The organism is Dulcicalothrix desertica PCC 7102 (assembly GCF_003991905.1).
Taxonomy (GTDB): domain Bacteria; phylum Cyanobacteriota; class Cyanobacteriia; order Cyanobacteriales; family Nostocaceae; genus Dulcicalothrix; species Dulcicalothrix desertica.
The window spans coordinates 115,409-173,079 of record NZ_RSCL01000022.1 but is presented as its reverse complement, the minus strand read 5'-3'; the positions used below and the strand labels follow the sequence as shown (position 1 = coordinate 173,079).

General features: G+C 38.5%; 47 protein-coding genes and 1 pseudogene (1 of these 48 cut by a window edge). 18 read left to right on the top strand and 30 right to left on the bottom strand.

Annotation, left to right across the window (positions count from 1 at the left end; translation table 11 throughout):
- The 3 genes from DSM106972_RS37055 to DSM106972_RS37045 form a co-directional block, all read left to right on the top strand.
- Nucleotides 1–36, top strand: the 3' end of a protein-coding gene (locus tag DSM106972_RS37055) for a hypothetical protein (RefSeq protein ID WP_127085380.1). It extends 171 nt beyond the left edge of the window; the window shows 36 of its 207 coding nt (coding positions 172–207); the start codon falls outside the window, past its left edge; its stop codon occupies nucleotides 34–36.
- Nucleotides 37–328: 292 nt separating this feature from the next.
- Nucleotides 329–961: an FMN-dependent NADH-azoreductase gene (locus tag DSM106972_RS37050; protein ID WP_127085379.1), complete on the top strand. Its 633-nt coding sequence runs from the start codon at nucleotides 329–331 to the stop codon at nucleotides 959–961.
- Nucleotides 962–1,366: 405 nt separating this feature from the next.
- The gene (locus tag DSM106972_RS37045) at nucleotides 1,367–1,837 is read left to right on the top strand and encodes a hypothetical protein (protein ID WP_127085378.1); all 471 of its coding nucleotides are present in this window, start codon (nucleotides 1,367–1,369) and stop codon (nucleotides 1,835–1,837) included.
- Nucleotides 1,838–1,966: 129 nt separating this feature from the next.
- Here the strand turns inward: DSM106972_RS37045 and DSM106972_RS37040 are convergent, their stop codons facing one another.
- The 3 genes from DSM106972_RS37040 to DSM106972_RS52790 form a co-directional block, all read right to left on the bottom strand.
- Nucleotides 1,967–2,230 (bottom strand): BrnA antitoxin family protein, encoded by a 264-nt coding sequence (locus DSM106972_RS37040; RefSeq protein WP_127085377.1) that lies wholly within the window; start codon nucleotides 2,228–2,230, stop codon nucleotides 1,967–1,969.
- On the bottom strand, nucleotides 2,205–2,489 hold the full coding sequence (locus DSM106972_RS37035) for a BrnT family toxin (RefSeq protein WP_127085376.1): 285 nt from the start codon (nucleotides 2,487–2,489) through the stop codon (nucleotides 2,205–2,207). The genes DSM106972_RS37040 and DSM106972_RS37035 overlap by 26 nt, the downstream gene beginning before the upstream one ends.
- A 76-nt stretch (nucleotides 2,490–2,565) precedes the next feature.
- Nucleotides 2,566–2,955, bottom strand: coding sequence for a hypothetical protein (locus DSM106972_RS52790; protein WP_233787953.1), 390 nt, complete (start codon nucleotides 2,953–2,955; stop codon nucleotides 2,566–2,568).
- On the opposite strand from DSM106972_RS52790, the gene DSM106972_RS37025 reads away from it, so the two are divergent.
- The gene (locus tag DSM106972_RS37025; RefSeq protein WP_127085375.1) at nucleotides 2,911–3,708 is read left to right on the top strand and encodes a TetR/AcrR family transcriptional regulator; all 798 of its coding nucleotides are present in this window, start codon (nucleotides 2,911–2,913) and stop codon (nucleotides 3,706–3,708) included. The two genes, DSM106972_RS52790 and DSM106972_RS37025, sit on opposite strands and share 45 nt — an antisense overlap.
- A 132-nt stretch (nucleotides 3,709–3,840) precedes the next feature.
- Here the strand turns inward: DSM106972_RS37025 and DSM106972_RS37020 are convergent, their stop codons facing one another.
- On the bottom strand, nucleotides 3,841–4,950 hold the full coding sequence (locus DSM106972_RS37020) for a C1 family peptidase (RefSeq protein ID WP_127085374.1): 1,110 nt from the start codon (nucleotides 4,948–4,950) through the stop codon (nucleotides 3,841–3,843).
- Between the two features lie 97 nt (nucleotides 4,951–5,047).
- On the opposite strand from DSM106972_RS37020, the gene DSM106972_RS37015 reads away from it, so the two are divergent.
- Nucleotides 5,048–5,800, top strand: a complete 753-nt coding sequence (locus DSM106972_RS37015) for a glycosyltransferase (RefSeq protein WP_127085373.1) — start codon at nucleotides 5,048–5,050, stop codon at nucleotides 5,798–5,800.
- A 113-nt stretch (nucleotides 5,801–5,913) separates the two neighbouring features.
- Here the strand turns inward: DSM106972_RS37015 and DSM106972_RS51745 are convergent, their stop codons facing one another.
- Together DSM106972_RS51745 and DSM106972_RS51740 are read right to left on the bottom strand one after the other, a co-directional pair.
- Nucleotides 5,914–6,066 (bottom strand): hypothetical protein, encoded by a 153-nt coding sequence (locus DSM106972_RS51745; protein ID WP_158632941.1) that lies wholly within the window; start codon nucleotides 6,064–6,066, stop codon nucleotides 5,914–5,916.
- Nucleotides 6,067–6,104: 38 nt separating this feature from the next.
- Nucleotides 6,105–6,254, bottom strand: coding sequence for a hypothetical protein (locus tag DSM106972_RS51740; protein WP_158632940.1), 150 nt, complete (start codon nucleotides 6,252–6,254; stop codon nucleotides 6,105–6,107).
- Nucleotides 6,255–6,406: 152 nt separating this feature from the next.
- Here DSM106972_RS51740 and DSM106972_RS37010 point away from each other — a divergent pair, with 152 nt between their 5' ends.
- The 3 genes from DSM106972_RS37010 (at nucleotide 6,407) to dprA (ending at nucleotide 8,455) form a co-directional block, all read left to right on the top strand.
- Nucleotides 6,407–6,628 (top strand): hypothetical protein, encoded by a 222-nt coding sequence (locus DSM106972_RS37010; RefSeq protein WP_127085372.1) that lies wholly within the window; start codon nucleotides 6,407–6,409, stop codon nucleotides 6,626–6,628.
- Nucleotides 6,629–7,063: a PIN domain-containing protein gene (locus tag DSM106972_RS37005; RefSeq protein ID WP_233787351.1), complete on the top strand. Its 435-nt coding sequence runs from the start codon at nucleotides 6,629–6,631 to the stop codon at nucleotides 7,061–7,063. It begins immediately after the preceding gene.
- 273 nt (nucleotides 7,064–7,336) lie between these two features.
- Nucleotides 7,337–8,455 carry a DNA-processing protein DprA gene (dprA, locus tag DSM106972_RS37000; RefSeq protein WP_127085371.1) on the top strand — a complete coding sequence of 373 codons (1,119 nt, stop codon included), beginning with the start codon at nucleotides 7,337–7,339 and terminating at the stop codon, nucleotides 8,453–8,455.
- A 1-nt stretch (nucleotide 8,456) separates the two neighbouring features.
- Here dprA and DSM106972_RS54160 read toward each other — a convergent pair whose 3' ends face one another.
- The 8 genes and pseudogenes from DSM106972_RS54160 to DSM106972_RS36965 form a co-directional block, all read right to left on the bottom strand.
- Complete coding sequence (locus DSM106972_RS54160; RefSeq protein ID WP_233787352.1) at nucleotides 8,457–8,738, bottom strand: hypothetical protein; 282 nt, start codon at nucleotides 8,736–8,738, stop codon at nucleotides 8,457–8,459.
- A complete protein-coding gene (locus DSM106972_RS36995) occupies nucleotides 8,698–8,916 on the bottom strand; it encodes a hypothetical protein (RefSeq protein WP_233787353.1) in 219 nt (72 codons plus the stop codon). The genes DSM106972_RS54160 and DSM106972_RS36995 overlap by 41 nt, the downstream gene beginning before the upstream one ends.
- Nucleotides 8,917–9,043: 127 nt before the next feature.
- Complete coding sequence (locus tag DSM106972_RS36990) at nucleotides 9,044–9,658, bottom strand: Uma2 family endonuclease (RefSeq protein WP_127085370.1); 615 nt, start codon at nucleotides 9,656–9,658, stop codon at nucleotides 9,044–9,046.
- Nucleotides 9,659–10,164: 506 nt separating this feature from the next.
- Nucleotides 10,165–10,551, bottom strand: a complete 387-nt coding sequence (locus DSM106972_RS36985; protein WP_127085369.1) for a response regulator — start codon at nucleotides 10,549–10,551, stop codon at nucleotides 10,165–10,167.
- Nucleotides 10,552–10,553: 2 nt separating this feature from the next.
- On the bottom strand, nucleotides 10,554–13,040 hold the full coding sequence (locus DSM106972_RS36980; RefSeq protein WP_127085368.1) for an ATP-binding protein: 2,487 nt from the start codon (nucleotides 13,038–13,040) through the stop codon (nucleotides 10,554–10,556).
- Entirely contained in the window at nucleotides 13,030–14,130 is a 1,101-nt protein-coding gene (locus tag DSM106972_RS36975) for a response regulator (protein ID WP_127085367.1), read from the bottom strand. The genes DSM106972_RS36980 and DSM106972_RS36975 overlap by 11 nt, the downstream gene beginning before the upstream one ends.
- Before the next feature lie 261 nt (nucleotides 14,131–14,391).
- Nucleotides 14,392–14,562, bottom strand: a pseudogene (locus tag DSM106972_RS55985) (WD40 repeat domain-containing protein); the annotation flags it as partial.
- A gap of 664 nt (nucleotides 14,563–15,226) precedes the next feature.
- Nucleotides 15,227–19,837 (bottom strand): nSTAND1 domain-containing NTPase, encoded by a 4,611-nt coding sequence (locus DSM106972_RS36965; protein WP_127085366.1) that lies wholly within the window; start codon nucleotides 19,835–19,837, stop codon nucleotides 15,227–15,229.
- A 385-nt stretch (nucleotides 19,838–20,222) separates the two neighbouring features.
- Between DSM106972_RS36965 and DSM106972_RS36960 the strand changes: the two genes are divergently transcribed.
- The gene (locus tag DSM106972_RS36960; protein WP_127085365.1) at nucleotides 20,223–20,597 is read left to right on the top strand and encodes a hypothetical protein; all 375 of its coding nucleotides are present in this window, start codon (nucleotides 20,223–20,225) and stop codon (nucleotides 20,595–20,597) included.
- Between the two features lie 91 nt (nucleotides 20,598–20,688).
- Here the strand turns inward: DSM106972_RS36960 and DSM106972_RS36955 are convergent, their stop codons facing one another.
- The 9 genes from DSM106972_RS36955 to DSM106972_RS36920 all read right to left on the bottom strand — a co-directional run bounded on the left by DSM106972_RS36955 (nucleotide 20,689) and on the right by DSM106972_RS36920 (nucleotide 31,246).
- Nucleotides 20,689–25,359, bottom strand: a complete 4,671-nt coding sequence (locus DSM106972_RS36955) for an nSTAND1 domain-containing NTPase (RefSeq protein ID WP_127085364.1) — start codon at nucleotides 25,357–25,359, stop codon at nucleotides 20,689–20,691.
- Nucleotides 25,360–25,883: 524 nt separating this feature from the next.
- Nucleotides 25,884–26,288 (bottom strand): beta/gamma crystallin-related protein, encoded by a 405-nt coding sequence (locus DSM106972_RS36950; RefSeq protein WP_127085363.1) that lies wholly within the window; start codon nucleotides 26,286–26,288, stop codon nucleotides 25,884–25,886.
- Nucleotides 26,289–26,376: 88 nt separating this feature from the next.
- Nucleotides 26,377–27,039: a hypothetical protein gene (locus DSM106972_RS36945; protein ID WP_127085362.1), complete on the bottom strand. Its 663-nt coding sequence runs from the start codon at nucleotides 27,037–27,039 to the stop codon at nucleotides 26,377–26,379.
- Between the two features lie 3 nt (nucleotides 27,040–27,042).
- Nucleotides 27,043–27,198, bottom strand: a complete 156-nt coding sequence (locus DSM106972_RS54155; RefSeq protein ID WP_186538674.1) for a hypothetical protein — start codon at nucleotides 27,196–27,198, stop codon at nucleotides 27,043–27,045.
- A gap of 192 nt (nucleotides 27,199–27,390) precedes the next feature.
- The gene (locus tag DSM106972_RS36940; RefSeq protein WP_127085361.1) at nucleotides 27,391–27,909 is read right to left on the bottom strand and encodes a helix-turn-helix transcriptional regulator; all 519 of its coding nucleotides are present in this window, start codon (nucleotides 27,907–27,909) and stop codon (nucleotides 27,391–27,393) included.
- A gap of 281 nt (nucleotides 27,910–28,190) precedes the next feature.
- Nucleotides 28,191–28,520, bottom strand: a complete 330-nt coding sequence (locus DSM106972_RS36935) for a hypothetical protein (RefSeq protein WP_127085360.1) — start codon at nucleotides 28,518–28,520, stop codon at nucleotides 28,191–28,193.
- A 677-nt stretch (nucleotides 28,521–29,197) separates the two neighbouring features.
- Complete coding sequence (locus DSM106972_RS36930; protein WP_127085359.1) at nucleotides 29,198–30,154, bottom strand: DUF1822 family protein; 957 nt, start codon at nucleotides 30,152–30,154, stop codon at nucleotides 29,198–29,200.
- An 11-nt stretch (nucleotides 30,155–30,165) separates the two neighbouring features.
- Entirely contained in the window at nucleotides 30,166–30,816 is a 651-nt protein-coding gene (locus DSM106972_RS36925; protein ID WP_127085358.1) for a sigma-70 family RNA polymerase sigma factor, read from the bottom strand.
- Between the two features lie 223 nt (nucleotides 30,817–31,039).
- Nucleotides 31,040–31,246 (bottom strand): hypothetical protein, encoded by a 207-nt coding sequence (locus tag DSM106972_RS36920; protein ID WP_186538677.1) that lies wholly within the window; start codon nucleotides 31,244–31,246, stop codon nucleotides 31,040–31,042.
- Between DSM106972_RS36920 and DSM106972_RS55980 the strand changes: the two genes are divergently transcribed.
- Nucleotides 31,247–31,411, top strand: coding sequence for a photosystem I reaction center subunit IX (locus tag DSM106972_RS55980; RefSeq protein ID WP_411675374.1), 165 nt, complete (start codon nucleotides 31,247–31,249; stop codon nucleotides 31,409–31,411). It abuts the gene before it with no gap.
- A gap of 253 nt (nucleotides 31,412–31,664) precedes the next feature.
- Here DSM106972_RS55980 and DSM106972_RS36910 read toward each other — a convergent pair whose 3' ends face one another.
- Complete coding sequence (locus tag DSM106972_RS36910; RefSeq protein ID WP_127085356.1) at nucleotides 31,665–33,281, bottom strand: serine hydrolase; 1,617 nt, start codon at nucleotides 33,279–33,281, stop codon at nucleotides 31,665–31,667.
- Between the two features lie 227 nt (nucleotides 33,282–33,508).
- Nucleotides 33,509–34,264, bottom strand: coding sequence for an RNA methyltransferase (locus DSM106972_RS36905; RefSeq protein ID WP_127085355.1), 756 nt, complete (start codon nucleotides 34,262–34,264; stop codon nucleotides 33,509–33,511).
- A 93-nt stretch (nucleotides 34,265–34,357) separates the two neighbouring features.
- Between DSM106972_RS36905 and DSM106972_RS36900 the strand changes: the two genes are divergently transcribed.
- The 3 genes from DSM106972_RS36900 (at nucleotide 34,358) to DSM106972_RS52785 (ending at nucleotide 38,197) form a co-directional block, all read left to right on the top strand.
- Complete coding sequence (locus DSM106972_RS36900) at nucleotides 34,358–35,377, top strand: transglutaminase-like domain-containing protein (protein ID WP_127085354.1); 1,020 nt, start codon at nucleotides 34,358–34,360, stop codon at nucleotides 35,375–35,377.
- 94 nt (nucleotides 35,378–35,471) lie between these two features.
- Nucleotides 35,472–37,454, top strand: coding sequence for a hypothetical protein (locus tag DSM106972_RS36895; protein WP_325052253.1), 1,983 nt, complete (start codon nucleotides 35,472–35,474; stop codon nucleotides 37,452–37,454).
- Nucleotides 37,455–37,969: 515 nt separating this feature from the next.
- Entirely contained in the window at nucleotides 37,970–38,197 is a 228-nt protein-coding gene (locus DSM106972_RS52785; protein WP_201800835.1) for a hypothetical protein, read from the top strand.
- A 255-nt stretch (nucleotides 38,198–38,452) separates the two neighbouring features.
- Here DSM106972_RS52785 and DSM106972_RS36885 read toward each other — a convergent pair whose 3' ends face one another.
- Nucleotides 38,453–40,729 carry an FdhF/YdeP family oxidoreductase gene (locus DSM106972_RS36885; protein ID WP_127085352.1) on the bottom strand — a complete coding sequence of 759 codons (2,277 nt, stop codon included), beginning with the start codon at nucleotides 40,727–40,729 and terminating at the stop codon, nucleotides 38,453–38,455.
- 573 nt (nucleotides 40,730–41,302) lie between these two features.
- Between DSM106972_RS36885 and DSM106972_RS36880 the strand changes: the two genes are divergently transcribed.
- The 3 genes from DSM106972_RS36880 (at nucleotide 41,303) to DSM106972_RS51735 (ending at nucleotide 42,769) form a co-directional block, all read left to right on the top strand.
- Nucleotides 41,303–41,791: a hypothetical protein gene (locus DSM106972_RS36880; protein ID WP_127085351.1), complete on the top strand. Its 489-nt coding sequence runs from the start codon at nucleotides 41,303–41,305 to the stop codon at nucleotides 41,789–41,791.
- 111 nt (nucleotides 41,792–41,902) lie between these two features.
- Nucleotides 41,903–42,358, top strand: coding sequence for a hypothetical protein (locus DSM106972_RS36875; RefSeq protein ID WP_127085350.1), 456 nt, complete (start codon nucleotides 41,903–41,905; stop codon nucleotides 42,356–42,358).
- 246 nt (nucleotides 42,359–42,604) lie between these two features.
- Nucleotides 42,605–42,769: a hypothetical protein gene (locus DSM106972_RS51735; protein ID WP_158632939.1), complete on the top strand. Its 165-nt coding sequence runs from the start codon at nucleotides 42,605–42,607 to the stop codon at nucleotides 42,767–42,769.
- An 8-nt stretch (nucleotides 42,770–42,777) separates the two neighbouring features.
- Here DSM106972_RS51735 and DSM106972_RS36870 read toward each other — a convergent pair whose 3' ends face one another.
- The 3 genes from DSM106972_RS36870 to DSM106972_RS36860 form a co-directional block, all read right to left on the bottom strand.
- Nucleotides 42,778–44,517, bottom strand: a complete 1,740-nt coding sequence (locus DSM106972_RS36870) for a ShlB/FhaC/HecB family hemolysin secretion/activation protein (protein ID WP_127085349.1) — start codon at nucleotides 44,515–44,517, stop codon at nucleotides 42,778–42,780.
- Between the two features lie 45 nt (nucleotides 44,518–44,562).
- A complete protein-coding gene (locus DSM106972_RS36865) occupies nucleotides 44,563–49,413 on the bottom strand; it encodes a beta strand repeat-containing protein (protein WP_127085348.1) in 4,851 nt (1,616 codons plus the stop codon).
- Between the two features lie 204 nt (nucleotides 49,414–49,617).
- Complete coding sequence (locus DSM106972_RS36860) at nucleotides 49,618–50,616, bottom strand: DUF4351 domain-containing protein (RefSeq protein ID WP_127085347.1); 999 nt, start codon at nucleotides 50,614–50,616, stop codon at nucleotides 49,618–49,620.
- A 171-nt stretch (nucleotides 50,617–50,787) separates the two neighbouring features.
- Between DSM106972_RS36860 and DSM106972_RS36855 the strand changes: the two genes are divergently transcribed.
- The gene (locus DSM106972_RS36855) at nucleotides 50,788–51,108 is read left to right on the top strand and encodes a hypothetical protein (RefSeq protein WP_127085346.1); all 321 of its coding nucleotides are present in this window, start codon (nucleotides 50,788–50,790) and stop codon (nucleotides 51,106–51,108) included.
- Nucleotides 51,109–51,486: 378 nt separating this feature from the next.
- Nucleotides 51,487–52,461 carry a hypothetical protein gene (locus DSM106972_RS36850; protein ID WP_127085345.1) on the top strand — a complete coding sequence of 325 codons (975 nt, stop codon included), beginning with the start codon at nucleotides 51,487–51,489 and terminating at the stop codon, nucleotides 52,459–52,461.
- 142 nt (nucleotides 52,462–52,603) lie between these two features.
- Here the strand turns inward: DSM106972_RS36850 and DSM106972_RS36845 are convergent, their stop codons facing one another.
- Nucleotides 52,604–57,553 carry a beta strand repeat-containing protein gene (locus DSM106972_RS36845; protein WP_127085344.1) on the bottom strand — a complete coding sequence of 1,650 codons (4,950 nt, stop codon included), beginning with the start codon at nucleotides 57,551–57,553 and terminating at the stop codon, nucleotides 52,604–52,606.
- Between the last annotated feature and the right edge of the window lie 118 nt (nucleotides 57,554–57,671).

Here is a 57,671-nt window from a genome sequence, read left to right as displayed (position 1 = left end):
ATTGTAGATATAGAAAATAAATTTTACGAGCGGTGAGAAAATTTGCAAGGAATAAAGAACACCTATTTTGTAGGTGAACTGTTGAATTTTTCTTACATCGAAGCAGTAATTGAATATTCTTACGATTTAGTTAAAAGGTTTTTTTAATGATTTAAGCGTAATTCAAAGGCGCCATAGTAACAAAAAGATTTTACCTAGTAGCTGGAAACTTGACCGCAAGAATTTGATAGTTTCACAGAAATTAGATAGCGCAGTCGTGAGTGGCTTCTGTAACCTGAAATTGTGATTGATATTTTGCTGGTTTTAAATCAACAGGAAGTTAACAGTTATGGCACATTTATTGCATATCGATGCCAGTCCGCGCGGTACACGCTCACAATCTCGCCGCATGACCAGAGAGTTTGTTGAAAAATGGCAGCTAGCTCATCCTAATGATACTGTTACTTATCGCGATATTGGGCGCCATCCCGTTCCCCATGTTGATGAAAGTTGGATTGCTGCCGCATTTTCTTCGCCTGAACAACATACACCTGAACTACAAAAAGCCATTAGCATCAGTGATCAATTAGTAGATGAATTATTAACGGCTGATATATATGTTATTGGTGTTCCTATGTATAATTTCAGCGTACCCAGTACGTTTAAGGCCTACATTGATCAGATTGTTCGAGTGGGACGAACTGTTGCATTTGAACCGAATGATTCTGCTAATGTTTTCAAGCCGTTAGTACTGGGTAAAAAAATGTTTATCGTCGAAGCACGAGGCGATTCGGGCTTTCAACCTGGTGGGCAATATGAAAAGATGAATTATCATGACCCTTACCTTGTTACTGTTTTTGGGTTTATGGGTATTACTGATATTACCTTTATTCATGTTGAAAACGAAGAATATGGCGGGCATAAGTTAGCAGAGTCAGTTGCAAAAGCTCGTACTAAAATTGCTGAGTTGATCACAGCATGATGATATATTTTTAATACATAAGTACTGCACCTAAGTTATCCATATCTTCATGTCCCAAAATGTGGCAATGGTAGATGTACTTGCAAAGGGATGGGAGGTATCTGCAAATACTTCCCAAATCTCTGTTGAGTATACTGTTTTTACACCTATTTGTACAATCGAGGCACCCACTAACAACAAACAGACACCTAAAGCAAATTCAGAAATTAAATATAAACAAAACTTATTATTACTAAAGTTCTTAGAATTTTTTATTGTTAATAGTAATTATATACTACTAAATTGCACAGCCAATTGGTGAGCTAAATGTTAAAGTAAACCAAGATACAACTGTTAAAGAAAGTTCACACTTTTTAACCACTGGATAAGTCAAAATATAGCGTGGATATAGCTTGAATGGTGTTTATGTTGAAGAAAATTGATTTGCGGGAAGTTAGAGAACCAGAGCAGAAAATTTTTAAAAGAGAAGGAATTTTTGTTTACAGCCATACTTGGGAGGTATGGGGAGAAGAGGAGGACACAGGAAACAAACCTGAAAGCTTAACCTTTACTAAAAGTAGTAATGACTTTGCTAACAACATATTGATAGTCAAAGGTTCACTGAAAGATTGCATCGAGGTATTGTCCTATGTGATCTTAATGGAGTTGCACACGGAGTTGATGAGAGATAAAAGGCACGGTGGCACAAGACAGAAAAATCTACAGGAGCAAAGTAAGTGCATTCGTGCCAAGCAGGCCGAGATTAGAAAAGCGTGCTGGGAAAACGGAGAGTACAGGGGAGACAGTTGGTTTATTCGCTCAACTTTAACGCGGGAAGAGTGCCAGTGGAAAAGTCAAAACTTCACTAATTACGTTCACTTCCAAAAAACAAATTAATTCAGAATGTGGGATGGGCGCTATGATTGTCTTTCAAAAGGAAACTCAGATTCCTGACTCATACCGCCCTTTCTCCCCTTTTGTAGCTTTTCTCGCACAGAAGCGGCCTGTCTCTGACATGACTCTAATTTATCCATCATTTCTTATTTTACTTTGATGTTCAAAGTAAGAACGTAATACACTATTTATTAAAGACTGATAGCCTTTACCTTGACTTTTAAACCATTGTAAAATATCACTGTCAATTCTTAATGAAATTGCTTGTTTAGTGATAGGTTCAATTAGTTTGGCCTTCTCCCAAAAATGCTCATTTAATTCGGGAATATCAGTAGTATCAATATCCTCATCAGGTATACTCTCAATTTCTTTAAGTCGCTTGGCTGAGATAGTCATAATATTCTCTTCTTTCTTTTGGAGTTGCTTTTCTTGCTGAAATAATACGAATAATTCCTTCTCTTTCAGTATGAGTCACAGTGACAATAACTACACCTTGTATTGTTCCTATACTGATTTCTCGAATTTCCCCATAATCAAAACGGTCGTCAATACTGGTAAATATAATCCCGTCAAATATTTCTCTTGCCTCCTCAAAGCTGATGCCATGTTTTTTCAAATTTTGGGTATTTTTGTTTTCATCCCACTCAAACTGCATTATGAATAGTATATACAATCTGTATCTACAATTCAAAGTAGCATGTTTATGATTGAGATGCAATATGCCTTCGGCATTAAGGGGAGCTTATCGCTTTTTGAGGTGTTTGGCATGAAGTGTGATCACGTACAGCGCTTACAAGTATCCACATTGTACTATTTGTACTATTTGTATTATATGTACTATATAGTGGCGTGCGAGCGCGCGCATTTGTAACATCTTGATCAACTTGGTCGTTATATTCGGGTAGGTTGCCAACAAGTCTCCAGTGCTTCTCACCTTGCATGGGAAACATCAGCGCAAACGAGTCATGTCCCAAGACGCCGTAAAATGTAGCCTCGTCAACCTGAAACTCCATCTCCACGTCCGCAACGTAAAATAAACGTGGGTGAGTCGAACCTTCAAAAGCGAGACCGAGGAAATGCCGCGTTGGACTACTGGCGCCATGCAGGAATTTTTGACACATGGGTTTGCTGGGGCAACGATGGATAGAGTCACAGCCGCAGCAGGTGTATCTAAAACGACTGTTTATAGCCATTTTCAAGATAAGGAAAAATTATTTATCGCTTTAATTGAGCGTTTAATAACAAGCTGTGCAGGTGTGCTGGACTTACCTTCATATTTTTTTCAAGGAGAACCTGCATCTGTATTGGCAGGTTTGGCAAATAATTTTTTAAATCAGCTAAGTAAAAGTGTCAGTGATACACCAGAACTTTTAGATTTGATACGCTTGGTAATTGCTGAGTCCGGTCGGTTTCCTACGCTGGCACAGTATTTAGTTAGTAACACTCAAAAAATATTTGTTAATAATGTTACCCAGTATTTGCAGTTTCATCCAGAATTACAATTGAAAGACCCAGAGGCAACAGCACGTATATTTTTAGGCGCCTTATTTCATTTTGTGATGATTGAATTTATGCTCCAAAGTGGAGATATTATGCCAATGGAGCGTCAAAGACTGATTGATAACTTAGTTAACTTGATTACTGCCAACGTTAAGTTAAATGAAAATAAATATTCTGCTAATAAAGAAAAATCTACACGACGCAAGCGTTCTGCTACAGGTAAATTTGAACCAGACTACAAAGAACCCAAACGCTTACGTTCAATACGACTTACCGATACTGCTTGGGAAAACTTAGATGCCATAGCAAAAGCTAACAACCTGACTCGTAGCGAAATAATTGAACTTTTAGCACGGGGCCAAGAGTTGAAATAATTGTATATACATGGACGACACACTTTGCAACGGATACAACAGGTGTAACGGATAGGCTACTTTAAATAATTAGATTTTGTTTTTAACAAATAACCATCCGTTACATCCGTTCATCATCCGTTGCCAATCTTTCTACTCCTCTTCGCAGTCCTCACCATCGATACAGTAGTCGTAATCACCATCTATGGCGTATTCATTGCAAAGCGCATCTAGCTCTTCAAGGAATTCGGTTGCGTCTTCAATTGTCAAGTCAAAGTTGAGAATATTAAGAACAAAGCTTTCATCATCTTGCTCTTCGTATTCATAGTCGAAGTAATATTCTTCCTCGCTTTCTACATAATTTAGACATAGATTTTCTAAATCGGTCGCAAAACCTTCTGGGTCGGAAGTTGTAACATAGAAGTCAAATAGCAACAAAGAACCTTCGTCAGCAAAAACAGACTCATCTTCTTCCCAAACCTCTGCGCTAAAGTCTAAATCGCTAACAGATTTTATAATCCACGAGTCGTGTCCGTTATAGTCTTTGTGAATTACATAATCGTAGGGAATATAACAGTACCCTTCATCTCCCCAAGAAGACCCCCATGAGTTGCGTACTATAAACATCTTATCTTTATCGGAGTAACCAACACACAGCATTGCGTGCCAACCGTGGGTTTTGCGTACATTATCAGATGACTTGGGCATTGGTACCCGCCCCCGATTTTTTGTAGCCTCATCAAAAGAATTAAATGTATTGAGAGCAAAGGCAATTGGATATCCTTCTGCTAAAGTATGGCGCCATAAGTCAAGGTCAGTTTCAACAAACTCAGCTTCCTCAATTGTAAAGTTAGCTGCATGTTCGTAAGCTAAATCATCTGGTTGCTCTAATATTAACTCCTCCTCATTAGCCCAAAGTTCTTCTGAACACGCTCCATACTTGCACAAAGCATCGATTGCTAGTTCCATTTGTGTCCCTTGGTCTTCGTTTTCGCTTTCATGCAGCGACCGCGCATTATAGTAAACAAACAAACGGCTTACATTAGCAGATTCTCCCAAAGCCCGTTTTGCAAGATATTCATAGGCGCCTACAAAAGCATTAGCAACACAACTGTTACCAACCTGCTCTTCTACGTCGGTCATATATTTACGCAGGTCAACTTTGGGTGGTAACTGCTTACTCTGGAAACGTCCTATTTGATGAAACTTCGCACCCTCTGATTTTTTACCCGGAATATAGCCAGCAGTATATTTAAGAATCATGGTAACTATTATTACATTCAACTCACATTTAATACTTGTATAACTTATTGGAATTGGATTGTAAAGATTACTACTTGAGAGAATGGGCGGTTGACTTTTGGCATATAGCTTATTTAATTTTGCTGCAAAACCCGTTTGGCAGGTTATATACAAATACCGTAAACAGTGGAATTTATCTATATATAAGCAAACTAATGATATTTTCTCCAAACGAGCTATCATTACTCGTCATATCAAAGAATTTGAGTTTCCGCGACAATTCCCACCATACTTTCACTTTACAGGCCCATTCCATAACTCTATAGAAAGACAACCCATAGAATTTCCTTTCGGTAAATTAAATGGTAAGCCGTTAACTTATGCTTCAATGGGAACCTTACAAAACCGACTAAATGATGTTTTCTACACTATCGCAGAAGCTTGTATAGATATAGATGCTCAACTTGTAATATCTCTTGGTGGTGGACAGGCACCAGAGACATTTTCAAACTTACCCGGAAATCCCTTAGTAGTCAAATATGCTCCTCAACTAGAACTACTACAAAAAGCCAGCCTTAATATAACTCATGCTGGACTGAACACTACCTTAGAATCACTTAGCTACGGAGTGCCAATGGTTGCTATTCCTATAACTGACGACCAGCCTGGAGTTGCAGCACGTATAAAATGGACAGGCGCCGGAGAAATAATACCACTCTCTCGCTTGAACGTTACCACTTTAAAAGAAGCTATTCAACGAGTACTGACGCAAAACGAGTACAAGCAGAACGCAGTCAAACTACAAAAAGCCATTAGCTGCACTGGGGGAGTAACCCAAGCAGCCGATATCATCGAAAAACTTATAGGATAAGCGTCTCGCCTGTCCTACAACAAGATTTTATACGGTTTACCGTACCTTTTAATTCGGTTTACATAGGCTACAAAAACAGAACGTATTAAAATAGCATGAGCAAATCGACGCTCTCATTTTTTTTCATTTGTTAATTTTTTCTCAAGCTCATTCAAATCTCTTACAAGAACTGAATCTACTCTTTGATGACGGTTAATTTGCCTTGATTTTTCCCATTGCCAAAACTGACCTGACTCAATTTGCAAGCGACCAGCAAATTGATTCATATGCTTCAAGTCGCTTTCCGTTGTTTCAAATCTATCAATTAAATGGCACCTGGGGTCATATTCATCTTGTTTTGTAGGTTGAGAATAACAATTACTCGGCTACGATTACTGTCATTTAACCGAAGTTCAAATAGTTTTTGAGTGGGAATCTCAACAGTATCAATTTCATAAACTGCAAAGTTTTTCACTCCTCTCTGTTCTAAAAACCATATTAATATTATTTCTTTCCTCCTCCAAAGGTTGCAATCAGACGTGAATAAAGTCCAACGGATACGCTACTGTAGATGTTGAATTTGTATACACTATGGTATAATATGGATAAAAATTTATAGGAGCTAATATGCTGACTGTTGAGTTTCAAGCCAAAGTTGAGAATGGAATAATTCTTATTCCAGAAGAGTATAAAAAAGAACTAACAAATGCGAATTTTGTGAAAGTGACTGTAAACAAGCAATCTGAGAAGAAAGCCAAAGAAGTTGATATTATGGACGAACTGGCACAAAACCCTATTGAAGTCCCAGGTGTTCGTTCAATTTCTCGTGAACAGATGCATGAACGATAAATGATGAGTACTCAACCTTGTTTTATAGACTCAAATGTTTGGCTTTATCGCTTGATGGTAGACCCAAATTCCAACCAAACTGATGAAATTAGAAAACGGGCTTTAGCAATAAATTTAATTGATAATAGTGAGGCTTTTGTCAGCACTCAAGTTATTAACGAGGTTTGTTCTGTTTTGTACAGAAAAGCAGCGTTTAATGATGAGCAGATTAAAAGAGTTATTCAATCTTTCTATAATAGAGCCACAGAAGTAAAACTAAATCAAGAGATACTTGAGAATGCGTGTAACTTGCGGACTCAATATAGTTTCTCTTTTTGGGATGGCTTAATTGTTTCAAGTGCTTTATCCACAAGCGCAACTACTCTTTATTCAGAAGATATGCAAGATGGTTTATTTGTTGAGAAAAAGCTAACAATTATTAATCCTTTTAAATAGCGGAAAAAATTTTCTTTTCTGGACATTTGTTAACAAGGAGTACCTACATATACTTTTGGAAGCTGCAAGTACTTAACTTTCCAACCCTTAACACTGAGCGTTTTGTGTCTATTATGTCTGTTGCACTACATCCGGCACCATTCGGCTGTAAACTATTTTAGTTTAACAACTGCGAACTTAACACCAAGTTAAAAATAGTTACATTTTAATCGTGAGCTTTAAATCCAAAACAGGCGCCTGGGAATACTATATATAGTTATTGAGGATGGGAAGTTGTCAGAACGCGCGTATTGGTTAGCTTGGTCGCAGATATCAGGTGTGGGGCCAGTATTATTACAACGGTTGTATCAGCATTTTGGTTCTTTACAAGCTGCATGGTCAGTAAAGTCAAGTGAATTAGGCGCCGTAGAAGGTTTTGGTTTTAACACGATACAAAAAGTTGGCAAAGAGCGAGCTAATTTTAATAAAACTAATCATCCAGAAGAGTTTCTGGCACAACACCTCAAAGAAAATCCTAATTTCTGGACACTAGTTGATGATGAGTACCCGCGTTTACTTATGGAAACTGCGAGTCCTCCACCTATTTTGTATTATCGCGGCGCCGTTGAACTAGAAGAAAACTTGGGGCAAAAAGGACTTATTGGAATTGTGGGGACACGGCAACCAAGTGAATATGGTATTCGCTGGACTAGGCAAATTAGTACTGCGCTTGCAAAAAATGGGTTTACTGTTGTTTCGGGTATGGCAGAGGGAATTGATAGTGAAAGTCATGTTGCTGCATTGAAAGCAGAAGGACGCACTATTGCTGTTTTTGGTACAGGTGTTGATGTTGTCTACCCTGCCAAAAATCAAAAACTTTACCAGCAAATACTAAAGCAAGGAATAGTGGTCAGCGAATTTAATAGTAAAACTCCACCCGACCGCACACATTTTCCTCGTCGCAACCGCATTATTGCTGGTTTGTGTCGTGCAGTTTTGGTAATGGAGGCGCCAATTAAATCTGGCGCCTTAATTACAGCAGACTACGCGAACGAGTTTGGACGTGATGTGTATGCACTGCCGGGTAGAGTAGATGATTATAATTCTCAAGGCTGTTTAAAGCTGATTGCACAAGGCGCCACACCAATTCCAAGCGAACTGGATGAGTTAATTAAAATGCTAGGAGCGATACCACAGTTTGATTCTATACCTGCAACTGTAAAAACAGCTTTACCTCAGTTAGAACCAGAACTTCAAAAGGTTATTGAAACAGTTTCGATGGACTCTACTGCTTTTGATATAATTATTCAACAAACTGGTATGGCGCCGGGTTTAGTTTCTAGTGCGCTATTACAACTTGAGTTAATGGGTTTAATTGCACAGTTACCGGGTATGCGCTATCAACGTTGTTAATTTACATATCTAAATCTTCGTTTTCTTCAATTGTAGGTTCTAGAGTCATACTGGGAATACTACCCATTGGTGTATCTATCAGTAGAGAAGTCCTTTCTTCTTCGATGTTTTCTTTTTCTATCCATAAGAAAGCGAGAGCAAATATTGGAAAAGGAAGGATATAAAGGCTTACACCCAATTCAATGCCAGAGAGCTTGTTATATAATGCTGTTGTACTTACAATTTTTTCTATTGCTTCTGCTTTAAAAGCAGCATGGACTGCCGCACTGAATTCCGCATACAACCAAACTCATTAAATCTACTTGACTTGAAAACAGTAAATCTTGTTGATACTGAGCAGTCGCGTGTGTCTCAAATATATTATCCAACCGTTCGCTGCAAAATATACGTTCCATTAACACTCGTGCCATCACACTTATGGGGCTTTCTTCTACAAATTGCTCAAAAATGGAGGATAACATTTTGATGCACCCTGATACTGATATTGTCAAGAATACCTTGAAGTCGCCCCTAATTATCTATACTAGAAGCGGCTTTTGGGCGCCGCTCTAGTAGTGCATTAGTTCGCGCCATCAAGGGCTGGCACTTTCAACCCCACACTCTACGCATATTTAAAACAAAACCGGGTAGCACATCCTCACCCGATAACTTTGTTGGATTTTGCAACACCTCTACCTCTAGTCCAGGTCGATAAATTTCTACTTGTCGTTGCTGCGGATTAAGTAACCAGCCTAATCGGGCGCCATTATCAATGTATTCTTTCATCTTTGCTTGCAATGGCTCAAGTCCATCTGAGCCAGACCGTAACTCAACAACAAAGTCAGGGCAGATATTGGCAAAAGTCCCTTTTTGTTCTGGAGTCAGTGCATCCCACCGTTGTTGACTTACCCAAGAAGCATCGGGAGAACGAGTGGCGCTATTGGGTAAAATAAACCCAGTAGAGGAGTCAAAAGCTTTACCCAAATCTTCGTTTTCTTCGTACCAGCGATACAGTTGTCCGGTAAGACTGAGGTTGCGTTCCCCAGTTTCCCAACCTGTTGGTGGGTTCACAATTAACTCTCCTTGTGCGGTTTTTTCCAGTTTCAAGTCTCGGTTTACTGCTGAAATAGCTGCAAACTGCTCTTGGGTGACGTACAGCCTAATTGATGATGGCAGTTCAATTGGTAAGGTTTGGTTTTTAGGACTAGCAGGTGTCTGTACCATCTTGACCTCTTATATAATAGGGGTTATGTAAAAGACGCTTACCCTATTAACTAACATATTCTACAACCTATGAAGGCGCCATCGCATTTAGTAACCTTGCACTCTCCTTGTGTACTAAGTTTTTTAATTGCCCCTTTGAGGTTATTAAAACTATTTTGTACCTAAAGTTACTAATTGCTGAAGGAGGTTTCAATCTATTTTAGTACTACTTGGTTAAGAATTATATGTGGTAAATTTAAAGATGTAGAGATGCAATATCCAAGCGTTTCTGCACACAGAAAAATATTATCAGCAAGCTTAATCGACTAGTATTTTAATTTATTCTCACCTCTTTTCATCAATGTTTACAAAGAGAAGTTAGACGCAAAGGACGGTTAGGGATGTCTCTTAACTCTAACTAAGAGCCAAATTACCCCTCTAAAAATGTCGAGTGTTTCTACTGCACAGTATATCTTGGAATATAATCAAAGGGAATTCCCCACTGGGATTCCTTTTTTATTATTGAGTCAAGTTTTATGTACTCTTCGTAAAATTATTTCTGTAAGTTGGTCGGACAAAGTAAATGGGTCATAGGGTTTAGTAATTAATGCTGCTAAATTTAACTGGCTAAATTGACGCTGTTCGGCAGGTTGTGCTTTTGCTGTTAAAAAAACTACGGGAATATGCTGGATTTCTGGATTTGATTGTATTTTTTTTAATGTAGTCAACCCATCCATATCTGGCATCATTACGTCTAAAAGAATTACATCAGGTTGTGAACTAGCAGCGACCACTAAACCTTCTTTACCTGAACTAGCAGTAAAAACTTCCCAATCTCCGGTTATTTCTAAACACACTTGAGTTGTTTCTCGAATACCCTGCTCATCATCTATTATTAATACACGCTTACTCATAGTTATGCTCCTCGTAATAAAGGTAAAGTAAAATAAAATGTACTACCTTGGTCTAATACACTTTCTGCCCAAATTGCGCCTCCATGTTGTTGTACAATACTTCGACATATTGCAAGTCCCAAACCCGTCCCTCCTTGGTTACGAGAATTTGATGCATCGACTTGCTGAAAACGGTCAAATATAGTTTCTAATTTATCTTCTGGAATCCCCCTCCCTTCATCTTTGACTTTAAATAATATATGAGGGGTCATCTGAATTTCCGCGCTTAACCAAACACTACTACCAGCAGGTGAAAACTTAATCGCATTGCTAATTAAATTAGTAAGTGTTTGAACTATTCTGTCTGGGTCTGCCCAAAGTTGAGCATGAAGTGGCGCCACACAAAGAGTAATTTCGGCTTTTTCTGCCATCGCGCGCATTTCATCAGCAGCTTGCGTCATTAAGTCAGCAGCATTACATATTTGAAAATGCATTGAAACTTTGCCGGAGTTGATGCGCTCTATATCAAGGATATCGTTGATAAGACGCACCAAACGGTTTGTATTTTCAAACGCAATTTCTAACATTCTATGTTTCTTAACTGGTTGGCTATCAAGCGAATTATTTGATAGTAAACCTAAAGCGCTGCATATCGAAGTTAAAGGTGTTCGTAGTTCGTGACTAACTATAGAAACAAACTCATCCTTCATGCGCTCGATAATTTGCCGTTCGGTAATATCTTTGAAAATAACTACGGCGCCGATAATTTGACCTTGTTCTTCGATTGGTGTTGAAATATACTCAACAGGAAATTTTGTGCCATCACGACGATAGTATATATCATCACAAATGTTTTGGACTTTGCCATATTCTAAAGTTGCACGAATTGGGTTTTCTGACCATTTATATGCTGTACCGTCAGGTTTAGTGTGTTTTATAACAGACTCTAGAAAATGTTTATTTGGGGTAATTAGTTCTTCGACTTGATAACCCAACATTCTGGCGCCCGCAGAATTGATAAAAGTAAGTTTGGCGTTGGCATCTAACCCATAAATTCCCTCACCCGCTGAGTTTAAAATTAACTCGTTATATCTACTTAAACGCTCTACAGAGGCTTGTGCTTGTTGACGTTCTTTTACTTCATGTTTCAACTCAGTATTGGCTTGCTGTAACTCAGTGGTACGTTCAAGTACTCGTGTTTCTAACTCCGCATTTAATGCAGAAATTTTGCTTTCAAACAGCTTTCTTTGTTCAATGTCTCTATGTAAATTATAATTAGCAGCATGTATTTTTTGATATAATTGATATTGCTGAATCGCCATTGCAAAGTGGCTACCTAAAGAATTTGCTAAATCAATTTCTGGCGCCGTCCAAGGATTTACTTGAGCTTTTTTTAACTCTTGCCATGCTTCAAACGATTTTACTGGACGTAAATGTCGCTCGTCCAGAGGGTCTCGGCGCCGTGCCCATAAAGTTTCTGTATCAATAGAGCTACGGAAAATACTTAAATAACCTACAATTGAAGTATGGTACTCCAAGCGAACAATTAACAAGCTCCGAATTTCAGCTTTATTAAAATCATTCGCTAAATATTCTGGTAACGCTGATACAAGCAAATCATTAATTACCCAAATATGATTCAGTTCAGGTAATGTTGGTTGAGTAGTTAACCAATCGCAATAATCTTCACTTAATATACAACCAGACCCACAACTATATATTTGTGGTTCTTCGTTTGGCTTTTGTGGCGCAATATAAACTCTACCACCGCTAGCTTGTAAACCCGATACCGCTAACTCCAAAGCTTGTTGCAACTGCATTTCGGTCATTGAATGTAACAATTTAGCAACACGGTTAATTGTAGCTTCTTGTTGTGCTAAAATTCGAGTTTGTTGAAGTAAGGTTGACTGTCCCACCGCAATAGATAGTTGGTCTGCTACAAGTTGCAATACTTGTAATTCTCGTTCGGTAACATTTCGCGGTACGCTGTGATGAGAAACTAATAATCCCCACAACTGCTGACGGTATAAAATTGGCACAACTACAGAAGAATTCACACCCATTGATATCAAATATTCGATATGGCAGGGGTCTACATGACGAAACCAAATATCATTATTATCACTGTCAGGATATAAAAATCGACTTAACCCTATAGTTTGAGCAGTTACATCTACAATTGTACGCTGGCGAACTGTCTGAAACATTTCACGCGCTTCAACTGGAATATCCTCTGCGGGGAAATGTTGCCCTAGTAGTGAGGGTAAACACTCGTTAACAGATTCAGCGACAACTTCACCGCTACCATCTGTATCAAATTTATATACCTTAACCCGGTCAGTTTCTAGAAAAACCCGCACTTCATTAACCGTTACAGACAAAATGTCAGATAATTCTGCATATTGACGAACGCGGTTCATTAACTTATGTAGCAATACTTCGAGTGAGTCTACAGGGTTTATTGACTCTATAGACGAATTTTCTTGGTTGTTAAAAGTATTATTTAACACTATCTTCCTCCTCTACAAAATTCAAAACTGCTTTGTCAAACTCTTCAAAGACTGGTTTATTGAGTTCTTGTTGGAGAAGTTCTACTAAGTGGCAGAGGTTAATTACTGTACTTTGGTCTTTTTGCATCTCTAACTTAAACATCTGCTCTATCTGCTTGGCAAGACGTGAACCCTCTGCTAAACCAAATACACCTAATAGTCCTGCTAACTTATGTGCTGTAACTTGAGCTTGCTGTTTTTGTTCTTCTGCCAATTCGTTTAAAGTTAGTGCTGTAGATGTTTGTTGTAAAACGGCTAAACGTTCGTTTGTTTGGGATTGTAAGTTTTGCCATAACTCGGTTAATGCAGTTTTCATTTGTTGTTTTTGGCTCTTTTTTTTCTGCTGCACTTTCAAAGATTGCTTTTTGTTGTCGAAACCAGTTTCTTTTAAACGATAACCGATGCCATATACTGTTTCTATACAATCATTTGGGGCGCCTGCTTGAATGATTTTTTTCCGCAAACCTTTGATATGCGCTGTTACTGTATCTTCTTTTGGCGCCTCTTCGATAGACCAAAGGTGGTCAAGAATATCACTTCGGCTAAAAACAATATGACTATTATGCAGAAAAAGTTCTAGTAAACGGTACTCTTTAGGAGTTAAGGTGAGCAAATTATCGTTGTAGGTAACTTCGCAGCTATCTGGATACAAACACAAGTTTTCCCATCGTAGTACTGTTTGAATGGGTAAATTCCGGCGCCGTAGTAAAACACGAATACGCGCTAGTAGCTCAGAAAACTCAAATGGCTTAACCACATAATCATCTGCTCCTGCTTCTAGTCCCTCTACTTTATCTGTATTTGAATTTTTCGCCGTCAGTAGTAAAATAGGCGTTTGGTAGTTTTTAGAGCGCAACCTCTGACAAATCTTGAGTCCATCTAGCTTTGGCAGCATGACATCAAGCAGTATCAAATCATACGAAAAAGTTTCTATTAACTCCCAACCGGAGTTACCGTCGCTAGCAACATCAACTGTGTAGTGCTGGTTGCCAAGAACACACAATAGTGTTTTGGCTATGCACTTGTCATCTTCAACTATTAAAATCCGCATTGAATTAAACCTCTGTGTACTTCAACGCTGTTGGTTTGACAGAATTAATCTCTAATTTTCTACAAATACTATGGTTGACTTATTTTTGTCAAAAATGACCTCGCACAGATTTTCTTAAAAGAGTATTATCGTCAAATTCGGGAATTAATAGTCACTCAAGTTTAATATACTTAATGTTTCGTATTGTTTCTTAATTAAGTTTTAAAGTATCTACTTGCATTTAATATGAAGTTTTCTTTACCATAAATAATAATTTATACTTTAAATAAAGAAACCTGGTTTCCCGATACTATGCCTTTTGAGGGTCTGTAGTTTTTTGGCGTCGCGGCTCCAAAGTTTGACGGTTTTATACTCACTGGCAGAGGCAAGGATTTGTCCGTCCGGGCTGAAGCTGATATTCCAAATTATTTCACTATGCTCCTTGAGGGTCTGTGATTCTTTGCCGTTTTTGCTCTACAGTTTAATGGTTTTGTCATCGCTGGCAATGGCGATGAGAGTACCGTCAAGGCTCACACTAACGCTACCAGGTTTTTGCGTTTATCCTGGCTCAATACCTTTTTTAGTCGCCTTGAGGTTGGCTGGGATAGCTGATGGTGAACGAGAGCTTAATGTATACAAAAAAATATTATGAATATCTAAAAATAATGAATAAATGCCTTTGTTAAAACCTAAAAATACTGAATTCGGCTCTTCCGTACTTAGCGTGCTAAAGCTAGTTAAAAAATAAGCTTGAAATCCTTAGCGGACTTTTCTTACAGCCATTATTACCTTCATAAAGGCTTTTATTGCTGAAATTTCAACTATAAGTGCCTGTAAGCCTTGAAAATAAAGCAAAGTTATTAACTCTAATTAAAATTTAGCACGCTATATACGAAAGAACCCTTTTCTAACGACAGAATTGCATAAAAAAAGTACCCTGATGGATGACCGCCGAGATATCTGCAAACTGGGACACGTTGTAAAGTTATATTAAGCGAATTGACAGAATTGCATTAAAAAGTACCCTGATGGGTACTTTATACTGTTATATTGATTTAAAAATCTACACAAGCAATCTATTAAAAAATAGGGTTTAAAAAGTCAATATCATCTAAATTTAGCTTGAACTTAAGTTTTTATTATTTATCCTTGCGATTCCATCACAGATTTTCTTATCTTGCTTGCTAATATTGGGATTATTTTCTAAATAATGATGTACCCAATTACAGGCATAGGCTCGTAATTCTTCAAAATCTAAATCTAAATTCCAAAAAATTAATCTTCCGCTGTTATCACCAGAAACCAGGGTATGACTATTAGAAATAAAATTAAGACTCCAAACTGAATCATTATGTACTTTATAAGTTTTTAATTCTTTGCCATCTATACTCCAAAGCTTAACATTATAGTCTAGGCTAGCAGTGGCTATAATCTTGCTATCTGGGCTAAATCTAACTCGGAAAACTCCAGCATCATGACCTCTCAAAGTTGTGATCAATTCACCTTTGTTTGTCCAAAGTCTAACAGTTTTATCTTCGCTAGCAGTAGCAATCATTTTGCCGTTAGGGCTAAAACTGATACTATAAACTCCATCTTTATGCCCGGAAAGAGTTTTAATTAATTCGCCTGTTTGCGTCCAAAGTTTGGCATTTGTGTCCCAACTCGCAGTGGCAATAATTTTACCATCCGGGCTAAAATCCACACTATTAACTCTGTCTTCGTGCCCCTGAATCCTCTTGATGAAATTGCCATCTTTGTTCCATAGCTTGACAGTGTTATCTGCGCTAGCAGTGGCAAAAATCTGGCTATCGGGGCTAAATTTAATACTCCAAATCCAATCATTATGACCTTTGAATGTATTAATTTTTTCACTTTTTTCATTCCAAATATTTACAGTTCCATCGTTAGTCACCGTCGCAATTTGCTGTCCGTTAGGAGCAAAACTAACATCTGTTACCGCGCTATTATGTTTTGGTAAAATACTAATTAGCTTACCGGATGGTGTCCAAAATTTGACAGTTTTATCCCAACTAGCAGTAGCAATTTGCTTACCATCTAGACTAGAAGCAATACTATAAATTGCACCCTGATGTGCAGGTATTACTTGAAGCTTCTTACCTTGTATCTGCCAAAGTTTGACACTTTTATCTTTACTTGCAGTCGCAATCATTTGATTGTCAGGACTAAAACTAGCTCGCCAAACCCAATTTTGATGTCCGGTAAGGGTTTGGATTTTTTCACCATCTTTATTCCAAAGAATTACGGTTTTGTCAGTACTGGTAGTAGCAATCATCTCACCATCGTGGCTAAAACTAACACTAGTTACTGAATCTTTGTGGTCATTTAAACTTTTAACTTCTTTACCGTTAATATTCCAAAGCTTGGCTGTACCATCTGCGCTAGCAGTGGCAATCAACTTACCATTCGGGCTAAAATTCACGTACCAAACCCAATCTTTATGTCCTTTAAGCGTTTGTAATTCTTCCCCGTTTATGTTCCATAGTTTGACTGTATTATCAGCACTAGCGGTAGCAAGAGTCTGACTATCTGGGCTAAAATTGACACAATATATTCCCTGATTGTGCGCTTTAAAAGTTTTGATTGGTCTTCCTTCACGAGTCCAAAGTTTAATATTTCCCCCATAATCAGCTGTAGCAACTGTTTGGTTGTTAGGGCTAAAGCTGATGCTATAAACTGATTTTTTAGGGTGAGTAAGGGTAGTAATTAATTGACCTGATGTTGTCCAAAATTTGACAGTATTATCCCAGCTTGCAGTAGCAATTATTTTTTGGTCAGGACTAAAACTAACGCTATTAACTAAAGCTGTATGTCCTTTTAGAGTTGTGATTTGTCTGCCGTCTAAACTCCATAGTTTAACTGTTGTGTCTCTACTGGTAGTAGCAATAATTTTACCATTAGGGCTAAAGGTAACATCTCTGATTTCATCTTCATGTCCTATTAATCTGTTGCGTTCTTTGACTTTATAAACTGCTTCTTGCAATAAATCACTAATTTTGCTTTGGGTATGAGCTTTTTTGTCAACAATAAATTCTAAAGGGTTAATATTACTGAGTTTTTTTGATGCTTTTAAACTTGTTATTAATGCATCAAAATCCTGATTTGATGCCAACTGTGCTGCTGTTGTGGCATTGAGAGCTTCGATTTCATTCTTATTAGCATTCTGCCCTTGCCACCAAGCTATTCCAGCCAGTATCAACGCTAACACTAAACCAATCGTCAATCCTAAAATAGTCAGTTGGCGCCTGCGCTTTTTCTTGTTACTCTCACGCTCCCGAAATTCCACACTCAGCCCAATAAAACTCCTCTCCAACGCACTCAATTCTAAAAAACGTTGTCTTTGCCAGTATTCAGCATCTGCCAGCGGCTTTCCTCGCAACAGCGCCCCTTCATCAAAACTGCTTTCCCAAGTACGCATTGCTGCCCGCAACTGCTCTTGCCAGCGGCGAAAATCTCTATCTTGCTGCATCCACTGATGTAATTTTTCCCAACTACGTATCAAAGCTTCATGAACAACCTCTACCGTATCTAAACCCGTTTTTTCATCTCGTCCCGTCACCACTAAACGGGCATCAGCCAAATGAGTCACCAAATCCCAATTTTCCTCACCCACCTCAACGCGGGTAGCTATACGACGGGTATCGTCCGTCCCTTCCCCTGGATGCACCAGTTGGATAAAAATTCGCGGCGCCCTTTCTTTTTCCTCAAAGTTAAGCTGGTTATATGCGGAGTCAGCATAACGAGCCAACCCCCCTGTTACCCCCCCAATTTCATCATAAGCAACATGGGTTAACTGAGCCTCTCGCTGTTTTGACCATAGTTGAGTGAGGGCAAACTCCAATAAAGGCAAATCTCCAGGTTCGGCACTCACCTCCGTAAGAATACGTTCAGTCAGTCCGGTCTCTATTGTTACCCCCAGCAACTTAGCAGGTTTTTCTACTGCCGCAAAGAGTTCAGAGTCCGTCATTGGACTAAGTTTTAAGTCTGCATACTGCAAGGCATCAGCAAAGGGACGATAAGACAATGCTTGTCCCAAAAAGTCTGCCCTGAGAGTGATGACAAAACTAAAATTACGACAATATTTGATTGTTGACAGTAATCTATCTAGAAAAGCTTTGCGCTCTTGTGCGTCTTTGCAAAGCGTGTAAAGTTCTTCAAACTGGTCGGCGACTAATAACAAACGCTTGCTAGGGTCATCAGAGAGGATATCATCCACCACATCCCGCAACCCATTCTCACACTGCCCCAGATCACTGGCAAAATTTCTAATTTCCCGCAAGCGTTCAGTGCGGCTAAGTACAGGTGGCATAGTTTGGTGATGGTAGGCTGTACTAAAATTGGGTTTCTGGTCAACCAGGGCAGTTGCAAGATTAAACAAAGGTCTTGAACCAGGTCGAAAGTCAACAATATGCCAGTTTCCGTCATCTCGCAGACGCTTCACCAAACCTGCAAACACCACACTCGATTTACCACTGCCACTAGAACCAATCACCGCAACTAAGGGTTGTTTTTGCACTGCATCCACCAACATATCGGTGAAAGTTTCCCGTCCAAAAAAGAACTGTGCATCTTTTGAGCGAAAAGCAAACAAACCACGATAGGGAATAATATCCGTCGGACGGCGCCCTAAATCTAACCAATTTGGTGGGGTTACATCGCTATTTTGACAAATTACTGGCAACCAAGAAGCACAAGGATATTTATCCTCAAGCCCGTGCAACTTTAACCTTGCTTCCTTTACTGCTTGATATAAGGGCTTCTTACCAGTCGTAAAAGCCACCAAAAAATGCTTTAAAAATAGGTGTGCCACTTCATCTGGCACTTGTTCCCTCATCACGATAATTTGGGGAATCTGTAGCGCTTCTAAATCAGACGCTAATCCCAAGCCATCACAGGAATTGAAAATCGCCACAGCTAACCCATTGCTCTTCGCTTTTTTCAACCCGTACTTGAGGTCATCGGTAGTTAAGCTTTCCTTGTTCTCATTAATATATATGCGACCACTATCTCCCACAGTTTGACTATGACCTGCAAAAAACAGGATATCCCAAGGTTTTTCCCACAAGGAATCATTGATTTCGTGACGTTGAGGCTGCACCAAAAAAGTGACAGACGCATCAGGTAAACTGTTAAGCAATTTTCGGTCTGTTTCCACATCAATACCAGTACTGTTGCCCAAAATTGCTAGAATTTTGATTTGATCTCTAATGCTTGGGGTTTTCGCTTCTGTGTGTTTTTGATAATCGGTTGCACTTAAAGCTAGTTCGACATTAGGGTATTCCTCGACCAAATCCCAAAGATGCCAAGGTATTTGTCGTAACTGCTGATTAGATGTGCGAATTAGCACCCGCACCGAATCATTTTCTTGTAATTCCTTTAACCAACTTTCCCGAATGGGGCGAAAAGACTCCTTCAGCAGCCAGTTATTTAGTCGCTTTTGTAACTCAGTCGCTGAATTTTTACAGTCTGACTGCTTCTGATTAATCGAACCAGAGTAAGTAACTTTTTTCGCTTTGAGAGCGCGGTAGTCACTGCCCAAACTACGGTAGTGCGTTCGCCACTCGTCAATTGTTGTCTCCAAGAAAGCAACTGGTGGTAGATTACCAGTGACTTCTTTATGGGGGTTAACTCCTTCAAAAGCGATTGAAAGCGTTACCCTTACACCCTGCTGTAAATCGCCATCTAGCTTTAGAACAACCAATTTTGTCATTGGTAGTATAAAAATTAAGCACTTCCATTAAAATAACACTCTTTCTTCAGACTATTTCGCAAAAGTTCAAGTTAAATTGTGCTTATAATTACTATATAACCATAGAAAAATTAATATACATTGAATTCAATCTATCATTGTTATAATTAACTGAAGAGGTGTCACTAGAGAGAAAGAATTATCCGCGAAGTGATTATTACAAATACTGTCAATTATTAGACAATTTAGTATAACTATCTAAAAATAGTAGGATAACTATCTAAAAATATTTAATTATTAATTCAATTATAAAAAAATAGTATTGGTATTAGAGAATTCAACTTTTGTTGAATGTAATTTTATCCTAACAAGAAAAATCCCATAACATGTATTTAGGAGTTTTTATATGAAGTTGTTTAAATTAGGATTACTAAGCTTAATATTTAGTGGAATTAGCACCGCAACGGTAGCTAACGCACAAGTAATTACCAACTCACCTGCTTCCAATGGAATAGGTAACTCACTTAATTATCCGAACGGAACGCGCGTTTCCCCTAACGGAACGATTTCGGCGCCAAATGGTGGAATAACTTACCCCAGTGTCACAGTACCGCGTGGTGATGGAACTAGTATTTATTACTATCCGAACGGAACTAATCTTATGATACAGCCGAATCAAATCAACCCAACTGGAACATATATTTATCCAGGCACCAATGGTGGTTTGAGAAATAATATATACCAGCCACAATATTTCCCAAATAGCACCAATCTACGTTGATAACAAATTTGATTGATTGAAATTGTTATTGAGCCAGGAATGGAGAGTATTTAGGTTCAGCTTTACTCAAAAATGGTAAATTTGAACCTAATTATGAAACTCCTTTTAGGTCGCCAAGGACATTAACACCAATATCAGAAATGTTTAATGACAATTTGCCCCAAACATACTTTTGACAGGTTTGGGCTGCTGCGGAGGCTATCTGAGTTTGAGGTTGGACGAAGACAGAATGCCCTCGCAACCTATTGCACCCCAACTGAAGCAAAGTTTGCCAAGTACCACCTTGCCACAAGCGCATTTTAGTATCCCAGGCGCCACTAGCAATAGTATGTCCATCTGGACTGATAGCAACTGACCAAATACCCCCTTCATGTCCCTTTAAAGGGGTACCAATGGGATTACCATTAATGTCCCACAGTCTCAGCGTCTGGTCTTCACTGCTACTGGCAATGTACTGCCCGTCTGGGCTAAAGGCGACAGAAAATATATGATTACCATGTCCTGTGAAGGGTTGACCAATTTGATTGCCTTTAAAGTCCCACAAGCGCAATGTTTTATCCCAACTGCCGCTGATAATGTACTTCCCATCCAAACTAATGGCAATTGAACTAACGGAAGCCTTATGCCCTCTAAATGGCTTTCCAATTGGCTCTCCCTTGAGATTCCATAGTCTAATTGTGGCATCATCACTGCCACTAATAATATACTTCCCATCCGAGCTAAAGGTAACTGAGGTAACACTCTTCTCGTGCCCAAGTAAGGGTTTACCAATAGTATTGCCTTTGATATCCCACAAGCGTAATGTCTTGTCTTCTCCGCCACTGACAATATATTTCCCATTTGGACTAAAAGCGATAGCTTGAACAGAGCCGAGATGACCCTTGAAGGGTTGACCAATTTGGTTGCCTTTAATATCCCATAGCCGTATTGTGCTGTCTTGACTGCTACTGGCAATATACTGTCCATCTGGGCTGAATACTGCTTTGAGAACACCCATAGAATGGCCAAGTAAGGGCTTACCAATTAGGTTACCATTGAGATCCCACAACCGCACTTTCCCATCCAAACAGGCACTGACGATATATCGCCCCGAAGGGCTAAAGGCAACTGACATCACAGAATTTTCATGCCCAATAGCTTTACCAATAGAGCTTTTCTCTGTATCCCACAATCTAATTGTCTGGTCTTCACTACCACTGATAATAGTTTTTTGATCTCGGCTAATGGTAACCGAAGTTACAGATGCCTGGTGTCCTCGTAACGGTTGACCAATTGGGTTGCCGCTCAGATCCCATACTCGTACTGTATTGTCAGTAGCACCACTTATAATATATTTCCCATCCGTACTAAAGGTAACTGATCTAACTTCCCCCTGATGTCCTCTAAAAGGTTGACCAATTGGGTTACCGCTCATGTCCCATAACCTGACTGCTTGGTCATCGCTGCCGCTAACAATGTACTTTCCGTCTGGACTAAAGGCAACTGAGAATACATTACTACCTACTTTAAAAGGTTTACCAACCCTGTTTCCCTGAATATCCCACAACCTGATTACGCTACTGGCGCCACTGACAATGTACTGCCCCGAAGGGCTAAAAGCAACTGAATAGATATTAGTTTCTTGTGCTTTAAAGGGTTTACCAATGGGGTTGCCGCTCATGTCCCATAACCTCAGCGTGCGGTCCCAAGCACCACTAACAATATGCTTTCCGTCTGGGCTGAAAGCGACTGAACGAATAGTTTCTTGATGTCCTTTAAAGGGTTTACCAATGGGTTTGCCGCTTATGTCCCACAACCTCAATGTCTTATCCTCGCTGCCACTAACAATATATTTTCCGTCTTTTGAAAAAGCAAGGGCAAAAACGCTTTTGCTATGTCCTTTGAGGGGTTGACCAATCGGGTTGCCTTTAAAATCCCACAACTGTAATGTCCCATCAGCATTGCTGTTGGCAATATAATTTCCATCTGGGCTAATGCGAACCGAGAGGACATAACCCTTATTACTTATCAATATATTGCGTTCTATAGTACCAAATTGGGCTATTTGTACAGCCCATAGTAAACTAGACTGAACTTCCCTTGGAGGAACCCGAGAAAATAATGACTGGCTTGAACCAACGGCATCAATCGCTTGAACCAATGCGGCTAAAGGATTAGTCTGTAGCAAATTCTCCACCGATGCTGCTTTTGCGATCGCAGTCTGCTCTACTGATTTGTGCCATTGCCATCCAGCAACGGAAGCTAACATTAAAGCTAGCACTAAGCCACCAGCAAGCGATGATATAGTCAGTTGGCGCCTATGCTTTTGTTTTTTGATTTGTTGCGCTCGCAGTTCCACACTCAGCCCAATAAAACTTCTCTCAAGCGCACTCAATTCTAAAAAACGTTGTCTTTCCCAATACTCAGCATCTGCCAGTGGCTTTCCTCGCAACAGCGCCCCTTCATCAAAACCACTACTCTCCCAAGTACGCATTGCTACCCGTAACTGCTCTTGCCAGTGGCGAAAGTCCCTATCTTGCTGCATCCACTGATGTAATTGTGACCAACTGCTGATTAAGGCTTCATGGACAACTTCTACCGTATCTAAACCTGTTTTCTCATCCCGTCCCGTAACTACCAAACGAGCATCAGCCAAGCGGGTGACCAAATCCCAATTTTCTTCACCTACCTCAGCGCGGGTAGCTACACGACGGGTATCTGAAGCTCCTTCCCCCGGATGCACCAGTTGGGTAAAAATTCGCTGTGCCCTTTCTTTTTCCTCAAAGTTAAGCTGGTTATATGCGGAGTCAGCATAACAAGCCAACGCTGCTTCTACTCCGCCAATTTGATTATAAGCAGCATGGTTTAACTGGGCCGAAACCTGTTTTGCCCATAATTGAGTCAAGGCAAACTCTAATAAAGGTAAATTTCCCGGTTCGACACTAATAGTGGAAAGGATGCGTTCCACCAGCCCCTGTTCAATTGTTACTCCCAATAAAGAAGCAGGTTTTTCTACTGCTGCTTGCAATTCCTCATCCGTCATCGGACTAAGTTTTAAGTCTGCATATTGTAAAGCATCGGCAAAGGGACGATAAGATAATGCTTGTCCGAGAAAATCTGCCCTGAGAGTGATGACGAATGTGAAATTACGACAATGGTAAATAGCTTCGAGTAATCTATCGAGAAAAGTTTGGCGTTCTTGTGCATCTGTAGTCATAGTATAAAGTTCTTCAAACTGGTCGGCGATGAGCAAAAAATGCTGGAATTGATTTTGTTTTTTGATATCATCTACCACATCCCGCAACCCATTCTCGTACTGCCCCAAGTCGCTGGCAAGGTTTCTCATCTCCCGCAAGCGTTCGGTGCGGCTAAATAATTGTTTGCTGACTTGAGAATCTTTTTGATAATATGTTTCTTGCTGGTCAATCAGGGCAGTTGCCAGATTAAACAAGGGTCTGGAACCGGGACGAAAGTCAACAATATGCCAATTTCCAGCATCGATAAGGCGCCTCACCAAACCAGCAAACACCACACTAGATTTACCACTACCGCTAGAACCAATCACTGCTACCAAGGGTTGATTTTGCACTGCATCCACCAACAGATCGGTGAAAGTTTCTCGTCCAAAAAAGAACTGTGCATCTTCAGAGCGAAACGCAAATAAACCACGATAGGGAATAATATCGGTAGGACGGCGTCCTAAATCTAACCAATTTGGTGGGGTTACATCCGTATTTTGACAAATTACTGGCAACCAAGAAGCACAAGGGTACTTATCCTCAAGTCCATGCAACTTTAACCTAGCTTCCTTGGCTGCTTGATATAAGGACTTACCACCGATTGCAAAATCCTCCAAAAAATGCTTCAAAAATATCTGTGCCACCTCATCTGGCACTTGTTCCCGCATGACAATAATTTGGGGAATATGTAGCGTTTCTAAAGAAGAGGCTAATCCCAAACCATCGCAGGAATTGAAAATTGCTACAGCTAACCCATTACTCTTCGCTTTTTTTAAACCATATTTGAGGTCATCAGTAGTTAAGCTTTCTTTATTTTCATTAATATATATCCGACCCTTATCTCCTACTGTTTGACTGTGACCTGCAAAAAACAAGATATCCCAAGGTTTTTCCCACAATTGGTCATTAATTTCGTGACGTTGAGGCTGTACTAAAAAAGTTACCGAAGCATCCGGTAAACTATTGAGTAACCTGCGGTCTGTTTCCACATCAATACCAGTACTGTTGCCCAAAATCGCCAGAATTTTGACTTCATCCCTAATACTTGGGGTTTTGGTTGTGATAGTTTTTTGATAATCGGTTGCACTCAAAGCTAGTTCAGCGTTGGGATATTCTTCTACTAAATCCCAAAGATGCCAAGGTATTTGTCGTAATTGTGGACTAGATGTGCGAATTAGTACCCGTACTATTTCATTTTCTTGTAATTCTTTTAACCAACTCTCCCGGATGGAACGAAAAGATTCCTTCTTCAGCCAGTTATTTAATCGCTTCTGTAACTCCGTCGCGGAATTTTTGCAATCTTCGTATTTGGCAGTAATAGAACCATCGTAGGTAACTTTTTTCGCTTTGATAGCGCGATTGTCACTCCCCAAACTACGGTAGTGCGAGCGCCACTGGTCAATTTTTGTCTGTAATTCTGTAACTGCTGGTAGATTACCAGTGACTTCTTTATGGGGACTAACACCTTCAAAAGCGATTGAAAGCGTTACCCTTACACCCTGCTGTAAATCCCCGTCTAATTTTAAGACAACTAACTTTGTCATTGGTCGCAATGCCGGAGCGCTTCTATTTAGACTACACTTTCTCTAAGAAATTTACGCAAAAATTCAACTTTAATTCCACATTCTGCACCCCAGGCGCCACATACAATAAATCAGTACAAAAAAAAGAAAAATTATATCAGGACTTACGCAAAAATACAAGAAACCAGGTTTCAGGTTTATATAAGCTGGATAAATTTATGAATGTGAAAAGCTTTATTAAAAAAACAGTGGGCAATTGCCGAAACAATTACTCACTGCTATAATTAACACACAACATTGCTAATTAAGTTTTTTTCGGTATTAATCACCTAGGTCAACCACAAAATTGATGAAATTAAACAGAAGGTTATACCATTTTTATATGAAGATGCACATTATTATTGTTAGCCCCCCTTATTAAGGAAGGTTGGGGGAATATAATTAGTTGCAGCTTCAGATTAAATCGGTATTAGTATAAAAAAGCTAACCTTCTGTTATCTTAATAACTGCTATTAAAAGCAGCTATTTCTACATTGATTTGTCTGTTAAACTGGTCTTAAAGAAGACATGTTATCATTTTGAATTCCGACATTTTCGACCCAAGAATAATCTCCTGGTCCTAAAACAACACCGTAGGAGTTTTGAAAATCGGTATCTCTGTAGAATTCCCAACGTCCGTCTAGAATCTTAAAAGATGAAATCGTATCGTTGAGGTTGAAATTGCTCAGGTTCGGTACTGAATTCGTGAATGTTCCAGAGCCTCCCTGAAAGTCACTGTCTGTAAATAAAACGATAGCTGCCATTGTGTTTTCCTTGATTTTAGATAAGTGTTTAAACAGAAGGTTTAGCCCTTGTAAACGTGCAATTTGCATGAACGTTTCGTTCTTTCTTATATCAAAATAGTAGCCTTTTGTAGTTGGTTTGCTAATTAAGTATTTTTCGGTATTCATAGAAGCGGGTACTAATTATTTTTAGGTATCTATAATCTTTTTGTCTACATAAGCTGTTGTTTATTGATTCAAAAGAAATATTTTTTGTTTAAACTGGTTTGGGAAGATTGAGATAGGTACTCAACTGCAACGTCCTCACCCATTTTATTGTATGCGAACGAATGTATGCGGCAGCCTTTACCATGTTCCGTCGAAATAAGGTGCCGTTTTTCATGAATGCGGCGCCGCAGTTTAGAGGTGAGCGATGTTGATGAATTATCCTCCCACTTATAGCATAAAAAACTATGCCTACCTGTCCGCCTGTCAAAACGACATCACCAAACGGCAGCAGAAAATTGCATAGACTTCCTAGCTCTGTAATTAGGTATCCATCGCAAAAAACAACGCCAGCATCACCAACGGTATAAGTATTATTATGGCAGTAGGCAACGGCGTTAAGACTGATGTCCGGTTCAATACCTTTTAAGTCCCAAGTGTTCGTGGCATAGTCGTAAACAGCAAAGGTTGAGCCAAAAGTACCGAAAACAAGTTTGTTGGCGCCAAATGGTGGAATAACTACCCCAGTGTCAGAGTACCCCGTGGTGATGGAACTATTATTTATTACTATCCCAATGGAACTAATCTTATTATACAGCCGAATCAAATCAACCCAACTGGAACATATATTTACCCAGGCACCAATGGTGGTTTGAGAAATAATATATATAAGCCACAATATTTCCCAAATAGCACCAATCCACGTTGATAACAAACATTAAACATCTTTGGGAACGCTTGTAGAGACAGGATTAATCCTGTCTCTACAAGCGTTTCTCAATACTGGGTAGATTTTGCTTTCTGTAGGTTGGGTTCCCGTGTAAGCGTAACCCAACCTACGAATTTTTGTATTGTTAGCTATCCCTTGCAGCATTGCCGTTACTTTGGTTGGCGTAAAAGCAGCGAGCGATTCGTTACTTTATTGTGCTTGCTGGATATTATTAGGAGAGTAAGAAATTTCAGGGGAACTGGGAATGTACAGTTCCCAATCTTTGAAATCAATTTGCGAACATGACCAACACTTAATAATTACGTGAAAATCTAAAGGTAATATTTGAAGGTATCATTATAAGGCGTGAGAACGTTGTATTTCTCTCCAAGCACGAGGAGTATTTTGATAGTAATCACGAAACTGACAGTAGAAATGATTGATATTTTGATAGCCTACATCTAAAGCAATCTGCTCCACAGAGTAATTCGTTTCTAAAAGTAAGGAGCTTGCTGCTACTAGTCGGCGCTCGATAATCCAATTATTGACTGTTTTTCCAGTCAATTTTCGTACTAAGTCGGTTAAGTAAGCTGAAGAATAACCGACAGCTTGAGCTACTTCTTTTAGGCTAATAGGTTGATGATAATTCAATTCAATGAACTCGAAGACCTCACGTAGTCGGGGAATAGATGGAAATATGGACTTTTGAGTATTTGATTTTTTATTTTCGGTGGTAGTAGAAAATTTATGATCTGCTAACTGAACATTAACAAGACCATTTTCTGTGATAATTACCTCAAAACCTGCTGTTGACAAGCATTGCATTAAGAGGTTTTTTGTTTCGGGATGTTCATCAATTAATAAAATATTACTCATACGTTTTCCTAATATTGATATTACAAGTTTAATAATGAGACAACTTCGAGATTGCTCTACACCTTACTCGGTCAAGAAAAACCTCTTTATCTGAAATATGACTTTTTTTTAACAAAACTTTACAAGAGCTAGTAAGTTGTTTTTAGTAACGTCTTTAACACATAACTCAGCGAGATAGTATTACCCTAATGGGTACTTTTATAACGGCAGAATGACAAAAAAAAGTACCCTTACTTAAAGGTACTTCGAGGTGGCTTAAAAATGGTCAAGTAAGTGAGCAACTATGGTTTGACTTCTTGCCCATTCACGTAAATTAAGTAATTGCGACCCAGTGATGAGTTGGCGGCATATATCCCGATAAGCCGCTTATCACCGTGGTTATAGTATTCCTGCGACTTTCGACAGCTAGCAACAATCTCATCTCGAGATGTTGATGTTTCAAATTTGTAGACTCCCTCTTCTATCCAACGACCTTGCAGTTTGTACCAACCGTTATCCGGCTTTAGCCCCCATTGCCAAGTAGGGTTCGTGAAGTCTTTTTGGAAATAGCAAACGACGTTTGTAGAGTCTGATGCTTTAGCAGATGATGCTACTGAAAAAGGAATACTCAACGACAACATCGCCACCGGGCTGAGAAGCAGCAGTTTTTTAGGTAGAATGCGTATAACATTAGATAGAAATTGTATAGACATGATTAATCTCTTTAGTTTTCAATGATTTATTAAATAGAAAGGTAGTAAGTAAAATACAAGTACGGTGTAATACCTGCCATAACTTATATAAAGTGCGTTTTTATTTAGAAGTTGTTTACAGGAAACCTTTCAATTAATAATCATAGTAATTTAAATTTAATTCCTAGATTATCAAAGAGATTGCTCTCTTTCCTTTCCATATATACATAGTATATCGATGCAATGTTATTGATAATTAACTATTTGTAGGTAAAATCATAATTAATTATTAAATATTTTTCGATTACTCTTATCAAAAAATTGTAAATCAAAAATTTACGACTGATTATGGATTCTTGGCGCCATCAGATAATTGCTTGTTAGTGCCTCTGTTCTTACGCAAGAATACTATACTTATAGTTAAAAATAATTATAAATCGTACTTAACTGCTGTTTATTGATTGCTGTTATATTTATGCGCTCTTTATCTAGTTTTTACGGGTTTACTCGTTAGGTGCAAAATATAAGTTACCAAAACTTTAAGCTCGTGACCCTAAAGGAGGTCACAGCACCATAAAAACGCTTGTAATAAGTAATAGTGTAATTAATATAAATTTTTATACAATAAAATTTTCAATTACGCTAATATTATCCATTGCTATCTTTATACTGAAAGCATCTCCAACAGAGGCGCCGAACTCCAATTCAATTTTTTTATTATCATTTTTTGCAATAGCTGACAATACAGGGTTTTCCTCGGAATCTAAAATCATGACATTAAGCATGGGTGGCAAGTACTCTTGACCATTAGTTGGATGTAACTCCACAATAATATTGAACTCATTCTCATTACTTTCATCACGATTAACCTTAACCACTATCCCTAGAGATACGCTGTTAGCTTCTATACCAAAATCAACTAACTTAGCACGTTGAACAGAACTTTTCAATTCCTCTTCTGCGCTTCTAAACTGCCAAACTGGTTCAGGAAAGATTATTGATCCAATTGATTCAATTGATGACCAACCCGATTCAAAAATATTTTCAAACCATCTTTTTAAATTTACAATATTCTGACTGGGTAACGTGGCATCAGTTACTTCTATACTTTCTAAATACTCCAGTAAATTTTCTAAAGGTTGTAAAGAGTTTATGGGTAAATTATCACCTGATACGTTTTTGATAAACCCTAACAACTTAGCTGATTGAAAAGATTCACTGATTTGTACAGCTACATACCCAATTCGATTTGACTGAACTTCTGGTGGAACATAGACAAACTGTGAATTTTCTAGAACTGGACGACATTCCAATTTTCCCAAATTCTTAATTGATAAATCGGCTACATCCATAAGAGTTTGTTGTACAGGATTCCAACTATCGCTCACATAAGTATCAATTTCAAACCCCATACACTCTAGATAAAATTTTACAAAAAACACAGACAAGCTATTAAGTAAAACTTGCTGGCTTTTTTCGGGAGTGGCTTGCTGTGTTGACCATTTTTCCGCTAATCTATAATCGACAGTTGATATCGGACCAGTAAATGTATACAATGTTGCCGTGCTACTCATAATTTTTCCCTCTATGTTGAATCCTCAATACCACATAAATCTCTAAATTCATTGCGAAACTCTTCTAAAGTTCGCTGATAAAAGTTACTTAAAGTAGCAATTGGAATGTTTAAATCATCTGAAATATCTTTCCAAGATATACCTGACCATCTTTTGATAGCTATATCTCGAAAATTTACTTTAGGATATTTTTTGATATGTGTTTGTCTAAAAATCCCTTTTGGGTCTATTTCTATATATCGTCTGATTTTGTGAAAATCAGAGATATAGTTATTTTCCAACTCGCTATCGTCAAATGTCAACCCCTCCAGATTTTCTAAGACAGAATTTTCTACGTTAGTTTCATTGGCTTTGCCAATTATTTTGGGAATAGCCTCTTTAAAAAAACGTTTACTTAATAACATATTCACCCAAGTCATAAATGTGCCCCGTTCCTGGTCATACTTGTCAAAATTATGACAAATATACAAAAATAAGTCTTGTACTGCCTCCTGATAAATTTGTTCGTAAACCCCTGGAAATTGACCTTTATATGGGTGACAAAGTTTTCCAAAGCGGTATACACCATCGATTAGTCTCGATATCGTTATCCTTCTAGCAGTTGACAAGAGTGGGTATTGTTGGGCAATAAGAGCTAGCTCTTGAAGCTGTTGCTCGTTCATATATTCACTTGTGAGAATCGTACTTCTCTAAAAACTATCAGATACTAATTGTGCTTTTATCTAAATCTTCTGGTAAAGTTTACAAAATTTTACAATGGCGCCTCTAAACTGCACAAGGCGTAACTATTTTTACAAATCTTTTTCATCAATTAATAATCGCACCTATGGCAACTCCAGGGGATTGATGGAAGCTAGGTTCATTTATAGAAGAGAGTGAAATATTTCACTCTCTTCTATAAATGTCAGTTAAGGGGGGATCAACATCATCTTCTACCTCCTCCAACTCTCCAACATCCCTAGCAGCAACATTCCGATTCAAATCCACCACAACATCATCATTACCCTTCACCTTGCCAAACACCCGCAACATAGACTCCTGATAATTAAAATCACCAACCTTCAACTTAGAAATTTCACACCGTCGTAACACATTCGACCAAAACAAATCATAGAATTACGTTATTTCCTCAAATATCTTACCTCTGTTCCAGTCATTGCTACATTAGCTGTGGTAATTTTGTACGTAATTTTTGTTGAATTAAATTATTTGTTTCCTGGGTTACAATATAGAACCTTTTTCCATCCATTACCATAAACAGCATTAAAATCTTTACTCAAATAATAAGTAGAGATTTTAAAAATTAAATTATTAATATCCTCGCATATAGGGAATTATTTGATATTCTTAAATTGGAATACATCAAAAGCAACTACCTGACTCGGCTAGAGTGGGTAGTTTTTTTTTAATTACTAAGCAATTGTAAAATGCAATATGCTGTAGTAGCTAATTTCTTAACAATTTATTTATTAAGTTATTAAGATAACAAAGAAACCAGAAACCCGGTTTCTTATTGTTGGTAAGGATAATAATATTGAGGATTTACTACAGGCGCCTGATAACCAGTAGGAGGAATATTAGTTCCTATATTTGGTACAGGAGTCATATATGTAGAGCTAGGTATAGGATTCATAATTGGTGGAGTATAGCCACCTGGGGGAATTGGGTTAATATTAGGATTTATATTAGTAGTTGGTGGAAGCGGTTGAGTAATAACAGGAGGTTGAATTGGACTGACAGGTGCAGGAATATTATTAGGTACAGCAGGGTTAACAGAATTATTTGGCGCCATGCTAATACCAGTAAACTGCTGATACGCAGCACGTGAAATCCCATTTATCAGCTTTTCTGCACTGACATCGTTTCGAGGACGTTGTACCATCACCGAAATTAGATAGCGCTTTCCTGATGGCAACTCAACTAAACCCGTATCTGCTAAAATTCCGCCAATTTCACCTGTTTTATGAGCAATTTTTGCACCTTGTCCTAAACCAGCAGGTAACAAAGTATCTTTGACAGTACGCTGCATAATATCAATAATACGTTCGCGTGACTGAGAACTAACTATATTACCTTTAGTTATCATTGCCATTAAATTACTCAACTCTTTTGGAGAGGTTTTATTCGTTCCCTCAATATCAGGTAAAATATTACCAAGCAAAGTAGTGTTAAGTCCCCAACTGCGGAAGCGCTCGTTTAACTTTTCAATTCCACCCATTCGCTCAATCAGCATGTTAGTTGCTGTATTGTCGCTAATAGTCATCATTTTAGTAGCGACTTCAAGTATTCCATACTGAGTACCAACGGGTCTATTTTGCATGTCTCCTGAACCACCAGCTACAGTAGACTTACTAGTGCGGAGAGTTTCTTCAAGGTTAATTTTGCCTTCATCAACGTCTTGGAAAAAGGCGATCAGAATTGGTAGTTTAATTGTACTGGCACTGGAGAACATGGCGCCGCCATTAAAATCAACATAACCACCATTATCTAAATCGGTAACAAATACCCCAGGAGTTAAATTTGGATTTTGGATTGCTAGATTTTGGATTGCTGATTTTAAAGAAGGTATTTCTTGTGATAGCTGTAATATATTAGCAACAGTAGGAGCTTGAGTTTGTGGTGCAGTTGGTTGTACTGTAGGTGTTTGCCCGTTTTGGCTATTCAACTTTGTGGCAGGGTCTAATACAGAAAGCGCAGTACCAACAATGGCGCCAATACCGACTCCAACAATTAATAATCTTAAAGCATATAAAATATTTCGCGCCATCGGCTTTAATCGTGTCCGACGGGAAACAACTTTTTTTCGAGCGGTAGGTTGCTTGCGAACTCGGACGGATTTTACCTTAACGGTATTGGGATTATAAACAGGTATTTGGTTTTTGACGCTTGGATGTGTGGCAGGTCTAACAGCACTTTTAACTATATTTTTACTTTCCGAGGGTACTTTTGTTTTAGGCGATGTCGATTTGACAGCTTTGGCAGTCGGTTTGACTTTCTTTAGTCCTGGTTGAGTTTTTTTAGCGACTTTCGGTTGAGGAAGTCCCGACTTTTTAACAGGACGCGACACACGACGGCCAACGCTTTGACCTCGCGACGAAGGTGTTAATCTATAGCTTGAATCTGACACCGCTACTCCTTATAACCACTGAACTATACTTGTACCGACCCCAAAGCAAACACACACGCTACTTAATATACACTCAGAACTCAGAACTCAGAACTCAGCACTCAGCACTCAGAACTCAGCACTCAGAACTCAGAACTCAGCACTCAGCACTTTACACTCTGCTTGTTTAGTTTAAGCCATATTATTTAGTTTGGGGTGGTGGCAAAAGCACATCATAAATATATTTGCTAATCGCCAGCATGGTTTTTTTTATCAAGTGCCCATTGTACCTGATGTAAAATTCCTCTCAACATAGCTAATTCCCTATTTTTTAGCTGCGTGCGGTTGTACAGTTGTCGGAATTTTTCCATACGGCTTTTTGCAGTATGAGGAAAAAGATAACCAATACTAAGCAGTAGTAATTCTAACTGCTGGTAATACGATTCGACAAGCTCTACAGGCGCCAGTTGGTTTAAATAAGGTATGTTTTTTGCTACATCTGTTTCGTGTAATGATACGGTCGCTTGCTGTGCAAGTTCGTAGCAGCAAACACCAACAGCCATTGCCAAATTTAATGATGAATATTCTTCGCTGGAAGGAATACGAATAAATCGTTGGGCATAATTTAATTCTTGGTTACTCAACCCCCGGTCTTCACGACCAAATATTAAAGCACTGGGTTGTGCGTTTTCTTCGAGTAACCAGGGTAAAGCATCACGTGGTGTTTCCAAAGGTGCATCCCAGTCATGGTCGGCGCCAGTTGTAGCTATCGCACGCTTACATCCAATTAAAGCTTCGGGTAAAGAGTTTACAATGATTGCCGATTCTAATATATCTGATGCACGAACCGCCATAAGTTTCGCTTCGGCGCCTATATGGTCACACTGTGGGTTAACTAAAATGAGTTGAGTCAAACCAAAATTTTTCATCACACGTGCTGTTGAACCCACGTTTAATGGGCCCGCTGGTTCGACTAATATTATTTTTATCCCGGTTGTTGTCATTTATGGTTGTTATTCCGTTACCCCATACCCTATAAGGGTACGGCTATACGGGCGAAGCCTACCAACGCTTACTAAAAATTTTAATGATTTGTCATGCTGAGGAACGAAGCATCTATGAATGTCATGCTGAGGAACGAAGCATCTATAAATGTCATGCTGAGGAACGAAGCATCTATAAATGTCATGCTGAGGAACGAAGCATCTATAAATGTCAGTCGAATAATTACCGCAACCATCAAAAATCAAGCTGGGCGCCAGCGAGAAAATAGTATGGTAAATTCTATTGATATCAGCCCATTGTTTCTATTTAGTAACCTTGATAACTGGGAAGAAATCGGCGCCATTTACTCGAAACAATCACGCGATAAAATCTTAGTCACACCTGATATGATTGCACTAGCGAACAAAATTACAGGCAACAAACAAGGTATTGAGGCTGCGCGCGCTATTTATAATTGGGTAGCACAAAATATTCAATACGTTGCAATATATCTAAATGAATCTGCTGGATATGTTCCAAACTCTTCTAGTGATGTGCTGCAAAATGGATATGGTGATTGCAAAGACCATGTAGTTTTGATGCAAGCTTTATTAAAAGCCAAAGGTATTGACGCTTACGCAGTACTAGTTGACTGGGGAGATATTTATGAAAAATTACCACTACCTGCGCCACATTTCAACCACGCAATGATTTATCTACCAGCATATAAAATTTTTGCTAATCCAACCGCTCACGATGCTGCATTTGGTGAACTCGATACTTCCCTCAGTGGAAAATTTGTTGTTATTGCCAGCGACAAAGTTGAGATTGCCTACACTCCAAAAACCACTGCCGAGCAAAATCGCTACACAATAACTAATACAATTAAAATTTCTGCCGATGGCAGCATTAATGGTGAAGCTGAAATGAAATTTTTTGGCGATATCGATGACAGTACGCGAAGTTACTTTAACAGCGATACACCAGAACAAATTGCAAATCAACTTTTATCTTCGACATCCGAAGGTGGAACAGGATGGATTGAAAAAAACGATATAAATTTTTATGTCTTTCACGTAGAATCACTGTTGATTGTGGTATTAAAAAGGCAAATCTCTTTCAAAACATCTTAATATGGAACCCCAGAAGAACAACGCGAAAAAGAGTTTATTGAGGGGATTATTCGCTAAAAAAGCCAAGATATCCTTGTTCATTTGCGTGTTTATCATGAGTTTGGCTGGTATTGTAGTATCAAATAGTTTGATGGGACAGCCAGCAGGAGCAATGTTCCCTAGGAATGAATTTAAACTTTTACAACCTGCTCCAACTCAACCATTAGGCTCTTATGACTATTTTGGTAAACTGCTTAATGATCCAGTGGACGATCAAAAGGTAGGAGCAGTTCAAATTACTCAGGAATTAATAGACAAAGGGGAAGATATATACTTCAATCGAAAGATAGGTGATAACTTTGGTCTGCAAGGGGTGTTTGGTTTTGCACAAGGTTTTGCCACCATTGTGCCAGAAATCACAACAGCAATTACACAGTTGGGTGGTCAAGCTACAAAAAACTTACAAATTACCCTTCAGAAGGATATCGTCTTAGGTAGTCGGACTTTTCCTGCCGGAACTCGCTTAAATACAGGTCTAAAAGTAGAAAAGGGAGGAACTTTTCCTCTGGGATTTATAACTGATGAGAAAACTCGCACAATAGGTATTAGCTGTGCAGCCTGTCATGCGAGTATTTCTAATGAAGGTAAAAGATTGGCAGGAGTTCCAAATGGTGAACTTGTCATTTCTTTGTTAACCGCATTGGCGCCAAATACATCTGCCGGGTTTGCAAGATTGAACTTTAACCCCTTAGACCCACAATACCAAGGTAATGGTAAGACTATTATTGATAGCAAAGGTCAAACTGTAACATTGCCTGACCCTGAAAAGTTTGAAAAAGCCTTTGATGATGCCGTTTTGGATGTACCTTTCGGTAATTTCGAGAGTTCAACGGATAGCATTAACAATACCACCCAAATTCCCAGTGGTTTCACGTTTAAGAATCATCCTTATTCATCTGATGGACAATTTGCTGTTGGTCCATTTGCTGGACTCAGTGCATTCAACAATGCAGTTCACTCCTCGGAAATTAATCTGTTAGCAGCTACTCAATTAAGTCAAGAAACGCTGAACATTGATCCAGAAGTATATATTGGTACATTTCTTCAGAATGCTGCCGATCCAAGATTACGTTTACCAGATGGAGTAAAACCTTCAGTATGGCTGCAACAGAAGCAGCAAGAATTAGGTATTCCCTTTGCAGAATTGGAGGATCAAGTCTCTGCTCCTGGCGCCGGTAATTACCCGAATCTAAGACCTAGTTTGGTTACATACAACGGTTTATTTTTTAGTCCTAATAGTGACAATCCAAATGACATAGCCAGTGGCAAATTCTTTTTTGCTAATAATGCCATGTCTGCTTTCCAAAATAGCTTAGTACCACCTGCTAACCGCACACAAGAAAATTTCAAAGCCTTAAGAAGTGGTTCAGTGCAGCGAGGAGCAAGGGTATTTGAGAAAGCTAATTGTGCAACTTGCCATATCCCTCCCTTCTTTACTGACAACACAATTCATCCCATTGAAGAAATTGGCACTAATTCAGCCCGCGCGAAATCTCGTTTAGGACTGAATAACTTGTTAGTAGAACCGAAGTTATATACTTTTGACACTACCGTTCCTGTGTCTGCTAACGCGCAAGTACTGGACGTGCCAACGGATGGTATCTCTGTTAATTCTACAACATTACCCAAGGGTATATTACCGGATGGTGGTTACAAAACAACGACCCTTAGAGGCTTGTATTTCAGCGCGCCCTATTTACATGATGGTGGTGTAGCAGTGCGAGAAGGAAGCCTAAAGGTTTTTGGGAATAGCAGATTTCAGGTTGTTGACCCTAGTGGTTTAGGATTAACTGGTACTCTAAGCCAAGGTTTACCAGCTGATCCTGCTAGCAGTTTACGCGCGTTATTAGATCAGGAACTTCGTAAGAAAGTTGTGACAGCCAACAAATTAAACCCAGCTTTAAGTCCAGAGCGCGCTAACCTGGATGGTACAGGTCATGAGTTCTATGTAGATAATCAAACTGGGTTTAGCACACAACAGCAAACAGACCTGATTAATTTCTTACTAGCACTTGATGACAACCCTGGCAAGTTTTAACACTTAGGCGCCTTCCTTTCGCATGATTTAATTTACATACACAAACACAGGAACTCTCTTAAATGCTGGAGTTCCTGCTTTTTTTAAACCCGCGCGTTAAAAATTGCATTGTTTAATTGCTTAATAAAATCATAATTTCTGTTACATTCATTCATCAAATAAATTTTCTATGAAGATATAAAAATACTCGTAAACGCAATCTATATTAGTACAATAATGCTATAAAGGGTTATAAAGTATAAAAAATATCTAGTAACTAAAAGCTTATTTTGATCAAGAATCACCAAAGCTATGGATAATTGCACCTTCATTATCAGAAAAAATACTCAAACACTATGGCGCCAAACCTCGCAGAAACTGGGTTAACGGAATATACTTTTCCTCAAAAGGTTATCATACAAGGTTTGTATCAGTTAACAAACTGCCTAAAATCCCAGAAACAATGTGGTTGAGGCTTTTTGGACGAGGTGCAGTTCAAGGAAAAGCTGTAAAAGAAGTTCTAACTTTAGAAGAAAATGATAATCAGCGCTCCCGTTGCACTGCGTCTATTATCGACTTGGCGGATTAGTATAGATGTAGCACCACAAGAAGGTTTTGAAGATTCGGAGTTTAAAATGATAGTATCAAAAGCTTATCAAGAATGGGAAGAAGCTACTAGGCGCCGAGGTATCGAACAAGGTATCGAACAAGGTCAACGTATTTTATTGGAAAATTTGCTCAGAGCTTCGTTTCGGCACACTTGACAGTGAGCTACTTAACATTATTCCATCAATGTTAGCGCAACCCACTGAGGAATATACTCCCTTATTGCTGCAATTATCTCGTGAAGAGTTAATTAACCGTTTTAGTTAGTCTTTTATTTTATTAAGTTAATGGCAGGCGCCTTTATAGTTGAAGAAGAAACATAGAGGCGCCTTGTCATTGTTTAGTTGTTTTCACATTCAACAATTCGGTATAATTTGAATTATTCCAAGAAGCAATGTACGATAACCCTTAATTTAATTTGCGTAAACAAACACGGGGACTCTTTTATATGCTGGAGTTCCTGCTCGTTTGTCAACCTGTGCGTTAAAAATTACATTTACTTCTGGGTAAAACATTAACGCTGCTCCGGGTCGTACTGCTCCGTGAATAATTTCCACATTTTCTAATTTACCTGCGTTTCCCTTTACAGTAACTCGTTGATGTTCTTTCAATCCTGCTTTTTCTAAATCGATTCGATTCATTAAGATACAGTTACGGTGGGGCATTCCCCGATATTTGTCTTCTATTTGATAGACTACTGTATTATGTTGAGCATAGCTACGTGCTGTTATTAATGCTACTACAATTCCTTGGGTTTGCTCTGAGGCGCCAAAAGCTTTTCGGTCAGGAAGTGTTAGTTGTGGTAATAGCGTAACAAACATTTTAGCTTTACCGTTCTCAGTGGGAAAGTGAGGTGTATTAATAATGCGTCCACCAATAGTAAACTCTTCTTTGGTTTCATCAATCGTACCTATTTTCTCATAACCTGGAACGGTTTGCGCGATTAGTTTACGGATGAATTTTGTATCTCGAAGCTGGCGCCAATCTACTGGATATTCGCCGTGAATTCTATGAGCTAACTCTGTCAAAAATTCTACTTCTGGAATTAAATCAGCGTTTTTAAGATGAGTTTTACCCTCGTCATTGAGACGTACAAAATTATTACCCGATTCAACAGTTGTTTTATGAGGATTTTCAAATCTGTTTAATACGGGAATGACAATTGTATTTTGTTTGGCTAATCCGTGAAAATGCCCTAAGTTAGGTTTCGTAGCCAAGTATATTATAGTCTCAATATTACCTAACGCGCGTTTTGCCTGAGTTGAATCTGGATTGGCGCCATATAAATTTCCACCTAGACAGATGAGTGTATCTACCTTGTGTTCGTCAGCAGCTTCAATTAACGAACGAGTATCATAACCTTTAACAGTACTTAAAGAACGTCCTAAAAGCCTTTCTAATGCTTCTTGAAGTCCTTTTTTAATTTTTTGGCTTGTTACACCCATTGAGCCGAAACCCTGAACGTTTGAGTGTCCTCGCACGGGCATTACACCCGCTCCTTCTCTTCCAATATTGCCACTCATTAATGCAGTATTGCCAATACTATAAACGTTATCTACACCATTTTGATGTTGGGTGATACCCATTGCCCAACCAAACACAACACATGACGCATTACTAATTATAGCTGCGGCTGCCTCAATTTCTGCTTGCGATACTCCACATATTTCTGTAATAGTTTCCCAAGAAATAGAGCGAGCATTCTCCACTACTGCTTCCCATCCTTCTGTGTAAGCTTGAAGAAATTCTGTTTTAATATTTCCTGTTTCAATAAGTGCTTTTTGAATTCCAGTAAATAATACAGAATCGCTACCGGGGATTAGTTGTAGATACAACGAAGCAATATCTGAACCAGGTATTAAAGATTTGATAGGGAAAGCAGGAGAGCCAAATTTAACCAACCCTATTTCCATAATAGGATTAATAACAATTATCTTTCCCCCACGCTCTCGCAATTTGATTAACTCATTCATCAAACGTGGATGGTTGTAAGCAGAATTGGCGCCACTTAAAACAACACAATCAGCTTCATTCAAACTTTCTAAACTTACAATAGAGGTTTTTGTGCCAAACATCTGCTGAAGGCCATAAGTCGAAGGAGCGTGACACAAATCTGAACAATCAGCTAAATTATTAGAGCCAAGCGACCGCATCATTAATTGCAGTAAAAATGCCGCTTCGTTAGAAGACCGACCCGAACTATAAGAAGCTACTCGTTCTGGGGTTTTACGGAAACCAGCTTCAGCTATTTGATAAATTTCTGACCAAGAAATGCGCTCATAGTGCGATTTCCCCGCTCGCAAAATCATTGGAAAACTTAACCGTCCCAACCTATCAGCTTCCATTGAAGTGAGTTTTTGTAGCTCAGTAATGCTCTGTTGCTCAAAAAATTGCTGTTTAATACCCGGTTTAATTTCCGCCGAAATAGCCTCAACACTTTTCATACAGCGCTGAAGCTTTTCCCCATCCTCATTAGTAAAACCCCCCTTTTGCCCTCCCGTCCCCCAAGAGCAAGAAAGACAAGCACTATGGTGAAGTAAAGTTTTCCAAAGTTTTGGCCCTTCAGGAGAGATAGTATGCTTTGCCCAATATTCAATAACAGGTAAGCCACCTCCAATATCAGGCGCCTCTTCATTCTTATCATTAAACGGAGGAAACTGCTGGACGTTTTGGCTCTTATCCTGACTCATGGGACTTACCTACATCTAATAACGTTACGGCTTTTTTGATTATAAGCTTGCTCAAAAGGGCGCCAATATCATAATACTAACTATCTCCACATTGTCATGCTGAGGAACGTTAACGAAGTTTTCCCGCAGGGTAGCATCTCCCCATTGTCATGCCTAAAACATAATATAGGTCAACTTCACGGCGCCTATTCTCACAATTATTTCGTACCCTAATTTTTTACAAGCGTAGAAATATTTTTGATTATGATGGTTATTTTGAACTAATACCAATTTAATGTGAAGCTGCAAATAATTAAATCCCCCCCAGCCCCCCTTAATAAGGGGGGAGTAAGAGTAATAAAGCGCATCTTCATATAAAAATGGTATAAATTTGCAGTTTTATGTCATTCAGGTGTCAAGCTTTTATTCAAAAATTGGCGTAAACAGAGATTTTATATATTTGAGATTAGTTGTAATTTAATAATGTAAGCAAAAACACGGAGCCAATCAAAAGTAATTATTGCTTAGGAAATGGTTGGTGTTTTTACTTTCATCTATAGCAAGAATTTGAATTTATCTTAATAGAGGTTAATTATGCAACGCTTTTTCAGGTCTGTGGCAACAATCACTTTTGTCTCTATTCTCGCTTGTGTTCCTACTTTTTTATCATCTCAATCTGCTAGCGCAGAACAACGAATGAAAGGAAGTTACGTCGGCGCCGGAGTAAGTGTAGACAGCGGTGGAGCATCACCAACTGTGAATGGAAGGTTTGATTTAGACTCATTTTCTATCCGAGCTACTGTAACAGGCGCCTGTGAAAGTGGTGTATGTGCAACTTTATTTATACCTACTGTCACTTATGATTTTGGGCTGAGTGAAAAGGCAAATATCTATGCTGGTATAGGCGGTTCTGTATTCACCCTTAGTGATAGTTCATTTTCCGTTTCTTTAGGTACTGGTGCTGTTTTACAAGCTGGTGCAGAAGGTGCAATTACTAAGGATATTGTTATCTACGGAGATGGAACTTATTTTACTAATGGAGGTGGAACTCTCTTAAAAGTGGGTGTCGGTTATAAATGGTAGGGTGCGTGACGCTACAAGTTTTATTACTACGTTCAAGTTTTTCCAAAGCGTCACGCACCAGCCTTCAATTGCAATAGTATCGTAAATCTTGGTATTTGAAAGGAGAAAGTCATGAATTTAAAACAATTCGCTTCAATTGGTATTTTAGTTACTGGACTAGGATTTTTGGGTTTAGAGTCTGTAGATGCGAAAACTCCATTGCAAACTTCTTCATATACAGTTTCTCAAACTATTAAACCATCACCTATTTATGAGACATTCAAGTTAACGCATAGTTTCGATGGAATTGTTTATGAAAGTGTTCTAAAGATGGAAGGACATTCTGGAGTTATGAGAACCAGATATTTTAATCCTCTAACTAGAAAAACAACTGTTGTTAGACAAACTATGAAACTAGATTCAACACCACAAGGGTTAGTTATATATGGCTATAACCCTGTAGATGATGTTACTAACAAACCAATTTCTTACTCACCAGATAATTATTTGATATCCATTCGTCCAGATGGTTCAGTTTTTTTACATTGCGATGACCAAGGGCAATGCTCAAATGTAGATGTTGAATAAGTGGATTGTACGGTGTGTAGATTGTACGGTGGGCACTGCCCACCCTACTGTTGTTAAAAAGGAGATGTATGTAATATGGAAAATAATTTTACCCAAAATAAAGCTAAATATTTCAAGTTATTATCCATAGGCGCCGTCGAGACTTTATAAAAAAGAGAGAGATACTAAGAAGTACTCAGAAAGATTAGGAGCAGTAAGAGTTCTTAAATCCTTTTTATCCAAGTAATATCTTAATTATTTCAGCATATGAACAACAATCAACTTCAAATTACAACTATAATAGCATTAACAGCTATTGTAATATTGCAGAATGTATTTAGTCCTCACATTCGACCAGCTAATGCCAATACACATGAGCAATGTATCCGTTTAAATCAGGGTAACGAAAAAATCGTAAGAATTGCTAGATAACATAAAAATCAAAAAGGTTTATAACGTAACGAAAAATATAAACCGTTATCCTGTAAAGAATCACCTTTATCTTCTAGAATAACTAAAGGAATACCATAATCTATAGTGATATCAAAACTAGGAGTTATTTCCCAACGTAAACTGCTACCAAAACTGGCAATAAAATTTTGTTGAGGGTTTTCGCCACGATTATTCCAACCATAACCTAATTCAAAAAAAGGTGTGAATTGTAGATTTCTTAAATTAGGTAAAAGAGGAAAACTATATTCTACAGAGGCTAATATACCATTATCTGATGTAATTTGGTTTTGACGATAACCGCGAACTGTTCCAACTCCACCAATACTAAAACGCTCTAAAGAAAGTAGAGAATTTGGTGTAAGCTGGGTATCAACGCGCGCAATTAAAGTTCTTCTAGGAGATACTTGTTTTGCCCATTGAAATTGCCCGACCCAAGAAAAGAAGCGTCCATCTGTACCAGAATTATTGATTGTTGCGTCAAATGCATCAATACCAAAATTAAATTGTGAACGCGCGGCAAAAACCTGTGTTGCATCACGTTTTAGCCAATCTTGAAAAAATCGAATTGCAGTAACTTTTGACTCTCCATCTTCTGGTCCCGTGGAAAAGGAGAAGGGAACATCATCAAGGATAAATGTTTGATTTCGACGCAAATCTAAACCCAAACCTACAGCAAATTCGGTTTGAGGTTTTCTAATGATGGGTTGACGTAAACTAAATGATAGGGTTTCGGAATCACTGCGAATACCTAAATCATTAAACGGCGCCTCGGTAATTGTACTATTATTATTACTATAACGAACGCTGAAAGTGCCATTATTGGGAGTTATAGGAAACGTATAACCAAGGCTGTAAAGATTTAAACCTTGGGTAAGTCCATATTCAGCAGAAAAGCGGTCTCCAAACCCTAAAAAGTTATCGTGGTTGAGAAAAAGACTACCTTGAATTGAGCCAACACTAGGAGATTGGTTATTAGCAATTATAATACCAGCACTAAAAGCAGGCGCCTCTGTCAAACGTAAGGCTAAAATATTGAAACCAGCTTGTTTCCCTGCGGTTAATTCTGCCTCAACCCGTTCGAGTACTGGGTCAATTTGTAACAATTGTAATGCTTCCCGAAGTCGGTTAACGTTAAGAGGTTTAGTAATAGCTGGGTTAACACGACTACGAATGTATCCTTCTTGGAGTCGAGAAAGCCCAGTTATTTCTAATTTCTCTAATTCACCTTCAACTACTTGGATGTTAACAACGTAATTCTTAGGGTCTGGGAGTTCTTTGGGGTCATCTGGAAGAAGAAAGGCGCCTGATGTAGCATAACCATTATCTATATAAAGTTGTGTAATTTTCGTTCGCAGTTCAATTAATTGTTCAAAAGTAAAAGTTTCTTCTTTACCCTCATAATCCTTTTTAATTTTGTCAATTTCTTCTTGTAGAACAGTGTTACCCAAAACATTGACTTTTTTTATTTTAAACCTAATATTTGTATTAATCGGTGTTTTACTTGGTTCTAGTGTACCTGGAGTATTAAAAATAGGTGATGACTCTGGTTTTGGTATTGGTACTGGAGTTGAAGGTGTTTTTTGAGGGTTAGTTTCGTTAAGACGTTGGACAGTATTAGGAGGAATATTAACTCCATCAGGTGGGTTAGTTTGAGCTATTACATTTGGTGTAAATATAAATTGGCTGATACTAATAAAGCTAAAAAATGCGCGCGCTCTACCTGTCATTGTTAAATTTTTCCTAGTATAAATTTATTAAATTAGTTAAAAGATTTAAGATTCAGAACATTCATTACCCATAAAAATTTTGCCATTTGGAAGTTGGTACATACCTTGTGGCTCTACTATGCTGTCACCCTTTTTCCAACGGCGCCGTTCTTGAGTTTGTGGTAAATTACTAACAGTTCCTGTTGAGTACGTACTAATTGGAGTATTACCAGGACGCGCGCTTAAACCACCAGACCCTCTAACATAGAATGTACCGCTCTTCTTATCTCTAGCAATACAGCTAGTAGCAATAATCGCATTAGTATCAATGGTGTCTTTATTAAGTTCTATTAGATTATTGGGAATAAAGCTATTATCGGGAGAATTGATATCAGCAACGCCAGAAACACCAAATTGAGAACTAACGGTAATATCGCTTAATTCTGTTTCGATAGGACTAAAAGCAATTCCAAAAATACCTTGAGTATTAATTTGGACTCGACCACCATTTCCTTCAGAAGCATCAGCTTTGATATTACTATTTTCTTTAGGAGGAGCGACAACAAACTTGGCTGCGATATCAATATTACCACCATCTCCCCTTGCGTTTGTAGAAATTTCACTATTGCGCCGTAACACTAACTTGTCACTAAGAGTAAATTTAATATTCCCACCATCACGACTAGCAGAACGGGCAGAAATTGAAGCTTTATCAACAGTGAGATTTCCACCCGCAATAGAAATATTACCAGCGGTTCCACTACCCTCACTATTAACCGAAATACGTCCATTATCAGAGATAAAAAATTCACGAGGGTCAATAATAATGCTACCACCATTACCTGTAGAACCAGGTAGTGTATTGGCGAATAGTCCACTATTGGCGCCGTTATTATTCAAAGCTTCATTTATTCTCACATCATTGGCGCCTGTTCTTTTCAAATTTTCTTCTATTAATGCAATGCGTTGGTTAAAAGTTGGGTCGCTTCCCGATATCACGATACGGTCTTTAACATTAAGGAGAATATTACCTGCATTGCCAGCATCATTAGTACCAGTTCGTATTTGTCCACCATTGAATAGCTCAAATACATCAGTATTGATGCTAATATCTCCACCTTTCTCTTCATTGCCAGTATTCGCACTTATAATGGCGCTATCTGCAATGCGGATATTACGACCAGAAAGGCTAACATTTCCTGCTGCTCCAAGTGTACCTTTTTCCGTTAAGCTTGCAATCCCTGTGGAAAAACCACTAGCACTAGTACCGCTAAATATTATGGAATCAGAAGCTTTAATAGTAATATCACCTGCTTTACCTTTACCAGGAGGTAAAGAAAGATTTTCAAGTTGGTTAGCACCAAAAACACCAGTAGTGATTAAAGAACTTTTTGATATTATATTTCTAGCACTAATATCTATATTCCCACTATTTCCTACGCCAGTTAAAACACCACTAGCAATATTACTATCATTAAGTAATATATCTTCTGATAATTGTAAAAATATATTGCCTGCATCGCCTTTTCCAAAAGTCCCATTTATTAATAAAGCGTCATCATTCAATGAAAATTTTTTCGCTGTGATGCGTATATCTCCAGCTTTGCCTATACTATTAACATAAATAGAATTTAGTATGCTACTATTTCCGTTGCGACCACCTTCGAGGTTAACTGTATCGCCAGCATTGATAATGATATTACCTGCATTACCATTCCCAGTTGTACTAGCATTGATTATACTATTATTAATCAAACTAACATTATTACGAGCATTTATAAAAATATTACCACCATCACCCTGGTTCAAGACACCAGAATCGATTAAAGCTCCATTACTCATAAATAGAGAGCCTGTTGTTATTTGAATATCTCCGCCAGCACCTTGTGTAGGATTCTTATCAACATTCAGAAAACCGTAAGGTCCACTAGAAATACCACTGCTAACCCTTTTTCCGGCGCCGTCAATGGTAACTGTATCACTGGTATTTACGAAAATATTACTACCTTTCCCTTGACCAATAGTATTTCCATCGATTCGACCACCATTCTTTAATGCTAATGTTCTTGCACTAATGCGAATATTTCCACCATTTCCAATAGCTCCTGCTCCAATACTGCTAGTAACACGACTAGGCAAGCTGGAATCACCTCCAAATCCTTCAATTCCAACAGTTTCGCGAGCATTAATGTTAATATTACCTGTATCTCCTTTACCATCGCTATTAGTTGCAATTCCAGCACCATTACTTACCGAAAGCGAACCTGCTGTGATATCGATATTTCCAGCTTTACCTTCACCACCCGTTATTAAAACGCTTTGAATTGAACTATTAAAAGTACCTACTATTCCATCCAATTTAACTGCATCGCGCGCATTAATATTAATGTTGCCACCTTCTCCTTTCCCCGAAACATCAGCACTTATCTGACTACCATTAGTTAACGATAATAAGCCTGTTTGTATAAAAGTATTTCCAGCTTTTCCTTTACCATCTTTAAATACATTATTAGTAATTTGTGCTACTCCATCCAAACTAATAATATTGCGAGCATTTATATTAATGTTACCTGTATTTCCTTTTCCATCCGAACTGCTACTCAGAAAAGCCCTGTTTGATAAAAACAAAGAGTCTGTTGTAATAATGATATCTCCTGCATTACCTTCGGCTTTAGATTGTACAGAGTTAATTGCACGGGTAGGGAAATCTGCACCATCAGAACCATCAAAACGAACAGTATCGCGCGCGTTAATAGTGATAGTTCCTGAATTTCCTTTTCCGCGAACACTTCCTTGAATTTCCGAACCACCTGTTACTTCCAATGAACCAGCATTGATTGTAACATTACCACCATTACCAAAGGCGCCTGCTCCAACATCGGTAAAAATGCCATTAGAAAATTTTGGTTGAGCTTCAGCAAAGGTTACTTTCCCGCTAACATCTATGTTAATATCACCACCATTTCCCCGACCACCAGAAAAGTCAGCGGTTGTACCTATAACACTTGTAGAAAGTACAGAGCTATTAGTTAAAGAAAGGGAACCAGCTTTTATATTAATATTGCCACCATCACCGATAGCCCCATCTCCCACATTACTAAATATAGTACCATTGTTAAAGGAAACTAAATCATTAACTTGAATAGAAATATTACCTGCATTGGCTTTACTAAATGTACTAGAAGTGAGTACTGCTTTATCTGTTAAATAAAAAGAGCCTGAATTAATTGTAATATTTCCAGCATTTCCCTCAGCTTCAGAATTTGAAGTACCACGAATACCACTTGGTATTTGACTTCTCATACCAGAGACATTCACAACTCCACGTACATTGATATTGACATTTCCTCCGTTCCCTTTTCCTGAAGTTAGCCCATTTTCTCCTCTACGAACTAATGTTTGAATTTGTGTACCATCAGTAATTGATAATGAACCTGCTTCAATATTTATATTACCTCCATTTCCTATAGCACCAGCTTCTACATTATTAGTCAAATCAGAATACCCACTTAGAGATATAGCATCATTAATTTTAAACAGTATATTGCCAGCATTACCATTCCCTAAAGTGTTGGTATCAAACCAACTTTCATCAGTAACAGAAAGTGAATTCGCTATTATGTTTATATTTCCGCCATTCCCTGTTGCTTTCTGTCGCACACTACTAGCAACTAAACCATCACTAATAAGTACTTTATCTCTTGCAAGTACAGATATATTTCCTGCATCCCCGGCGCCGAATGTATCGACACTTAATGTTGCATCTTTACTTATAATTAAGGAGCCTGTGATAATGTTTATATTACCGCTTTTACCTATAGCTTCCTCATCCAAAACATTACTAATACGGGAATTTTCATCAGTTAAAGTTACCGTTCCCGTCGCGTTTATTTGTATGTCACCCGCAAAAGTCGTGGGACTACCTAATTTATTATCAATACCTGCTCTAACTATACCTGTTTCACTGACATTTACATCCTTGGCAGTAAATGCAATATCCCCACCACCAGAACCACGAACATTGATTTCTGCTCCGTTGGTGATAGATATATTACCTCGTTCCACACCTTCAGGAAAACTAAAACTCCAACTATCACCAGCTATATTCAATCCTACAATACCAGGCACCGCCAAACTACCTAACTCTATCCTTCCGTTATACGCGCGCAGTCCACCACTTCCATCAAAAGACGCATTATTAACAAGTCCACCACCTTCTATATTGATATCACCACCCAAAAACAACAAACTCTTACCATCGGGTACTCGCAACCCAGTAATATTCTCACCAACTAAATTTTGCCCTGCAGGTGCGACAGAACGATTGGTAATATTTCCTCTAGATATTTGATTGAATAAGAAAGCAGAAGGATTAATTGTCAGTACATCAACAGGTTGACCACCGCTAGCATTATATACTCCGCTATTGCCAAACTGAATCCCGTTTGCTGTCGTTGCTAGAAACGAACCACCAACATCTAACCTACCATTCTGCCCGAACAAAACTCCATTCGGATTCATCAAGTACAGATTTGCATTAGAAGGTGTGAAGTTATTTGCTTGACGGACACCCAGAGTTCCAAAGATTTGTGAAGCGTTACTTCCTGTGACTCGTGCAAAAATATTTTGGATATTAGCATTAGGAGTCAGGAAATAAGCTCCTCTATTTTCACTAACGCTAAACTCTCTAAAACTATGAAACAAATTCTGCCCACGTTCGGCGCCTCCTATTATCGCATCGTTTGGGGCGCCGTTAAAGTTGAAAATAACTCTCGAAGACTCTGCTCCCATGTCATCAGGTACAATGTTGCTCTGGGCAAAACTAGAACTGATAGATGTAGTAAAAACACTTATGCATCCAAGTAAAAGAGATGTACTCAAACGCCAAATAATACTGCCCAAACCAACATTTTTCACTTCGAGTCTCCCCTGGTATTGAAAAGTTCAATGTTTCGGAACAATTGATTTACGCTCCGGGCGCCTGTCTATATTTATCCAAACAAGGCGAACCGAAAGTGATAATCAATATGTTTTCAAAAATACCATGAGAGTGTTCCTATACAAAAGTAATCTATACTACATCTATACTCATTAGCCTGCTTATAGCAGGCTTCGCTCTAATTACCCACCTGATAACCAGTTAGTTAAATCAGTAACCGACGTAAAATCAAGTAATTCCTCAGCTAGCCTTTCCAACTCTTCAGTAGACAAAGAACGCACACGCTCCTTAGTCGCCTCATCAATATTACCCAAACGACGATTAAGTTGCCGTGTTACCAGTGATAATGCTTCTTCCTGCCTACCAATTTCAATGCCACTGCGCTCAAAAGATGTTACATATTTCATACGTCGTCCAGCCTCAAATTGTTTTACTTCAAGTTTAAACTCTGATTCAATATCCGGTGGTAAAGTCAGCATCCAATCAACAAAAGCTAGTAAATTTATGACCTCCTGTTCCTCAAACCCTTTTTCGTATAATCTTCGTACCAAAGCCAGCTTCTGTACTTTACGTTCTTGGCGGTCTTCACGAGTATTAAGAGCAGCCAAGTGTGCCATAACTACCGTTGCAAATGGGTTTCCATCGTTTTCAAGTTCGGATAGCCTTTGTTGATAATCTACCAATTTGATGATTGGAAACTCAAAATTCAACGAACAGCCAAATAAACTGTAACCAAAGCTCGACGGGCGCCAATTTTCTTTGTCATCACCCAAAATTGCCAGCGAAGCTACTGTTTTTTTATATTTATCGTAGATGCGATAATTATAGATATACATCCGCATCGCAAAATCTTCTTCTTCTTGCGATTGTACTTCAATATGTATTAATACCCACTCCTCCCGACCATTTTTGAGATATATTTTTACTAACTTGTCGGCAAAACGGCGCCCAATCGCAGCATCTTTAGTGACTTCTTCAAGTTCCTTATCCAAAAACTCTATTTTTTTTGTCCAATCAATTTCGTTATACGCGGCAGGAAAGAAGAACTCCATAAAATCCTTAAAATATATTTGTAATATATCCTTCCAAGGCGAATCATATTTAGTCGGTGGATTTTTGATTTTGTTATCGCCTGCTTCATTTGTTTCGCTGGCATTATCTATGTCGTTATTATTAGTCATTTTTAAAATGGATTGAACTTGTTCGATTAATCTCAATATACTATCGAACAAAATTACTGTAATGAAAAACGTTACAAATTGTTTAAGAGTTAAAATTTTATGATGAATTTGTAAATAATTTACGATTGAATAAAAATAATAATGATTATTAAAGTTTTCATGAAATGATAGGTGCCATCGTTTGCGGCGCCGTTAAAGTTGAAAATAACCCTCGAAGACTCTGTTGCTCCTAGTGTTTCGTCAGGTACAATGTTGCTTTGGGCAAAACTAGAACTGATAGATGTAGTGAAAGCACTTATGCATCCAATTAAAAGAGATGTAGTCAAACGCCAAATAATACTGCCCAAACCAACATTTTTCACTTCAAGTCTCCCCTGGTGTCGAAAAGTTCAATTATTCGGAAGAGTTGATTGGCTAATGGGCGCCTGTCTATATTTATCCAAACAAGGCGAACCGAGAGTAATAATCAATATGTCTTTAAAAATACCATGAGAATGTTTTCGGCGCTGAAATAGTCGTTACCTTTCAAGTAATACTAGTGCATACCGTACATGTAGAGACCGGGCATGTACTGTCTCTACATGGGTTTGGGTATGATTCGTGTACCTCATGTACCTGAAATTTTACGTTTTTACATTCTTGTGGAGCAGAGCAAAGTCCGAGCGGAGGTTTCCTCCGTAATCCACTGGTATTTGCCTTTATGCATCGGAACTTTGTTAAGAGAGGCATCCCTGCCTGCCTCCCAAAGATAAAAAACTCAAATTATAAATCTTGGGTACTAATTTTAGTTATAATAATTTAACAATATTTTCCTCTATCAAACTAAAATTCATAAAATCAAATCATTGTCAAGCACATTCATAAAATTAAATGGCTCAATACAAACACGACCGATTCTTCAAATTCTATATTCAATCCCTATATAAAACTAAAGGAGACACCCTACAAAATATCCAAGTCCATAACGACGAAGACCTGGAAATTGATTTAATGTTTATATTCAGAGACAATCAAGAATGGCAACAAGAGAATTTAGAATTATTTGACAAATTAATGCAAGAGCATCCAACAATAATCATCGAACACTATAGCTCGTACTTAGAAGAAACCGATATTAGCAAATCGATTACTCGAAAAAATCTATATTGGGAACAAAAGCAAAAAGAACTGATAGAAAATGCCAAAAGCCAACAGCAGCTAACAGCTTCTAAACGACTGGACAAACAAGCAAAGCAACAAATAGAAAATCAAAATCCATTTACCTGGATACTAACAGTTAATTGTAGTGAAAAACTCTTGAATTTATGTAACGCTCAACCAGCTAGTAAATTAGGCGCCGGTGTATATCGACTTCCCCAAATATTACGGATGGGAATAGTAATTATTAACCAATTGGCTAATAGTCCTGACACCATCTGGTTAAAAATGTTAGGAGATAAAGAAAGTGCGAAAATCGCTTTTGAATCAATCAAACAGCTATCACCAGACCGTAGAGAGAAAAATGATATAATTAGCGCATGTGTTAAATACTGCGTTTACCTACAAAACATACCTACTGATAACTTAACTCCGGAGGACGAAGATTTTATGAAAACAATGGCAGAAGTCGATGCTTGGTATGAAGCTGAAATGAACAAGGCTAGGTTAAAAGGCGAACTAAAAGGCAAGATTGAGTTGGTAAGTAATATAATTCGATTCAAGTTTGGGGATGAAATCACGTTACAGATAGTTAGTCAACTCCAAAAGTTAAACGCCAAGCAACTTGATGACTTTACGCTAGCAATGCTTAACTGGCAACAGCCAAGTGAGATGTCCGAATGGCTCACTCGCTTAGAAAAAGTTTAAACGAAACGCGTTGTTGTCCAAGATAGCACGCGAGTAGCAACCGGAGCGAATTTTGCTGTTTCATAAAAAGTTTTTTTAAGAAGGCGCCAAGGCTTCTAGCTAGTACTCTTTTGGTACACCTTAACAGGGGTAGGGTTAGGGGTTAGGTTTCAGAACACTCATTACCCATGAAAATTTTTCCGTTTGGTAATTGATACATCCCTTGCGGTTCAACTATGCTGTCACCTTTTTTCCAAGGGCGCCGTTCTTGGGTTTCAGGCAAATTACTTACAGTTCCCGTTGAATAGGTACTAAGCGGAGCATTGCCAGGACGCGCGCTGAAACCACCAGAACCTCTAACATAGAATGTACCGCTTTTTTTATCTCTAGCAATACAACTAGTAGCAATAATTGCATTAGTATCAATGGTGTCTTTATTAAGTTCTGTAAGATTGTTAGGAATAAAGCTATTATTAGGAGAGTTGATATCAGCAACGCCAGAAACACCAAATTGAGAACTAACAGTAATATCACTCAATTCTGTTTCTTGAGGACTAAAACCAATTCCAAATATACCTTGAGTATTGATTTGTACTCTGCCACCATTCCCTTCAAAAGCATTGGCATTAATATTACTATTTTCTTTAGGAATGGCAACGACAAACTTGGCATTAATATCAATGTTACCACCATTTCCCCCGGCGCCTGCTGTGCCTGCTGTGGTAGAAATTTCGCTATTGCGTCGTAATACAAGCTTATCACTGAGAGTAAATTTAATATTACCACCATCACGGCTGGCAGAACGGGCAGTAATAGAAGCTTTATCCAGGGTGAGATTTCCACCTGTAACAGAAATATTACCAGCAGTTCCCGTACCTTCGCTATTAACTGAGATGCGTCCACTGTCAGAGATAATAAACTCACGAGGGTCAATGATAATGCTACCACCATTACCTGTAGAACCAGGCGCCGTATTAGCGAATAGTCCACTTGCGGCGCCTTCATTTGTAACTACATCAGTTAATTCCGTATTAGAACCCGACCCTCCTAAATTTTCTTGTGCTAAAGCTAATCTTTGATTAAAATTTGGGTCACTTCCAGATATAGTAATACGGTCTTTAATATTCAGGCTAATATTACCTGCATTTCCACTACTGCGAGTATTCCCTAGTATTTGGGCGCCGTTGAAAAGTTCAAATATATCAGCATTGATGGTAATTTCACCACCTTTGCTGTCATTAAAAGTTGCAGACGAAACAACTGCTCCATCTGTAGCACGAAAGTTTTTGGTAGTTAGACTCACATCTCCCGCATCACCAGATGCACCTCTCTCTGTTAAGGTTGCTATTGTACTAGAAGCACCAGTAGAACCAATACCTGAAATATTTATAGAATCAGATGCATTAATGCGAATATTTCCACCTCTACCATTACCTGCTGGAAGAAGAGTATTTGCTAATGTTTGTGAACGAGAGACCCCAGCGCTAATTCCAGAACCATTAGTTAACGTTAGATTTTTTGTTTCAATATCCAGGTTTCCACCCTTACCAATACCTCCGGAAAAAACGCTGCTATCAACGAAACTACGATTCATTGAGATATCTTCAGATACTTTCAAAAAAATATTACCTGCATCTCCAGTTCCCAATGTGCTATTAAGAATGGCGGCATTGTTTAAAGACAGTTTTTTCGCACTTAATTGTAAATCACCAGCCCTTCCAAAACTCCTGGGCAAGACAGCACTAATAACAATAGGATTTTGATTACCTTCAGCTACACCTGACATATCAATGGAATTACCAGCATTAATAGTTATACTGCCTCCATTTCCTTGCCCAGAAGTGCTAGCGTTAATAATAACATTATTAATTAAGCTAATATTATCACGAGCATCAATAAAAATATTACCACCATCACCTATTCCAGAGCTTTGGGAACTAATATTAGCACCATTACTAATAGTAAACAACCCAGTTGTTATCTTAATATCTCCTCCACTGCCTTGCTTGTCTGGTAAAATTACGCTACTGGCGCCACTACCTAATCCATTTCCAGCCCCATCAAATTTAACACTATCGCGCGCATTTATTACAATGTCACCAATTTCACCTTGACCAAAATTAGCTAAAATACCACCATTGGTAGCAGACAGACTCTCTGTTGTTACCTGAATATCTCCACCTTTACCCGTAGTTCCAGACATCAAGCTTATAATCCCACTGCTCGTCCCATCTCTAGGACTAACCCCGTCAATATTGACAGCATCTTTAATATTAACGAAAATATTACCACTGCCACCAGTTCCAAAACTACTAGCATTAATTTGACCACTATTTTTAAGAAATAATTCCTTACCTGTAATCCGAATAGTTCCACCATTTCCTGTTGCTGGAGAAGCAACTGTACTTCTGGCTCCGCTTGGCAAAAATTGTTTGCTATCAAATCCTTCAAAAGTAATTGTATCGCTAGCATTAATAGTAATATTGCCTGCATCTCCTATTCCCACAGTGCTAGTTGAAATATCAGCACCGTTACTTACTAAAAGTGAACCTGTTGTTATTTGAATATTCCCAGGTTTTCCTTCAGCATTACGAAGTATCCCAGTCCTAATTGAACTCGCAGCACTATCTATTTTACTATCCAACTTTATTGCATCGCGTGCATTAACAATAATGTTTCCACTGTCTCCTTTACCTGACACATCGGCACTTATTTGGCTACCATTCGTTAAAAATAATGAACCTGTTTGTATAAAAGTATTACCAGCTTTACCTCTACCTGAATCAAATACATTATTACTAATATCTGCTACCCTATCCAAGCTAATTAGATTACGGGCATCTATATTGATATCACCCCCATTTCCAATTCCATTAGTACTGCTGCTGAAAATAGCACCATTGGTTAAAAATAAAGAACCTGTTGTAATCTTTATTCCTCCTGCATTACCTTCTGCTCCCAGTTGTACCGAGTTGATAGCGCGACTAAAAATATTACCACCATCAGAACCATCAAAACGAATAGTATCGCGCGCATTAATGGTAATAGCTCCTGAGTTACCTTTCCCACGGGTACTTCCTTGAATTTCGGAACCACCCGTTACTTCAAGCGAACCAGCATTAATTGTAATGTTACCACCATTGCCAACGGCGCCTACGCCTACTACATTAACAATTCCATTAGTAATGCTTGGTTGAGCTTGAGCGAAGGTGACTTTTCCAGTAACATCTATATTAATATTGCCACCATTTCCTTTACCACCAGGAAAGTTAGCAGTTGCAGCATTCACTTGTGCAGAAATTACAGAGCTATTAACTAAAGAAAGCGAATCAGATTTTATACTAATATCGCCACCATTACCAACGGCGCCATCTCCCACATTACTAAATATGCCGCTATCATCAAGAGCAACTAAATCATTAACTTGAATAGAAATATTACCTGCATTCCCTGTACCAAAAGTACCAGAAGTAATTCCCGCTTTATCTGTTAAATTTAAAGAGCCAGCATTAATTGTAATATTACCCGCTTTCCCCTCTACTCCAGTCAAGGTGCTGCGGATACCGCTAGGTATTCCATCTTTAATACCAGAAATATTAACGGCGCCACGAACATTAATATTAACATTACCTCCATTTCTTATCCCTGGAGTTTGTTCATTATCTTTTGTCCGCACAAAAGTTTGAATTTGGGTGCTATCAGTAATCGACAAAGAACCTGCTTCAATATTGATAGTACCACCACTACCCACGGCGCCTGATTCTATATTGCTATCAACGACAGCATCTATTAACGAGACAGCATCATTGACTTTTATAAATATATTACCACCATTTCCAATCGCTCTTGATTGAACGCTACTACCAATCAAACCATCATTTACAAGTACTTTGTCTGCCAAGATAGATATATTTCCTGCATCCCCTATACCAAAAGTATCTGTACTTAAAATTGCATCATTACTTATAATCAATGAACCTGTAACAATATTTACATTCCCGCTTTTACCTAAAGCTTCACCATCCAAAACATTACTAATACGGGAATTCTCATCAGTTAACGTTACCGTTCCCGTCGCGTTTATTTGTATGTCACCCGCAAAAGTCGTGGGACTACCTAATTTATTATCAATACCTGCTCTAACTATACCTATTCCACTGACATTTACATCCTTGGCAGTAAATGCAATATCCCCACCACCAGAACCACGAACATTAATTTCTGCTCCATTAGTAATGGATATATTACCTCGTTCCACACCTTCAGGAATGTTAAAACTCAAACTATCACCAGCTATATTCAATCCTACAATACCAGGCGCCGCCAAACTCCCTAGCTCTATTCTTCCGTTATACGCACGCAGTCCACCACTTCCATCAAAAGGTGGATTACTAAGTCCACCACCTTCTATATTGATGTCACCACCCAAAAATAATAAACTCTTACCATCGGGTACACGCAACCCAGTAATACTCTCACCAACTAGATTTTTTCCCGCAGGTGCAACAGAACGATTGGTAATATTACCTCTAGATATTTGATTGAATAAAAAAGCTGAAGGATTGATTGTTAGAACATCTGCAGGTTGACCACCACTAGCATTGTATACTCCACGCTCGCCAAACTGAATTCCCGAAGCTGTCGTTACAACAAAAGAACCTCCTAAATCCAAGTTAGCATTCTGTCCGAACAAAACCCCATTCGGATTCATCAAATACAGATTTGCTGTGGATGGTGTGAAGTCCAAAGCTTGACGTACACCCAGAGTTCCAAAGATTTCCGAAGGGTTACTTCCTGTGACTCGTGCAAAAATGTTTTGGATATTGGCATTGAAAGTCAGAAAATAAGCTCCTCTATTTTCACTAACACCAAACTCTCTGAGACTATGAAACAAATTCTGCCCGCGTTCGGCGCCTCCTATTATTGCATCGTTAGCGGCGCCGTTAAAGTTGGGAATAACTCTCGAAGACTCAGCAGTTCCTAAAGTTTCGTCGGGTACGATGTTACTTTGGGCAAAACTTGAACTAATAGATGTAGTGAAAGCACTTACGCATCCAATTAACAGAGATGTACTCAAACGCCAAATGATACTGCCCAAACCAACATTTTTCACTTCGAGTCTCCCCTGGTGTTGACAAGTTCAATGTTTCGGAACAATCGATTTACGCTCCGGGCGCCTGTCTATATTTATCCAAGCAAGGCGAACCGAAAGTGATAATCAATATGTTTTC

Bases quoted from the DNA above. Each gene is read 5' to 3' on its own strand.
- DSM106972_RS37050 (WP_127085379.1), top strand. From the start codon at position 329: ATGGCACATTTATTGCATATCGATGCCAGTCCGCGCGGTACACGCTCA.
- DSM106972_RS37045 (WP_127085378.1), top strand. From the start codon at position 1,367: ATGTTGAAGAAAATTGATTTGCGGGAAGTTAGAGAACCAGAGCAGAAA.
- DSM106972_RS37040 (WP_127085377.1), bottom strand. From the start codon at position 2,230: ATGACTATCTCAGCCAAGCGACTTAAAGAAATTGAGAGTATACCTGAT.
- DSM106972_RS37035 (WP_127085376.1), bottom strand. From the start codon at position 2,489: ATGCAGTTTGAGTGGGATGAAAACAAAAATACCCAAAATTTGAAAAAA.
- DSM106972_RS37025 (WP_127085375.1), top strand. From the start codon at position 2,911: ATGCCGCGTTGGACTACTGGCGCCATGCAGGAATTTTTGACACATGGG.
- DSM106972_RS52790 (WP_233787953.1), bottom strand. From the start codon at position 2,955: ATGTGTCAAAAATTCCTGCATGGCGCCAGTAGTCCAACGCGGCATTTC.
- DSM106972_RS37020 (WP_127085374.1), bottom strand. From the start codon at position 4,950: ATGATTCTTAAATATACTGCTGGCTATATTCCGGGTAAAAAATCAGAG.
- DSM106972_RS51745 (WP_158632941.1), bottom strand. From the start codon at position 6,066: ATGAATCAATTTGCTGGTCGCTTGCAAATTGAGTCAGGTCAGTTTTGG.
- DSM106972_RS37010 (WP_127085372.1), top strand. From the start codon at position 6,407: ATGCTGACTGTTGAGTTTCAAGCCAAAGTTGAGAATGGAATAATTCTT.
- DSM106972_RS37005 (WP_233787351.1), top strand. From the start codon at position 6,629: ATGATGAGTACTCAACCTTGTTTTATAGACTCAAATGTTTGGCTTTAT.
- DSM106972_RS36995 (WP_233787353.1), bottom strand. From the start codon at position 8,916: ATGTTATCCTCCATTTTTGAGCAATTTGTAGAAGAAAGCCCCATAAGT.
- DSM106972_RS36990 (WP_127085370.1), bottom strand. From the start codon at position 9,658: ATGGTACAGACACCTGCTAGTCCTAAAAACCAAACCTTACCAATTGAA.
- DSM106972_RS36985 (WP_127085369.1), bottom strand. From the start codon at position 10,551: ATGAGTAAGCGTGTATTAATAATAGATGATGAGCAGGGTATTCGAGAA.
- DSM106972_RS36975 (WP_127085367.1), bottom strand. From the start codon at position 14,130: ATGCGGATTTTAATAGTTGAAGATGACAAGTGCATAGCCAAAACACTA.
- DSM106972_RS36965 (WP_127085366.1), bottom strand. From the start codon at position 19,837: ATGACAAAATTGGTTGTTCTAAAGCTAGATGGCGATTTACAGCAGGGT.
- DSM106972_RS36960 (WP_127085365.1), top strand. From the start codon at position 20,223: ATGAAGTTGTTTAAATTAGGATTACTAAGCTTAATATTTAGTGGAATT.
- DSM106972_RS36955 (WP_127085364.1), bottom strand. From the start codon at position 25,359: ATGACAAAGTTAGTTGTCTTAAAATTAGACGGGGATTTACAGCAGGGT.
- DSM106972_RS36950 (WP_127085363.1), bottom strand. From the start codon at position 26,288: ATGAATACCGAAAAATACTTAATTAGCAAACCAACTACAAAAGGCTAC.
- DSM106972_RS54155 (WP_186538674.1), bottom strand. From the start codon at position 27,198: ATGCTGCAAGGGATAGCTAACAATACAAAAATTCGTAGGTTGGGTTAC.
- DSM106972_RS36940 (WP_127085361.1), bottom strand. From the start codon at position 27,909: ATGAGTAATATTTTATTAATTGATGAACATCCCGAAACAAAAAACCTC.
- DSM106972_RS36930 (WP_127085359.1), bottom strand. From the start codon at position 30,154: ATGAGTAGCACGGCAACATTGTATACATTTACTGGTCCGATATCAACT.
- DSM106972_RS36925 (WP_127085358.1), bottom strand. From the start codon at position 30,816: ATGAACGAGCAACAGCTTCAAGAGCTAGCTCTTATTGCCCAACAATAC.
- DSM106972_RS36905 (WP_127085355.1), bottom strand. From the start codon at position 34,264: ATGACAACAACCGGGATAAAAATAATATTAGTCGAACCAGCGGGCCCA.
- DSM106972_RS36900 (WP_127085354.1), top strand. From the start codon at position 34,358: ATGCTGAGGAACGAAGCATCTATGAATGTCATGCTGAGGAACGAAGCA.
- DSM106972_RS36895 (WP_325052253.1), top strand. From the start codon at position 35,472: ATGAGTTTGGCTGGTATTGTAGTATCAAATAGTTTGATGGGACAGCCA.
- DSM106972_RS52785 (WP_201800835.1), top strand. From the start codon at position 37,970: ATGATAATCAGCGCTCCCGTTGCACTGCGTCTATTATCGACTTGGCGG.
- DSM106972_RS36885 (WP_127085352.1), bottom strand. From the start codon at position 40,729: ATGAGTCAGGATAAGAGCCAAAACGTCCAGCAGTTTCCTCCGTTTAAT.
- DSM106972_RS36880 (WP_127085351.1), top strand. From the start codon at position 41,303: ATGCAACGCTTTTTCAGGTCTGTGGCAACAATCACTTTTGTCTCTATT.
- DSM106972_RS36875 (WP_127085350.1), top strand. From the start codon at position 41,903: ATGAATTTAAAACAATTCGCTTCAATTGGTATTTTAGTTACTGGACTA.
- DSM106972_RS51735 (WP_158632939.1), top strand. From the start codon at position 42,605: ATGAACAACAATCAACTTCAAATTACAACTATAATAGCATTAACAGCT.
- DSM106972_RS36870 (WP_127085349.1), bottom strand. From the start codon at position 44,517: ATGACAGGTAGAGCGCGCGCATTTTTTAGCTTTATTAGTATCAGCCAA.
- DSM106972_RS36860 (WP_127085347.1), bottom strand. From the start codon at position 50,616: ATGACTAATAATAACGACATAGATAATGCCAGCGAAACAAATGAAGCA.
- DSM106972_RS36850 (WP_127085345.1), top strand. From the start codon at position 51,487: ATGGCTCAATACAAACACGACCGATTCTTCAAATTCTATATTCAATCC.